The organism is Longispora urticae (genome assembly GCF_053902585.1).
The window spans coordinates 1-57,430 of record NZ_JAQZSH010000020.1 but is presented as its reverse complement, the minus strand read 5'-3'; the positions used below and the strand labels follow the sequence as shown (position 1 = coordinate 57,430).

50 protein-coding genes are annotated in these 57,430 nt (G+C 73.6%); 14 read left to right on the top strand and 36 right to left on the bottom strand.

Going from position 1 to position 57,430, the window contains the following annotated elements; all coding sequences use genetic code 11:
• Nucleotides 1-79: 79 nt before the first annotated feature.
• From PT931_RS10445 to PT931_RS10420, 6 genes are all read right to left on the bottom strand, one after another.
• Nucleotides 80-1,180 (bottom strand): winged helix DNA-binding domain-containing protein, encoded by a 1,101-nt coding sequence (locus PT931_RS10445; protein ID WP_456245518.1) that lies wholly within the window; start codon nt 1,178-1,180, stop codon nt 80-82.
• Nucleotides 1,181-1,206: 26 nt separating this feature from the next.
• Nucleotides 1,207-2,049, bottom strand: coding sequence for an NAD(P)H-binding protein (locus tag PT931_RS10440; protein ID WP_456245517.1), 843 nt, complete (start codon nt 2,047-2,049; stop codon nt 1,207-1,209).
• A 211-nt stretch (nt 2,050-2,260) separates the two neighbouring features.
• Nucleotides 2,261-3,193 carry a hypothetical protein gene (locus tag PT931_RS10435; protein WP_456245516.1) on the bottom strand — a complete coding sequence of 311 codons (933 nt, stop codon included), beginning with the start codon at nt 3,191-3,193 and terminating at the stop codon, nt 2,261-2,263.
• A gap of 117 nt (nt 3,194-3,310) precedes the next feature.
• Nucleotides 3,311-5,260: a S8 family serine peptidase gene (locus tag PT931_RS10430; protein ID WP_456245515.1), complete on the bottom strand. Its 1,950-nt coding sequence runs from the start codon at nt 5,258-5,260 to the stop codon at nt 3,311-3,313.
• A gap of 409 nt (nt 5,261-5,669) precedes the next feature.
• A complete protein-coding gene (locus PT931_RS10425; protein WP_456245514.1) occupies nt 5,670-7,775 on the bottom strand; it encodes a hypothetical protein in 2,106 nt (701 codons plus the stop codon).
• Between the two features lie 253 nt (nt 7,776-8,028).
• Entirely contained in the window at nt 8,029-8,952 is a 924-nt protein-coding gene (locus PT931_RS10420; RefSeq protein ID WP_456245513.1) for a hypothetical protein, read from the bottom strand.
• A gap of 262 nt (nt 8,953-9,214) precedes the next feature.
• On the opposite strand from PT931_RS10420, the gene ligA reads away from it, so the two are divergent.
• Nucleotides 9,215-11,290, top strand: coding sequence for an NAD-dependent DNA ligase LigA (ligA, locus tag PT931_RS10415; RefSeq protein ID WP_456245512.1), 2,076 nt, complete (start codon nt 9,215-9,217; stop codon nt 11,288-11,290).
• 252 nt (nt 11,291-11,542) lie between these two features.
• Here ligA and PT931_RS10410 read toward each other — a convergent pair whose 3' ends face one another.
• The 5 genes from PT931_RS10410 to PT931_RS10390 form a co-directional block, all read right to left on the bottom strand.
• Nucleotides 11,543-14,368, bottom strand: a complete 2,826-nt coding sequence (locus PT931_RS10410) for a tetratricopeptide repeat protein (protein ID WP_456245511.1) — start codon at nt 14,366-14,368, stop codon at nt 11,543-11,545.
• Nucleotides 14,369-14,436: 68 nt separating this feature from the next.
• Nucleotides 14,437-14,892 carry a hypothetical protein gene (locus PT931_RS10405; RefSeq protein WP_456245510.1) on the bottom strand — a complete coding sequence of 152 codons (456 nt, stop codon included), beginning with the start codon at nt 14,890-14,892 and terminating at the stop codon, nt 14,437-14,439.
• A 172-nt stretch (nt 14,893-15,064) separates the two neighbouring features.
• Nucleotides 15,065-15,592 carry a hypothetical protein gene (locus PT931_RS10400; protein WP_456245509.1) on the bottom strand — a complete coding sequence of 176 codons (528 nt, stop codon included), beginning with the start codon at nt 15,590-15,592 and terminating at the stop codon, nt 15,065-15,067.
• A gap of 151 nt (nt 15,593-15,743) precedes the next feature.
• Complete coding sequence (locus tag PT931_RS10395; RefSeq protein WP_456245508.1) at nt 15,744-17,024, bottom strand: delta-60 repeat domain-containing protein; 1,281 nt, start codon at nt 17,022-17,024, stop codon at nt 15,744-15,746.
• A 23-nt stretch (nt 17,025-17,047) separates the two neighbouring features.
• Complete coding sequence (locus tag PT931_RS10390) at nt 17,048-18,259, bottom strand: MFS transporter (protein ID WP_456245507.1); 1,212 nt, start codon at nt 18,257-18,259, stop codon at nt 17,048-17,050.
• Between the two features lie 461 nt (nt 18,260-18,720).
• Between PT931_RS10390 and PT931_RS10385 the strand changes: the two genes are divergently transcribed.
• Entirely contained in the window at nt 18,721-19,110 is a 390-nt protein-coding gene (locus PT931_RS10385) for a hypothetical protein (RefSeq protein WP_456245506.1), read from the top strand.
• On the opposite strand, the gene fxsT is transcribed toward PT931_RS10385, so the two are convergent.
• The 3 genes from fxsT to PT931_RS10370 all read right to left on the bottom strand — a co-directional run bounded on the left by fxsT (nt 19,086) and on the right by PT931_RS10370 (nt 22,952).
• Entirely contained in the window at nt 19,086-21,713 is a 2,628-nt protein-coding gene (gene fxsT, locus PT931_RS10380; RefSeq protein ID WP_456245505.1) for an FxSxx-COOH system tetratricopeptide repeat protein, read from the bottom strand. The genes PT931_RS10385 and fxsT overlap by 25 nt on opposite strands.
• A 155-nt stretch (nt 21,714-21,868) precedes the next feature.
• Nucleotides 21,869-22,408: a gamma carbonic anhydrase family protein gene (locus tag PT931_RS10375; protein WP_456245504.1), complete on the bottom strand. Its 540-nt coding sequence runs from the start codon at nt 22,406-22,408 to the stop codon at nt 21,869-21,871.
• 109 nt (nt 22,409-22,517) lie between these two features.
• Nucleotides 22,518-22,952, bottom strand: coding sequence for a MarR family winged helix-turn-helix transcriptional regulator (locus tag PT931_RS10370; RefSeq protein WP_456245503.1), 435 nt, complete (start codon nt 22,950-22,952; stop codon nt 22,518-22,520).
• Between the two features lie 68 nt (nt 22,953-23,020).
• On the opposite strand from PT931_RS10370, the gene PT931_RS10365 reads away from it, so the two are divergent.
• Both PT931_RS10365 and PT931_RS10360 read left to right on the top strand, forming a co-directional pair.
• Nucleotides 23,021-24,136, top strand: coding sequence for a hypothetical protein (locus tag PT931_RS10365; RefSeq protein ID WP_456245502.1), 1,116 nt, complete (start codon nt 23,021-23,023; stop codon nt 24,134-24,136).
• Nucleotides 24,137-24,264: 128 nt separating this feature from the next.
• The gene (locus tag PT931_RS10360; RefSeq protein WP_456245501.1) at nt 24,265-24,720 is read left to right on the top strand and encodes a hemerythrin domain-containing protein; all 456 of its coding nucleotides are present in this window, start codon (nt 24,265-24,267) and stop codon (nt 24,718-24,720) included.
• A 10-nt stretch (nt 24,721-24,730) separates the two neighbouring features.
• Here the strand turns inward: PT931_RS10360 and PT931_RS10355 are convergent, their stop codons facing one another.
• The 7 genes from PT931_RS10355 to PT931_RS10325 all read right to left on the bottom strand — a co-directional run bounded on the left by PT931_RS10355 (nt 24,731) and on the right by PT931_RS10325 (nt 30,832).
• The gene (locus PT931_RS10355; protein ID WP_456245500.1) at nt 24,731-25,168 is read right to left on the bottom strand and encodes an NUDIX domain-containing protein; all 438 of its coding nucleotides are present in this window, start codon (nt 25,166-25,168) and stop codon (nt 24,731-24,733) included.
• 134 nt (nt 25,169-25,302) lie between these two features.
• The gene (locus tag PT931_RS10350) at nt 25,303-26,037 is read right to left on the bottom strand and encodes an alanyl-tRNA editing protein (RefSeq protein ID WP_456245499.1); all 735 of its coding nucleotides are present in this window, start codon (nt 26,035-26,037) and stop codon (nt 25,303-25,305) included.
• Nucleotides 26,038-26,148: 111 nt separating this feature from the next.
• A complete protein-coding gene (locus PT931_RS10345; protein ID WP_456245498.1) occupies nt 26,149-26,433 on the bottom strand; it encodes a hypothetical protein in 285 nt (94 codons plus the stop codon).
• A gap of 224 nt (nt 26,434-26,657) precedes the next feature.
• A complete protein-coding gene (locus tag PT931_RS10340) occupies nt 26,658-27,185 on the bottom strand; it encodes a hypothetical protein (protein WP_456245497.1) in 528 nt (175 codons plus the stop codon).
• Nucleotides 27,182-29,200 carry an RICIN domain-containing protein gene (locus PT931_RS10335; RefSeq protein ID WP_456245496.1) on the bottom strand — a complete coding sequence of 673 codons (2,019 nt, stop codon included), beginning with the start codon at nt 29,198-29,200 and terminating at the stop codon, nt 27,182-27,184. Before PT931_RS10335 ends, PT931_RS10340 begins: the two co-directional genes overlap by 4 nt.
• 236 nt (nt 29,201-29,436) lie before the next feature.
• The gene (locus PT931_RS10330; protein ID WP_456245495.1) at nt 29,437-30,288 is read right to left on the bottom strand and encodes a spermidine synthase; all 852 of its coding nucleotides are present in this window, start codon (nt 30,286-30,288) and stop codon (nt 29,437-29,439) included.
• Nucleotides 30,281-30,832 (bottom strand): GNAT family N-acetyltransferase, encoded by a 552-nt coding sequence (locus PT931_RS10325; RefSeq protein ID WP_456245494.1) that lies wholly within the window; start codon nt 30,830-30,832, stop codon nt 30,281-30,283. Before PT931_RS10325 ends, PT931_RS10330 begins: the two co-directional genes overlap by 8 nt.
• Nucleotides 30,833-30,972: 140 nt before the next feature.
• Between PT931_RS10325 and PT931_RS10320 the strand changes: the two genes are divergently transcribed.
• The 6 genes from PT931_RS10320 to PT931_RS10295 all read left to right on the top strand — a co-directional run bounded on the left by PT931_RS10320 (nt 30,973) and on the right by PT931_RS10295 (nt 36,793).
• Complete coding sequence (locus PT931_RS10320) at nt 30,973-32,283, top strand: YcaO-like family protein (protein ID WP_456245493.1); 1,311 nt, start codon at nt 30,973-30,975, stop codon at nt 32,281-32,283.
• A 9-nt stretch (nt 32,284-32,292) separates the two neighbouring features.
• Entirely contained in the window at nt 32,293-32,976 is a 684-nt protein-coding gene (locus PT931_RS10315) for a TOMM precursor leader peptide-binding protein (protein ID WP_456245492.1), read from the top strand.
• Nucleotides 32,976-34,646 (top strand): tpaE, encoded by a 1,671-nt coding sequence (locus tag PT931_RS10310; RefSeq protein WP_456245491.1) that lies wholly within the window; start codon nt 32,976-32,978, stop codon nt 34,644-34,646. Before PT931_RS10315 ends, PT931_RS10310 begins: the two co-directional genes overlap by 1 nt.
• Nucleotides 34,643-35,383: a nitroreductase family protein gene (locus tag PT931_RS10305; RefSeq protein ID WP_456245490.1), complete on the top strand. Its 741-nt coding sequence runs from the start codon at nt 34,643-34,645 to the stop codon at nt 35,381-35,383. The genes PT931_RS10310 and PT931_RS10305 overlap by 4 nt, the downstream gene beginning before the upstream one ends.
• Nucleotides 35,384-35,388: 5 nt before the next feature.
• Nucleotides 35,389-35,586, top strand: coding sequence for a hypothetical protein (locus PT931_RS10300; protein ID WP_363719800.1), 198 nt, complete (start codon nt 35,389-35,391; stop codon nt 35,584-35,586).
• Nucleotides 35,587-35,731: 145 nt separating this feature from the next.
• Nucleotides 35,732-36,793 (top strand): PqqD family peptide modification chaperone, encoded by a 1,062-nt coding sequence (locus PT931_RS10295; RefSeq protein ID WP_456245489.1) that lies wholly within the window; start codon nt 35,732-35,734, stop codon nt 36,791-36,793.
• Between the two features lie 63 nt (nt 36,794-36,856).
• On the opposite strand, the gene PT931_RS10290 is transcribed toward PT931_RS10295, so the two are convergent.
• Nucleotides 36,857-37,120 carry a hypothetical protein gene (locus PT931_RS10290; RefSeq protein ID WP_456245488.1) on the bottom strand — a complete coding sequence of 88 codons (264 nt, stop codon included), beginning with the start codon at nt 37,118-37,120 and terminating at the stop codon, nt 36,857-36,859.
• 443 nt (nt 37,121-37,563) lie between these two features.
• On the opposite strand from PT931_RS10290, the gene PT931_RS10285 reads away from it, so the two are divergent.
• Nucleotides 37,564-38,217, top strand: coding sequence for a M23 family metallopeptidase (locus tag PT931_RS10285; protein ID WP_456245487.1), 654 nt, complete (start codon nt 37,564-37,566; stop codon nt 38,215-38,217).
• Between the two features lie 133 nt (nt 38,218-38,350).
• Here PT931_RS10285 and PT931_RS10280 read toward each other — a convergent pair whose 3' ends face one another.
• Nucleotides 38,351-39,259 carry a TolB family protein gene (locus tag PT931_RS10280; RefSeq protein ID WP_456245486.1) on the bottom strand — a complete coding sequence of 303 codons (909 nt, stop codon included), beginning with the start codon at nt 39,257-39,259 and terminating at the stop codon, nt 38,351-38,353.
• A 241-nt stretch (nt 39,260-39,500) separates the two neighbouring features.
• Between PT931_RS10280 and PT931_RS10275 the strand changes: the two genes are divergently transcribed.
• From PT931_RS10275 to PT931_RS10265, 3 genes are all read left to right on the top strand, one after another.
• Entirely contained in the window at nt 39,501-40,214 is a 714-nt protein-coding gene (locus PT931_RS10275; protein WP_456245485.1) for an MOSC domain-containing protein, read from the top strand.
• Between the two features lie 81 nt (nt 40,215-40,295).
• Complete coding sequence (locus PT931_RS10270) at nt 40,296-41,120, top strand: class I SAM-dependent methyltransferase (protein ID WP_456245484.1); 825 nt, start codon at nt 40,296-40,298, stop codon at nt 41,118-41,120.
• A 184-nt stretch (nt 41,121-41,304) separates the two neighbouring features.
• Nucleotides 41,305-42,303: a hypothetical protein gene (locus PT931_RS10265; RefSeq protein ID WP_456245483.1), complete on the top strand. Its 999-nt coding sequence runs from the start codon at nt 41,305-41,307 to the stop codon at nt 42,301-42,303.
• 105 nt (nt 42,304-42,408) lie between these two features.
• Here PT931_RS10265 and PT931_RS10260 read toward each other — a convergent pair whose 3' ends face one another.
• From PT931_RS10260 to PT931_RS10200, 13 genes are all read right to left on the bottom strand, one after another.
• Nucleotides 42,409-43,887 (bottom strand): FAD-dependent oxidoreductase, encoded by a 1,479-nt coding sequence (locus PT931_RS10260; protein ID WP_456245482.1) that lies wholly within the window; start codon nt 43,885-43,887, stop codon nt 42,409-42,411.
• 235 nt (nt 43,888-44,122) lie between these two features.
• Nucleotides 44,123-45,259 carry an amidohydrolase gene (locus tag PT931_RS10255; protein ID WP_456245481.1) on the bottom strand — a complete coding sequence of 379 codons (1,137 nt, stop codon included), beginning with the start codon at nt 45,257-45,259 and terminating at the stop codon, nt 44,123-44,125.
• A 53-nt stretch (nt 45,260-45,312) separates the two neighbouring features.
• Nucleotides 45,313-46,602, bottom strand: coding sequence for an extracellular solute-binding protein (locus PT931_RS10250; RefSeq protein ID WP_456245480.1), 1,290 nt, complete (start codon nt 46,600-46,602; stop codon nt 45,313-45,315).
• On the bottom strand, nt 46,592-48,493 hold the full coding sequence (locus PT931_RS10245; protein WP_456245479.1) for a VWA domain-containing protein: 1,902 nt from the start codon (nt 48,491-48,493) through the stop codon (nt 46,592-46,594). Before PT931_RS10245 ends, PT931_RS10250 begins: the two co-directional genes overlap by 11 nt.
• Before the next feature lie 184 nt (nt 48,494-48,677).
• Entirely contained in the window at nt 48,678-49,073 is a 396-nt protein-coding gene (locus PT931_RS10240) for an MmcQ/YjbR family DNA-binding protein (protein WP_456245478.1), read from the bottom strand.
• A gap of 86 nt (nt 49,074-49,159) precedes the next feature.
• A complete protein-coding gene (locus PT931_RS10235) occupies nt 49,160-51,754 on the bottom strand; it encodes a proprotein convertase P-domain-containing protein (protein WP_456245477.1) in 2,595 nt (864 codons plus the stop codon).
• Nucleotides 51,755-51,876: 122 nt separating this feature from the next.
• Nucleotides 51,877-52,410, bottom strand: a complete 534-nt coding sequence (locus tag PT931_RS10230; RefSeq protein ID WP_456245476.1) for a hemerythrin domain-containing protein — start codon at nt 52,408-52,410, stop codon at nt 51,877-51,879.
• A 103-nt stretch (nt 52,411-52,513) separates the two neighbouring features.
• Nucleotides 52,514-53,116: a response regulator gene (locus PT931_RS10225; protein WP_456245660.1), complete on the bottom strand. Its 603-nt coding sequence runs from the start codon at nt 53,114-53,116 to the stop codon at nt 52,514-52,516.
• 80 nt (nt 53,117-53,196) lie between these two features.
• Entirely contained in the window at nt 53,197-54,411 is a 1,215-nt protein-coding gene (locus tag PT931_RS10220) for a sensor histidine kinase (protein WP_456245475.1), read from the bottom strand.
• A gap of 140 nt (nt 54,412-54,551) precedes the next feature.
• Complete coding sequence (locus tag PT931_RS10215) at nt 54,552-55,700, bottom strand: alpha/beta hydrolase family protein (protein WP_456245474.1); 1,149 nt, start codon at nt 55,698-55,700, stop codon at nt 54,552-54,554.
• Nucleotides 55,701-55,839: 139 nt separating this feature from the next.
• Nucleotides 55,840-56,301 carry a MarR family winged helix-turn-helix transcriptional regulator gene (locus tag PT931_RS10210; protein ID WP_456245473.1) on the bottom strand — a complete coding sequence of 154 codons (462 nt, stop codon included), beginning with the start codon at nt 56,299-56,301 and terminating at the stop codon, nt 55,840-55,842.
• Nucleotides 56,298-56,711: an EVE domain-containing protein gene (locus tag PT931_RS10205; RefSeq protein ID WP_456245472.1), complete on the bottom strand. Its 414-nt coding sequence runs from the start codon at nt 56,709-56,711 to the stop codon at nt 56,298-56,300. The genes PT931_RS10210 and PT931_RS10205 overlap by 4 nt, the downstream gene beginning before the upstream one ends.
• Nucleotides 56,708-57,304 carry an SRPBCC family protein gene (locus PT931_RS10200; protein WP_456245471.1) on the bottom strand — a complete coding sequence of 199 codons (597 nt, stop codon included), beginning with the start codon at nt 57,302-57,304 and terminating at the stop codon, nt 56,708-56,710. The genes PT931_RS10205 and PT931_RS10200 overlap by 4 nt, the downstream gene beginning before the upstream one ends.
• Nucleotides 57,305-57,430: the final 126 nt, after the last annotated feature.

Here is a 57,430-nt window from a genome sequence, read left to right as displayed (position 1 = left end):
TCTTTTGTTTGTACAGTGCGCTCCTCCGCCCCACGCCGAGGGCCCGCGCCCCGCGCTGTCGGGCCTGGATCGCGACGGACTATCCGGGGTACCCGACGAGCAGATCGTGCCGCGCGTCCGGCGCGGCGAACGCCAGCAGCCGTGCGCCCTCGGCCTCGACCTCGGCCCGTTCGCCGGCCGTCAGCGCCCGGAACGGCTCGACCTCCAGACTCGCCGACGTTGTTGCCGTCCGGAGCTTCCAGGCGCCGGCCACCTCCCCGTCCACGAGGACGGTGGCCCGCATCCCGTTGCGGGTCGTCACGCGCCGGCGGACCTCGTCCGTGATCACCCGGCCACGGTCGGCGTGTGAGGCGAGCAGGTTGTCGTACTCGGGCAGGAACCGCACCGGCGCGGTGACCCCGGCGTCGGGGCGCGGGGCCTCCGGTAGATCGAACAGCTCGACACCGCGCTCGTCACGGAAGACCGCCAACCTCCCCCGCAGCCCCTCCAGGACCGGCCGCAGACGGGTACGGCCGGCCCAGACCTGCACGTCGGCGACCGAGGCCGGGCCGAACGCGGCGAGATAGCGCAGCACGACGTGACCGAGGTCCGCCTCGGGTGCCGCCTCGACCCCGGTCCAGTCGGCCGCCGTCGCGTACCGCGTGCTCCCGCCCACGCCCCACACGGCGCGCGGCGGCACCTGTACCAGCGGCACCAGGTTGCGCACCACGGTGGCGAGCGCGCGGGGTTCGCGGTCGGGCCACCGCTCGGACAGGGCAGCGCCGAGTTCCTTCGGCGTGAGCCGGCCGGTGCCGAGCAGCGCGCGGCCAGCCTCCGCGACGGCAGCGCGGTCGAGCCCCTCGAGGCCGGCCCGGAACGCCGTGTCCAGTTCGCGGTCGAGGGCCGGCTGCGCCCACGGCCGCAGCGCGCCGATGTCGGCCGGGGTGACCAGGTGCACCGTGCTGCGCATCAACGCGATCCGCACGAGGTGCCGCCCGGTCAACGCGCCGGCCAGATCGGCGGTACCGAACGCCCGGATCCGGCTCCACAGCCCGAAGTACGGCGCGTACGGCGCCTGCGCCTGGAGGCCGACGAGCCGGGAGACCGCGTCCACGACGGTCGTGTCGGCGCGCTCCAGCAGCAGTTGGCGGGCCAACAGGGCGCGGCCCAGCTCGCGCCGCCGCAGGATCGGTGCCGTCATCGCGTTCTCCCTCCCCGTCCCGTCGTTCAGCCGCCGAAATCGGCCCGGTGGTCCTCGGTCCACTGCGCGTACGTTCGCGCGGGGTGCCCGGTGATCCGCTCGACGACGTCGTTGACCGGGGCGGACCCCCCGACCGACCGCGCCATGAGCGCGAACAGCGCGGCCACGAACTCCGGGTCCATGAACTGACCCAACTGCTCGCGCACCGGCTCCGGATCGAGGTCCTCCACGGTGAGCGGTCGCCCCAGCGTCCCACCGAGCACGCGGACCTGCTCCGCCTGGGTCAGCGACGCGGGGCCGGTCAGGTCGTAGGCGTGCCCCGAGTGCCCGCCGCCGGTCAGGATCCGCGCGGCCACCTCGGCGACGTCGCGCTCGTGCACGGCGCTGAAGGCCGCGTCGGTGTACGGCGCGCGGATCACGTCGCCGCCGCCGAGCTGCATCGCGAACGTCAACGAGTTGACGGCCGGGAACAGCAGCCGCAGGAACGTCCACCCGATGCCGGACGCCTCGATGGCCCGCTCGACGTCGCGGTGGTACCGGGCGATCACGTCGGGCTGCCGGTCCGCGCCGGGGACCACGGCCCCCGAGGACAGGAACACCAGCCGCCGTACCCCCGCCGCGCGGGCGGCCGACAGGAGCGGGGCGACGTCCATGCCGTACTGCAGGACCAGGAACGCCGCCTCGACGCCCTCCATCACCGCCGGCAACGTCTCGGGCCTGGTCAGATCGCCCCGGACGACGTCGACGCCCAGCGGGAGCGCGGCCTTAGCCGGGGTACGGGTGAGCGCCCGGACGGGTACGCCCGCGGCGGCCAGCTCCTCGACGGCCTGGCGTCCGAAGTGGGCCGTGGCACCGATGACGAGGTACATGAAGAAGTCCTTTCGAGCGGGGGAACGTCGATCCGGCCTCCACGGTAGGCGGTAATCAGGAATGCTTGGTTCCTAATAGCCGCGAAAGTTTGATCTTCGAGGTCGGGCACCTCGGATGGGCGGGAGACCGGCCGCTCAGGCACGTGGAGGGTGCGCCCCGGCAACTCATTGTGCTGCGAGGCCTCGCGATGGTCGCGGCTCTGTCAGTCGTTCAGGTCCATTCCCAGCGCATGCCGATCATGCCCGGGTTGACGTCGGTGTCCACGAGGTGGGCCGCGTGGGTGTTGCCGACCCAGACCTCACGGATGCCCTGGTCCGGGGCCGGTTCCTTGCGCCGGGAAAAGGTGAGGCAGCGCGCCGGGATGGCAGCCGGGTCGAACTGGACCTCGAGGATGTACTCGCGCAGCGGGCCGGGGATCACGCGGGTGTAGTGGTCGGTGAGCACGCCGGGGCCGAACCGCAGTTCGTAGGCGATGACGGCGGTGTCGCCGGTGTTGAGCACCCGGTCGAAGATGAGTTCGGTGGCGAGGTACAGGCCCTCCGGGTCGGTGCGGGCCCGGCCGGTGCGGCAGTTGCGCAGCGCGTGCACGGTGGGGATGTTGGTGTGGTCCCCCTCGTCGTGCTTGAAGGCGATCACGTGCCGCGAGACGTTGTCCGTGGCGGCCCGAAGGACGTGGCGGGTGGTGAGGGAGATCGCGGCACGGTCGGGCCCGAGCCGGTACAGGTCGTGGCTGGAACAGGACAGAGCCTTGTGTTTCGGGGTTACCAGCGCGTCGAGGAGCGGCGGAAGGGTTTCGCTGTCGGTCCAGCCGTCCCCCAGCTCCATGGTCCCGGCCGCGTGGTCCAGCCACCGGCCGCGGGGGCGGCGGGGACCGAGTTGGGCGGTGAGCGCGTCGGCCGGCAGCCCGAGGATGCCTTCCAGGGCGTGCACCGCGCGCAGTGAGTCGGGGCGTTCCGGTCGACTGCGCCCCCGCCGCCAGTAGGTCAACGCGGTCTGGCTGACCATGATGTTGTGTTCGGCCAGACGGTTCTGGATCTCCTCGATCCGCATTCCGCTGGCCTCGATGGCCAGGTGCAACGCGGCCGAGAACGGGCCGGTCCGCAGCACGTGAGCCAGTTCCCGATCGATGATCTGCTCCCGCATATGGTGGAGTATCCACCTCTGAGCCGTGGTTGTTAATAGGTGAAAGCCCAGCTTAAGGCGCAGATAAGGCGGGCATGAGGTTGGCCGGCGCACGGAACTCGTGCGCCGGCCGACTGCTCAGGAAGCCGAGATCGTCACGTCGTCGACCACGAAACTCGTCTGGAGGTTCGCGTCCTCGACCCCGGTGAACTTCAGGGTCACCGTCTGCCCCGCGAACTGCTTGACATCGAAGGTCTTCTCCGCGTACCCGCTGGCGCGGTGGAGGTTGGAGTAGGTGGCCAGCGTCGTCGTACCCATCGTCACGGTGAGTTTGTCGTAGGCCACGTTCTCCGTTTCGGCGGTGTCGATGTGCAGCCAGAACCGCAGCGTCACCGCGGTGCAGCCCGCCGGGATCGCCACCGACTGTGAGACGTGGTCGGTGTGGGGCGAACCCTTGCCGTTCAGCCACGCGTACCGGCTGCCGCCGTGTGCGGGCTGCTGCGACCAGGTGCCGATCACGGCGGAGGAGGCGGACCAGGGGGTGGAGCCGCTCTCGAAGCCGGGGTTGGCCACCGCCTGGGTCGGCGTGCAGCCGCCGGTGGTGCCGACGGTCCAGGTGAACGGGGCACTGCCGGTCCTGCTCGCCGCGTCGGTGACCGTCACGGTCACGTTCGAGGAGCCCTGCGTGGTGGGCGTGCCGGTGATCCTCCCGGTGCCGGAGGCGATGGACAGCCCGGCGGGCAGGCCGGAGGCGCTCCAGGAGTACGGGGTCGAGCCGCCGGACGCCTGGAGCTGGAGGTCGACCGCGGTGCCCACCTTCGTGGACTGGTTACCCGGGCTGGTGACCGACGGGCCGCTCGGGGTGCCGCCGATGAAACTGACGTTGAGCAGCACGTTCGGCGATCCCGCGTTGATGTTGCTCAGCTTGCCCTTGGCGCCGTTGTCCACGAGCGCGTCGCGGACCTGCTGCGGGGTGGCGGACGGGTTGGCGCCCAGGTAGAGGGCCGCCGCTCCGGCGACGTGCGGCGAGGCCATCGACGTGCCGGTCATGGTCGTCGAGCCCGTGTTGCTGCTGTGCGACGCCGAGACGATGTTCGTACCGGGCGCCCACAGGTCCAGACAGGAGCCGTAGTTGGAGTCCGTGGTGTACCGCGAGTCCGTCTTGGTGCTGTTGCCGACGGTGATGGCCTCGGTGACCTTCTGCGGGCTGTAGTAGCAGGAGTCGTCGTTGTTGTTGCCGCCGGACATCACGAACTGCACCCCGGAGGCGATGATGGCCTTGACCGCGTTGTCGAAGGTGGGGCTGCTGCACCGCCCGCCGCAGCCGATGCTGTAGTTGGCGACGGCCGGCTTGACCGCGTTGGCCTTCACCCAGTTCAGCCCCGCGAGGATGTCGTCGTCCTGGCCGTCGCCCTGGCAGTCGAGCACCCGGACGGCCACGATGTTGGCCTTCTTGGCGACCCCGAACGTGGTGCCCGCCGCGGTGCCGGCCACATGGGTGCCGTGGCCGGCGCAGTCGGACGGGTTGTCGTCGTTGTCGACGAAGTCCTTGCCGGGCTTGACCCGCCCCGTGAAGTTCTGGTGGTTGGCGTTGATGCCGGTGTCGATGACGTACACCGTGACGCCCTGCCCGGCGTTGGCCGGATAGGTGTACGAGGCGCTCAACGGAAGGTCCTGCTGGTCGACGCGGTCGATCCCCCAGCTCGGCGGGTTGTTCTGGGTGTCGGAGGCCCTTCTGGTCTGCACCTGCTCGACGTAGTCCACCGCCGGGTCGGCGGCCAACCGGCGTGCCTGCGCCGCGGACATCGAGACGGAGAAGCCCTTCAGGACCTGGTCGTAGACATGGTTCACGCTGCCGCCGAACCGTCCGGTGAGCCCGCGGGCCCGGCTGTGCACCACGTCGGCCGAGACTCCGGCCTGTGCGTCCTTCAACGCGACGATGTAGCGGCCCGGCACCGCCGCCGCGGAGTCACTGCCGTGGATGACACCCTCCCGCGGCACGGAGGCCTGCGAGACGCCACCGGCTCCCGCCACCACCGCCGCGACAGCCGCCGCGGTCACCAACCCACGCACTACCGTTGTTCGCATGTCGAACTCCTTTGAGGGGGAACGTTCGACAGGACACTAGGAATCCGGGGCGCCACAGGGCGAGAGCACCCAACAGGCGAACACCTTTTGGCCATTCAAAACTGTGACTGGAACACGGACGTTCCCGTGACCGGATTGGGCGGTTCGCCGGATCAACGGGCACGCAACCGGCCGGCGGCCTGCCGCACCGAGACGGACCGGGCCCGACCGTGGGCCATCCGTGCGGCTCAGAAGGCCGGACAACGGCTCGGCGGCGGAAGCGGCGCCCAACAGTTTTGACGACGGGTACCCGCGTGCGTTTCCGGAAGGCGGTGAGCGATTCGCGGATGGCCGATGAGCCGTGCGACCACGGCGGCCCCGCCGACCCGAACCAGGGGAAGGTTCGGGCCGGCGGGGCCGTCTGTGCCGGTCAGGAGGTGGTGACCGACAGGCTGTCGAGCAGGAAGTCCGTCTGGAGGGTGGCGTCCTCCAGGCTGACGAACCGCAGGGTGATCGACCTGCCCCGGTAGCCGCTGAGGTTCAGCGTGCGGGCCACGTACCCGTTGCTGGCGTTGGTGTTGGAGAACGTCGCCAGCGTGGTGGTGGTGCCGCCGTCGGTGACCTGGACCTTGAACGTGTCGTAGGCGGTGGTGCCGGTCTCGGCGGTCTTGACCCGGAGGTAGTAGTTCAGGGTGGCCGTGCCGCCGGTGCTGGGGACCGTGAACGTCTGGCTCACCGCGTCGGTGGTGCCGCCGCCGCGACTGCCCAGCCACGCGAACCACGAGCCGGCCTGCGCGGGGTTGCCGGTCCAGTTCCCGACGACGTTGCCGGTGATGGTCCAGCCGGTGGTGCCGCTCTCGAAGCCGCCGTTGGCCAGGCCCGTGGTGGGGGGCGTGGTGGTGCGGTAGTCGATGGTGTGGGCGTGGACCCGGTCACGGGTGGCCGCGGTCATGTCGAGTTTCGACTCGGGCCGGTCGACGGTGAACCATTCCTGGAAGGAACCCGACGGGTACTGGCGCATGTTGTCGAACGTGGCCGCCGGACCGCCGTCGACGTTGCGCCACAGGTCGATCAGTGCCCCGGCGACGCGGAGTTCGACCCAGTCGCCATCCTCGGGGTTGGTGCGGCTGGCCTCCTCGTTGGGCTTGTTCCAGTTCGTCTGCATCAGGTCGGCGTACGCGCCGTTGGCCCAGTAGAACCGGCCGTCGCCCTTGAGGTAGCCGGCGATGGCGTTGGCGAAGCCCTCGGTCCACGCGCACATCGCGCCGGTGCGCAGGTGGATGAAGTGCTCGCTCGGGCAGTCGCTCGGCGGCCACGATCCGGCGTAGAGCAGGTCCATGAACGCGTGCCCGGCCTCGTGCAGCACCAGGTGCTCGGAGTCGGGATCGGCGTCGGAGAGGTTGACGTAGCGCTGCCCGAACGGCACGGAGTTGTTGAAGGACGCGCCGGTGGTGCTGCCCGGCTGCCAGTGCAGGGTGATCTTCGTGCAGTTGCCGGACTCCCGGGCCGTCCAGCAGGTGGTGCCCGCCCCCCGGGCGAACCACAGCAGGTTCAGGGTGTCGAACGCGTGCCAGCCGCGCATGTAGGCCGAGGCCGGCGCGCTGGCCCCGAAGGACTGGTCGGTCCCGGGGGCCGCGTTGGACGCCACCGCCGTGGTGACGGTGTAGAAGCCGGTGCCGGCGTTGTTGGTGACCCCCCACAGGCTGGAGTTCGTGCTGAACTGCACCCACAGCTGGTTCACGGTGGCCGAGGAGTTGAAGCACACGGAGTACGTGCCGTCGGTGGCCGACGTGTAGCCGGTGCCGTAGGCGACGGCGGCCGACGAGGAGGTGGCCTTGCCGAACACGGTCAGCGGGACGTTGCGCCCGGCGAGCCGCGTGCCGGCCTTGTCGGTGATCTCGAACGCGCCCTTCGCGCAGATCTGCCCGGGGACGGCCGACGGCGCGATCCTCACGACCGCGCCCGCGCCGGGGGCGAGCGTGACCGCCCGGGAGTCCTGCCCGACGATGCCGGCCCTGGACGTGCCGGGGCGGTCACCGACGGTCAGCAGTGCCGAGCCTCTGCCGGACCGGCCGGGCGTGACGGCGTCGGCGTCGACGACGGCCGCCTCGATCTGCGCCGGACCGGCGGCCAGCGCGGTCACCGCGAACGTGACGGTCCGCTCGGACCCGCCGAGGGCGAACGTCCGTTCGGCCACCTGGTTCAGGCCGACGGTGCGGGGCGCGGACAGGCCGGACCCGCCGTTGCTCAGCCGCAGGGTGGTGGGCAGCTGGACGGACAGCCGGGCCCGGGAGATCGCGACCTGCGAACGCAACTTCACCCGTACGGTCGTGGTCTCGCCGACCGCGGGCAGCCTGTCGAGCGTGACGTCGGCGGTCACGCAGCTGGGCTCGGCCTCGGAGTGCCCGTGGGTGCCGGCCGGTGGCGTACACGACTGGGGACTGTGGGCGGAGGCCGTGGCCAGCGGCGCGAGCACGGCGCAGAACGCCGCCGTGACCGCCGCGGCGACGACCCGCCGGAGGTGTGTGGAAGACATGAGGGGATGCCTGTTCTGACGGTGGCCGTCGGGCCACCGCCGGGGTGAGGGGATTGACGACCCATGATGACCACCTCACCCGGACAAGTTCAAGATCGCAGCGCTCGTCAGTTGTGCCGCCGGCAAATGTGTGAAGCACCCACCCGGCCGGGCCTCGCACGTCACCGCGTTTCCGCTGGTCAGGAGGCTTCAGGAGGGCGACGCGGACAGGTACGGGGTTCAGATGGAAAGATTGATCGGCCCCCGAACGGCGTCACCACTCCCACCGCATCCCGCACACCCCCGGCGGCACGTCCCGCTCGACCAGCAGGGCCGTGTTCGACGAGCCGATCGGCAGCGGACGGGACTCCAGATCGGGCCCGTCACACGTGAGCCTGCGGTAACTGGCACAGCGGGTGGGCGCGTCGCCCAGGAACTCCGTCTGCAACACGTACTCCCGCGAACCGTAGTGGAACCGGGTGTGGAAGTAGTCCCTGCGCCTGCCCGGCGCGAACCGGAACTCGTACTCGATGACCGTGTCCTCACCGGCCCGCAGAGTCCGGTCCAGCACCAGCTCCGCGACCAGCAGCCGGCCGCCCGGGTCGTACCGGACGCGGTCGACGGAGCAGAACCCGGTGGCCACCACCTCCGGCGGCTCCTGGTCGGGGTCGGTGTCCTCGGCCTGGTAGAAGATCACACACCGGTCGATCAGATGCCGCAGCGCGCGCATCACCGGCCGGCACCGCACGCTGAGCTCCGACCGGTCGGCCGCCACGGTCACCACGTCGTGGGTGGACAGGATCTCGAACCGGCCCTGCGGTTCGGCACCCAACTGGGTCATGACCGGTGCCTCGCTGGGCCACAGGTAGTCACGGTCGCAGCCGGTCAACCACCGCCCCCGTGGGCGGGGCGGCCCCAGCAGGACCAACAGCGACGACGCCGGCAGCCCCAGGAGTGCCTCCAGTTCCCCGAGCGCCCGCAGCGACGCCCCGCGCTCCGGACGTGAGCGGTTGCGCCGCCAGTAGCTCAACGTCGTCCGACTGATCGTGACCCCCCGCTCGGCCAGACGGAACCGCAGCTGGTCCAGCGTCAGGCCGCGCGCCGTGATCGCCGCGTCCAGCGCCTCGGCGAACGTGCCCGTGCGCAGCACCCGCGCCAGGTGCCTGCCGTCACGGCCGGATCTCGGATTCGGTGACATCGTGTCCCCCTCGTCGTCATCGGTCGCGGCCCGGCCGGGGCGGGCGGTCGCGCGAATCCCCAATATCAGCGCCGACCGTTGTGCTGTCCAGCCGGTCCCGGATGGCGAAACACGCCTTAACCAGCTCTTATTGGAAGGGGTCCGGTGGGGCGGCCGGGCACACGACGAGCCCACGCGGCGCAATATCGGTATGGTCGGACAAGGTACGGGCTGTCCCCGCAAGCGGGCGGAACTGTCGTACCCCCAGGGCAGAATATGCCCCATGAGCAGCGCATCCACCCCCTCGACCATCGTCTCCCCCGACGACTACGCCGCCGCCGTGGAAGCCGCGACGACCGCCGCCGCGGCGTACTACGCCGACGGCACCCAGACGATGGACGACGACGTCTACGACGCGCTCGTGCGGGCGATCACCGCGTGGGAGGAGGCGCACCCCGACGCCGTGCTGCCCGACTCCCCCACCGGGAAGGTGGCTGGCGGAACGGCGGCCGGCGACGTCCCGCACACCCGTCCCATGCTGTCCCTCGACAACGTCTTCAACGCCGAGCAGTTGACCGCGTGGGCCGCCGGCCTGGAGCGGCGCCTCGGACGTCCGGTCGAGGCATGGGCGGTGGAGACGAAGCTCGACGGCCTGGCCATCGCCGCCCGGTACCGCGACGGACGCCTCGTCCAGCTCGTCACCCGGGGGAACGGCACCGAGGGCGAGGACGTCACCGCCCAGGGCCTCGGCCACATCGTCGGCCTCCCCCGGCGACTCGCCCGGCCGGAGACCCTGGAGGTCCGGGGCGAGGTGCTGCTGACCCGCGAGCAGTACGAGGCGGCGACCTCCGCCCGCGTCGCCGCCGGCGGCGACCCGTTCAGCAACCCGCGCTCCGCGGCCGCCGGGAGCATGCGGACGAAGAACAGGCCGTACGAGGTCGAGTGGACGTTCTTCGGCTACAGCGCCCTCGCCCTCGACGCGACCGGCGACACCGTCGCCACCGACCTGGCGACCTTGCCGCACTCCGGCGTCCTGGACCTCCTGACCGGCCTCGGCGTCCAGACCAGCGCGGCGGCGCTGCCCGGCACCGTCCGCCACGAGACCCTCGACGGGGTCCTCGCCCGGATCCGGGAGATCGGCGAGGCCCGGGCCGGCCTGGGGTTCGGCATCGACGGGATCGTCATCAAGACCGACCCCGCTCCCGACCAGGAGCAGGCCGGTTTCTCCTCCCGCGCCCCCAGGTGGGCGATCGCGTACAAGCTGCCCGCCGACACGAGGATCACGAAGCTGGTCGGCGTGGAGTGGGAGGTCGGCCGGACCGGCATCATCGCCCCCCGCGCGGTCCTCGAACCGGTGGAGATCGGCGGGGTGATCGTCACGTACGCGACCCTGCACAACGCGGCAGACATCGGCCGCAAGGGGCTGCTCGTCGGCGACCAGGTGACGGTGTACCGGGCAGGGGACGTCATCCCGGCGATCGAAGCACCCCTCGTGGCCGTGCGCACCGGCACGGAGACACCGATCGCGATCCCCGAGGTGTGCCCACGGTGCGGCAGCGACATCGACCGCTCGCAGGAGCGGTGGCGGTGCCCCCTGGGGCGGTCCTGCAACGCGATCGCGTCCATCGAGTACGCGGTCTCCCGCAACGCCCTGGACATCGAGGGCCTCGGCCGCACCCGCATCGTCCAACTCGTCGACGCCGGTCTCATCGGAGACTTCGCTGACCTGTTCTTCCTGACCCGCGAGCAGATCCTCGGACTGGACCGGATGGGCGACACCTCCACCGACAACCTCCTCGGCGCGCTGGAAGCCGCCAGGCGGCAGCCCCTCGCCCGGGTCCTGACCGCCCTCGGGGTGCGCGGCACGGGCCGTTCGATGTCCCGGCGGATCGCCCGGCACTTCGCGACCATGGACCACATCCGCGCCGCCGACGCCGCCGCGCTCCAGGCTGTCGACGGCCTGGGCCCGGAGAAGACGCCGGTCATCGTCGAGGAGCTCCGGGACCTCGCACGGTTGATCGACAAGCTCGTCTCCGCCGGGGTGAACATGACCGAGCCCGGCGCCACCCCACCCGGCCAGGCGCCCGCGGGCGAAGTCGCGGACCTGCCGCTCGCGGGGCGGTCCGTGGTCGTGACCGGGTCGATGAGCGGCCCACTGGCCGACCTGTCACGCAACGAGATGAACGAACTCATCGAGCGCGCCGGCGGCAAGGCGTCCGGTTCGGTGTCGAAGAACACCGCCCTGCTCGTCGCCGGGGACAAGGCCGGATCCAAGCTGGCCAAGGCCGAGACCCTCGGCGTCACCGTCATCGGACCTGACGAGTTCGCCGACCTCGTCCACGCGTTCCTGTCGCGCTGACGCCCTCGGCCTCTTCCGTCCGCCCGGCGGACACGATCTCCGCCCGGATCACCACCTGCCGCACGGGTCCGGCGACGCCTCTGCGGAACGTCGCCCGTCGTGCGCGCCGCACGGTGGGCGACATGCTCCGATGGCGGGTTCCGGAGTGCGATGGTGTGCCACAGGCGTCTCCGACGCGGAGCGATGGTCGTCCCCGCAGCGGCTCTGACGGCTTGCACCGGTCCGCGACCTGGTCACCCGGCGTCGCCACACTCACCGTGCCGGAGGATCGTCCTGCTGATCGCCGAGCCAGTCGCGCAGGGCTCCGGCGTTGTGCTCGTCCCCGGTCTCGGCGAACGCCCGTAGCGCCTCCCTCCAGCAGCCGATCGCCTCGTCGAACCGGCGCACCTCCAGCAGCGCGAGCCCGAGGTTGTTCAACGCCAGGCCTTCGCCGTGCCGGTCGCCCAGTTCGCGGGCGATGTCGGTGGCCTGTTGGTGGGCGCCGATCGCCTCCTCGAACCGACGCACCGCTAGCAGCCCGTTCCCGAGGTTGTTCAACGCACTGCCTTCGCTGTGCCGGTCGCCCAGCTCGCGGGCGATGCCGGCAGCCTGTTGGTGGGCGCCGATCGCCTCCTCGAACCGACGCACATCCTGCAGCGCGTTCCCGAGGTTGCTCAGGGCCAGGCTTTCGCTGTGCCGGTCGCCCAGCTCACGGGCGATGCCGGCGGCCCGTTGGTGGGCGCCGATCGCCTCCTCGAACCGACGCACCGCTAGCAGCCCGTTCCCGAGGTTGTTCAGGGCCGCGCCTTCGCCGTGCCGGTCGCCCAGCTCACGGGCGATGCCGGCGGCCTGTTGGTGGGCATCGATCGCCTCCTCGAACCGGCGCACCTCCAGCAGCGCGAGACCGAGGTTGTTCAACGCCGTGCCTTCGCTGTGCCGGTCGCCCAGCTCCCGCGCGATGCCGGCGGCCTGTTGGTGGGCATCGATCGCCTCCTCGAACCGACGCACCTCCAGCAGCGCGAGACCGAGGTTGCTCAGGGCCTGGCCCTCGCGGCGCCTGTCGCCGAGTTCACCGACCACCTCGGCGGCCTGTTGGTGGGCGTCGATCGCCTCCTCGAACCGGCGCACCTCTTGCAGCGAGTTCCCGAGGTTGCCCAGGGCCATGCCTTCGCTGTGCCGGTCGCCCAGCTCACGGGCGATCTCGACGGCCCGTTGGTGGGCGCCGATCGCCTCCCCGAACCGACGCACATCCTGCAGCGCGTTCCCGAGATTGTTCAACGCCCTGCCTTCGCCGTGCTGATCGCCCAGCCCGCGGGCGATCTCGGCGGCCTGCTGGTGGATACCGATCGCGTCATCGAACCAGCGCACCTGCCGCACCGCGTTGCCGAGGTTGCTCAGGGCCTGGCCTTCGCCGTGCCGTTCGCCCAGCTCGCGGGCGATGTCAGCAGCCTGTTGGTGGGCGCCGATCGCCTCCTCGAAACGACGCACATCCTGCAGCACGCTGCCGAGGTTGTTCAGGGCCGCGCCTTCGCCGTGCCGGTCGCCCAGCTCGCGCGCGATCTCGGCGGCCCTTTGGTGGGCATCGATCGCCTCCTCAAAACGACGCACCTCCTGCAGCGCGAGCCCGAGGTTGGCCAGGGCCGCACTTTCGCTGTGCCGGTCGCCCAGCTCGCGGAGGGCGGTCAGGGCGTGTTCGGTGAGGGTGATCCAGTCGGTGTGGTGGCGTCGCCAGGACAGGTACTCGGCGAGGAGGAGGGGCAGGCGGGCGGTGGTGCGGTGGTCGCCGATGGTGGCGGCGTGGCTGGTGAGGGCCAGCAGGTTGGGGTACTCGGCGTCCAGCCAGGTCAGGGCGTCGGCCCGGCCTGTGAAGCGGGCGGAGACCGTATCGCCTGGCAGCGCTCGCAGATGATCGTCGGCCGCGTCGAGGGTGCTCTGGTAGTGGTCGGTCAACCGCCGCCAGGCCGCGACCCGCTCCTCGGCGTCGGCGTTCGGCCCGGCCGTGGTGGCGATGTGCAGGCCGAGCAGGTCGTGGATGCGCCAGCGGCCGGCCCCGGTGGCCGACGGTTCGATGAGATGGGCCTGGCGCAGGGTCCGCAGGAGCCGGCGGACGACGGCTCCGGGTTGCCCGGCGAGTGCGGTGACGGTCTCGGGACCCAGGTCGGGGCCGGGGTTGACGGTCAGCAGCCGCAGCAACCGCAGCGCCCGCGGGTCCCGGTCGTCGAGATGACGCAGGGACAGGTCGAACACCGCCGTCAGGCTCGTCCGCTCGTCATAGGTCAGGCCCGACACCCGGTTGTCCGGGTCGGCCAGGTCGTCGGCGAGGTCGGCGACGGTGCGGTCGGGGTCGTCGGCCAGGAGCGCGGCGGCGATCCGCAGCGCGAGGGGCAGCCGGTCGCACAACCCCGCCAGCCGGGCCGCGCCCGCCGGATCGGCCCGCACGCGCTCGTCGGTCGCTGCGCGGGCCCGCAGAGCCTGGTCGAGGAGCCTGACCGCGGCGTCCACGTCGAGGACGTCCAGGTCCAGGGTGGTCACGCCCGCCAGCATGCCCAGGGTGTGCCGGGAGGTGATCAGTACCCGGTGGGCGGCGTGTTCGGGTAGGAGGTCTTCGACCTGGCTCGCGGTGGAGACGTTGTCGAGCACCAGCAGGACCGGCGCACCCGACCGGCCGAGCGCGGTCAGGTGCCGGTGGTAGGCCGCGGCCAGCCCGCCCGGGTCCGTCGGGATGTCGGCGTCGGACACGCCCAGGGCACGCAGCGCCGGATCGAACACCCCGGCCGCCTCGACCCGTCGGGCGGAGTCGTAACCGTGCAGGTCCACCAGGAACGCCCCACCGGCACACCAGCCGCGCTGCACCGCCTGGCGGGCGGCGTGCCGGGCCAGCGTGGTCTTGCCGACCCCACCGAGGCCGGCCACCGCCGACCGCACCGCCACCCCGGGCCCCCCACCCGCCGGATCCAGGCGGGCCAGCAGTTCCCGCAGCACGACGTCACGGCCGACGAACACCTCCGCGACCGCCTCCCGCACGGCCACCACCGGCACGACCACCGCCGCCGGCGCCGTCCTCGCGTCTCCTGTCCGGTTGTCGACGTGGACGGTCACCGGAGCGTGGAACGTCCCCACGGCGGCGGCGACGGACGCCGGAACGGGCGCACCGGAAGCGGTCGGGGTCAGCCCGCTGCCGGCCGGGTCGGGGGGAGCCCCACCGCCTTCATCGTGACGTTGACCCGCTCGTGGAACGTGCCGGCCGCACCGACGTCACCGGCGACGTCCACGTTCGTGTCGCCGACCGTGACATGACCCGCGCCACGCGCGTCGACGAACTGGTACCGGCCGGCCCGGGTGCCTTCCGGATCGGTCACCGCGAGGATCCGGCGTGCGACGGCCACCAGCTCCGCGTCGTCGAACTCCGCACCGGTCAGCAGCTCTTCGAGCTCGGCCCGGTTGCGATCCGGCTGGGCCTCGAACGCCTCCAGCACCCGCTGGCCCCGGCCCCGCCCCAGCCAGGAGGCCACCCCGGCCCGCAGGCCCTTCCACGCCTCGGCGATCTCGCCCTTGACGACCTCACCCGCACCCGCGCTGGCCCCGGCCGCCAACGCCGCGGTCACCAGTTCCACCACCGACACACAACCACCTCCACCACACATCCTGACCAACCCCGCCCGACCCGTCACGGTCACAAACCCGACACCACCAACCACCTTCGGCACCGCGTGGATCGTGGGACGTCCGTCCAGGTGGGTCACCCCGGAGCGTGGCCCGCTGCGCGCATGGGGCCCCCGGGCTCTCCGCTGGCCCCTACACCAGGGCCGCGACGGCACCCCAGGTCGCGAATCCGAACAGGACCGTGCCGGCCGCCGCGCCCGTCACGGCGCTCTGGGTCAACCCCGAGACCCTGGCGACGGGTACGGAGGCGAGCGCCACCGCGGTCAGCAGCGCGCCGAGCGCGGAGAGGGACGGGCTCTTCAGCACCGGGGCCATCGGCCAGAAGTGCACGCCGACCACCAGGCAGATCCACGGCGCGAGGTACTGCTGCCGCCCCGACAGCGCGATCCCGACGGCACCCAGGGCGGCGATCCCGAACTCGATGCCGACGATGATCCCGTACTGCCGCATGGCCCCCGGCTCGCCGAGCGCGGAGCCCGTCGACCAGTTCCGCCACGCGACGACCCCGCCGACGGCGGCGACGAGCAGGCTGACCACCGAGCCGGCGGTCAGCGGGGCCTTCCAGCCCGTCGGCGGCCGTTCCTGCGCCCAGCCGAACCAGCTGGAGGCGAAGAAGCCCAGCACCGCCGCGGTCATCGCGCTGTCCCGCAGGTACGACATCGTCCGGTCCCCGTCCGTTGATCTTGGCCAACAGGCTACAGGGGTCCGTCGACGTGGGCCCGGGGAGCCGGTCGTCGGTTGCGTCCCGGACACCGTGGACCGCCGCACCGGCCCGGGTGCGGCGGTCGGTCCCTCGCGGCGGGGCCGCCGGTCACGGCAGTTCGAAACCGCCCAGCCGCGCGTGGTACTCGTGCCCCATGTACTCCGAGTCGCTGCCGACCAGCAGCCCTCCGGGGTACGCGACCAGGGCCTCCACCCCGACCCCCCGGTCCTTGGTCGGGTTCCACGGCAGCGCCTTGCCCGTCTCGGGGTCGATCGCGCCGATCCCGATCCGGGGCACCGCGCCGGGACCCCGGCTCTTGTTGCGGCCGTAGGTGTTGTCGAGCCACTGCTGGTGGCCGCCGACGTACACGGCCGTGCCGGTCACCGCCACCGACAGCAGCGTGTTGCCGCCCGTGTGGTTGACCCAGGTCGGGGCGTGCAGGCCGTCGCCCCCGGTCTCGAACCGGGCGGCCGTGTCGCACAACTTGTGGGGCTCGTTGAGGTGCCCGCTGGTGACGACCACGAAGTAGGAGCCGTCGGGGGCGAAGTCGAGCCCGCGCAGGTACGTGCTCGGCGACCAGATGCACGCCGAGTTCTGGTACGCGTGGGTGTTCCAGTCGCGCAGCACCGGCAGGTCCCCGGACACGTCCACGAGCGCCAGGTTGTACCGGTCCACGCCCTCGACCCGGGTGAACGACCCGTCGATCAGCAGCTGGGTGTCGTCCTCGGAGACGGCCATGTGCTCGACCCGGACCAGCCCGCCGGCCGGCCGCTCCAGCCCCAGCTCGAAGCCGCGGTCCGGCGCGCCGGTGGTGGCGTCGAGCCGGGCCAGCGCCGCGCGCCACACCCCGGAGATCTTGCTGAACCAGCCGGAGACGTACAGCCGGTCGCCCCGGGACACGAGGTTGTGCACCTCGCCGTCGGCGATCGTCCCCGCGAAGTCGGTGCGCACCGCGCCGGTCCGGACGTCCAGCCGGGCCAGGCCGCGGCGTTCGCCCCCGTTGACGGTGGTGAAGCCGCCGCCGACGTACACGGTGCCGTCCGCGCCGGCCGCCAGCGCGTACACCGTGCCGTCGAGGTCGGGGGCGAAGTCGGGCAGGATCTCCCCGGTGCCGAGCCGGAACGCGAACACGTGCCGGCGGTCGAGCGCCACCTGGGAGAACGCCGTCCGGACCCGGGTGAAGTCCCCGCCCACGACGGCGATGTCGCCGACGACCGCGATGGCGAACACCGTGCCGTCCAGGACGTGCGGGGTCCACTGCATCGGCCGCTCGGACACCACCGAGGACTGTGCCTCGTCGGCGGTGGCCGGGCAGGGGGCCATCAGGGCGGCGAGCGCCAGGGTGGCGGCGGTGAGCGCGCGGGGCGCGAGCCAGTCGCGATAATTCACAAAATGTACTGTATGCGATGAGTTCAGCGCGGTGTCGGAGCCGCGCCGGGGACCAGCAGGGCCAGTGCCGCCCCCGCGAACACGATCCCCGCGCCGAGATCCACGGTGGCCTGGACGCCCAGCGCCTCGCCGAGCGTCGCCCCGCCGAGCGCGCCGATCAGCCCCGCACCCGACTGGAGCGTGAGGTACAGGGCCGAGACCCGGCCGAGGACCTCGTCGGACGTACACCGCTGGAGGTGGGTGTCGATCTCCACGAAGGCGCAGACCGCCGGCGGCCCGAACAGCGCGAACAGCACGCCGGCCGCGACCACCCCCGGCGCGTTGAAGGCCGCGAGGAACACCACGCCCAGGGTGCCGAACGAGACCGCCAGCGACCAGCGGAGCGGAAACCGGCCCACGATCCGCCGGCTCAGCGGCGCGCCCACCACGAAACCCAACCCCAGAGCCCCGAGCAGCAGTCCGAGGGTACGGGAGTCCGCGCCCAGCACCCCGCTCGTGTACGGCACCAGCAGCGCGGTCAGCACCGCGTTGCCGAGGAAGAAGGCCCCCGCCGCCCCGAACACCGCCGGCAGCCCCGCCGTGCGCCGGACGTGCCGCCAGCCCGCCGCCAGCTCGGCGCGGAACCGCCCGGGAACGTCCCCCTCGGCGCGCGGCGGCCGCACCGGATCCGGCGTCCGGATCCCCGCGATCAGCACCGCCGACACCAGGTACGTGGCGACGTCGATCGCGACCATCCATCCGAAGCCGACCAGGACGTAGAGCGCGCCGCCCAGCGGGGCACCGACGAGCCGGACGACGCCCCGGGCCAGCGCGCCGAGCGAGTTCGCCGAGACCAGGGCCGAGTCGCGGCCCACCAGGGCGGGGACGAGCTTCTGCCGGGCCGGGACGAAGAACTGGCCGACGGCGCACTCCAGGGCCAGTACCAGATAGATCAGCCAGACCAGGTCGGCGCTGCGGACCGTCAGGAGCAGGGCCATCGCGCCCGCCCGGAGCACGTCCGCGCCGATCATCACCGACCGGGGGCTCCACCGGTCCACGAACACCCCGGCCACCGGCCCGACGAACAGGGCCGGCAGGGTCTCGGCGACGACGGTCAGGCCCGTGGCCAGGGCGGAACCGGTGAGGTGCCAGACGAAGTACGGCGCGGCCATCACCAGCAGCCAGTCGCCGAGACTCGACAGCACCAGCCCGCCGAGCGAGAGCCGGAAATCCCGGTACCGCAACGCCTCCCACATGGCACGACTCCCCCGTCGTTAGCACTCTCAGGTCGAGAGTGCTAACCATGCCACCCGGCCGGCACGCGGACAAGACCCGGCGGGACCACGAACTCCGATGGATAGGGCGGGTTCGGAAAAGTGTTCTGAGTTCGCCCGAATCCCAGCCGGACATCGGACAGCGCCAGTCCGGGGACAACCGTCCATGATGGACTGTGTGGCCGGCGGGTCCGAAACCGTGCGGCCGTGTTCCTGTCTGAGGGGATCAGGGCGCGGCCGTACGGGATTCCCGGGCCGTCGAACTCGCCCGGGTCACCGATCTCTCCGCCGGGTCCGCATGGGCTATCGTCAGGGCCGAGCCCCTTCGAGTCCGGGAGAACACCGTCAAGGTCGAGGAGTTCGTCACCCTGTTCTCGGCCGGGATCCGCACCCAGGTCGACTGGCCCGCCGTGCTCCGCGCGGGCCCCCGCGTCGTCTCGACCGTGTCCGCCTCCCGCGACGACCTGGGCGGCCTGGCGACCGTCTGGTACGTCGACGACAAGGGCCGTCACGCGGACTGGAACACACCGTCGGCGCGGCCGCTGCTCGTCCGGGACGCCGTTCGGCACCGCGCCGGCTGGCCGGAGTCCCGCACCCTGGGGGTCAGCCACTTCATGCGCGGCTACGCACGCGGCACCGAACCGGCGCTCCTCCTGCTTCCCGCGATCACCGTGCCACGGGTCGGGCCCCTACTGCTCGACTCCACCCACCGGAGCTGCGCCGCCTATGCCGCCAACGTGGACGTCCGCCTCATGATCGTCTCGTTGGAGGGTCCGCTGGACAGCCGGCACCTTCCGGACCTCAGCCACTACCGGTCCGACGGCTCCGACTGACCGTCGCCCGCCAGAACGGCGGCCCGCGCCCGGTCGGCCCGCCGGCGCAACTCGGCGGCCGCGTCCTCGTCGTCACGGTCACCCGCCAGGTCCGCCAGGTCCTCCAGCAGCGACACCACCACCGGGTGCGCAGGGCCGTAGTTGCGCTCCATGATCCGCAGGGCCCGGTCGAGCGTGGACTCCGCCGTCGACCCGTCGCCCATGTCCCGGTGGAGCAGCCCGAGCTCGATCAGCGCCTCGGCCACGTAGGGGTGGCCGGGGCCGTACACCTGCTCGTAGACCTCGAGCGCGTCAGTGATCAGGGGTCCGGCGGCCGCGTGGTCGCCCATGCCGCGCAGCGCGGCGCCGAGCCGCTTCCTGCCGAGCGCCGTGGACGGGTGCCGGTCGCCGACCGACTTCGCGTAGCCCGCCACCACGTCGACCAGAACCTCGTGCGCAGCCTCGTGGTCCCCGAGCCGCAGGTGCGCCAGTGACAGCATGTCCCGCAGGTTCGTGACCACGAAGTGGTCGTCTCCGTACAGCGCGGCCATCACCTCGACACCGCGGACCAGACGGTCCCTGGCCCTACGGACGAGTGACGGGTCCCGCCGCAGGAACCCGATGTCGATCTCCACGAGGCCCATCGCACCGTCGAGGGTGGCCAGGAGGTGGGCGGGCCCGCCGTGGTGGACCAGGATTGCCCGAGCCTGCCCCATGACGGCCAATGCCTCGATCGGCCGGCCCTTCCGCATCAGCGTGGCGCCCAACGCCTCGTCCACCGCCACCACGCGCTGGTCGTTGGCGTCCCAGACCACCCGCGCGATGGCCCGCGCGCGCTCCAACGCGCGCTGGGCCTCGTCCAGCTCGGAGAACTCGATCAGGATCTTGCCCAGCCAGAGCAGGGTGTCGATCAGGTCCTCGTGCCGCGGGCCGAGCACCCGCTCCTGGATCACGAGCGCCGTGGCGGCGGACCGGCGGGCCGGCTCCAACGTCGCGAGGCGGTAGAACAGGCGCGCCTGGTGCGCCAGGGACTGGGCGTGCTCGCGGCTCTCCTCCCCGTGGAACCGGGCACGGAGCGCGACGGCGGAGGCGATCAGGGGTTCGGCGTCGGCGTAGCTGGACCGCTCCAACAGGTAGCCGCCCGCCCTGTCGAGCAGCTCGCAGAGCCCCTCGTCGATCCGGTTCCGGACCGCTCCACCCGGGCGCCGGGCGTCCCGCAACCGTTCGGAGTGCTCCTGCACCGCGATGACGTGCGCGACGAGCCTCGCGCACAGCGGCCAGGTCGCGCTGTCGGCGACCTGCCGGGGAAACGCGTGGCACAGCAACGCGGTCGCCTTCGCCAACCAGGAGCGCTCTGTGCCGCGCCCCAGGTGCAGTCGCACGACCGCCTGCACGAGCCGGTGCACGTCGATGCGGTCCACCTGGGCCTTCACCAGGGAGTACCCGGCCAGGGCGCCGACGGCGAGGTCGACAGACACCGGTTCCGCCAACGCCCTGCCCAGGGAGCCGCCGAGACGGGAACCGTGATCGGTCAGCAGCGACCGCGGGAAGTCCTCCGGCGCGACCATCGCCAGGAGCGACATCAGGTCATCGGCGGCCGGAGCCAACTCGCGGGCCCGCGCCAGGGACAGCGCCCACGTGCCGGCGACCGCGCCGGTCCGCGGATCCGGCGTGTACCGCGAGAGAACCTGGGCCAGGGAGCTGGTGAGAAGCCGCTCGTAGTGGCCGAGCGTGATCCGGCTCTGGGCCACGTAGGACGCGGCGTGGTCCAGAGCGAGCGGCAGGCGTCCGAGCTGCCGGGCGATCGTCACCGCCGCCGCCCGGTCCCCGTCGCCCGTCCGCTGGGTCAGCAGCGCCACGGCGTCCTCCAGGCCGAGGACCTCCAGTTCGATCGCGTCCTGCGGCTGCACCAGTTCGTGCCAGTCGGCCAGGCGCGAGGTGATCAGGATGTCGCCCGCGGCACCGGACGGCCAGTACTTCGCGAGGACCTCCCTGTCCTCGGCGTTGTCGACGATCAGCAGCCAGTCGTCCCGGGCGCGCAGTTCACCCAGCAGGGTCAGCATCGCGGCCTTCGCGTCCGAACCGACGTCCACGCCCAGTGCCCGGGCGAGTTCCAGGAGGTCTTCGGTCAGGTCCGGGGTCCGTTCCGCCCGCACCAGCCACGTGATCGCGTACCGGCCCGCCGAGCGGTACGCGTACTCGACGGCGGTCGTGGTCTTGCCGACACCGCCGAGCCCCCACAGCACACAGCTCCGCGGCCGGCCGGCGGAGTCCGGGCCGTGCAGGACACCGTCGACGCTCTCGAGGATCTCCGCCCTGCCGACGAACCTGGTCGTGCGGGGCGGAAGGTTCGTCGCCGTCAGGAGGCTCCGGTCGGCCGCCGCCCGCTCGGTCCCGCTCCGGGAGGCCCCGGAGTGGCGCAGCGACTCCCGCAGCGCGACGAAACTCAGGACGGCCGCCACCACCGAGCTGAAGCCCGCCAGCCAGAGTTGGGACCGGGTGGGGTCCGGCAACTGCGCGAGGAAGCCGGCGAGGGTGCCGGCACCCGCGAGCAGCGAACCGAGGGCGGACAGCAGGCGGTGCGCCCAGTTCGGGGTCGAGCGCGGCAAGAGCCTCGCTGGCATGGGCTGTCCGCCTCCGCGTCACGGTCGACGCGGCCGGTGCGATTGTCTGTCCACAGCCGACGTCCGCGTTCGGGGGCAGCCTAGTCACCCGCCGTCGGGAACACAGTCGGATAACCGCCAGCCGTCCGCCCGCGGCACCCGGCGTCGTCCCTCGGCTAAGACCGGCTCCGCTGGGACGGGATCTCGGCGTGGGCCGCCGCGAGCGCCAGGTACCCCTCCGCGTTGGCCTTGATCAGTGACCGCTCGTCCTCGGTCAGCTCGCGGCGCACCTTCGCCGGCACCCCCGCCACCAGCGACCCGGCCGGCACCCGCATGCCCTGCGGCACCACCGCCCCGGCCGCGATCAGCGAACCGGTCCCGATGTGCGCGCCGTTGAGCACGGTCGCGCTCATCCCGATCAGGACGTCGTCCTCGACGACACAGCCGTGCAGGACGGCGTTGTGGCCGACGGTGATCCGGTCGCCGAGCACGGTCGGGAAGCTCGGGTCGGCGTGCAGGGTGCAGTTGTCCTGGATGTTGGTGTCCGCGCCCACGGTGATGGCCTCGGAGTCGCCGCGCAGCACGGCGCCGTACCAGACGCTCGCGCCCGCGCCGAGCGTGACCGCGCCGAGGACGACGGCGGTGGGGGCGACGAACGCCGTGGGGTCGACATCGGGCGTCCGGCCCGCGACGGCGGCGATCAGGGGGGTGGTCATGGTGCTCCATCCGGGGTCGGTGGCCGCGCGCGCGGCCGTGTCGGGACATTCTGCGTGCCCCGGGAAGCGGGCCGGGCGGCCGGGGTGGGGTTCTATGCTGCGGGGGTGACTACCGCTCGGCGGCCAGCGTCGCGAGCACCCGGCGGAACGCCGCCCAGTCGTCGGCCCCGACGGCGGACCGCCAGCGCGCCTCGGTCTCCTCGATGATCTCCAGGATCCGGCCCTGGAGCCGCAGACCGCGCTCGGTCGGTCGGACGATCCGGGCCCGCCGGTCCCTCGGGTCGGTCTCGACCTCCAGGAACCCGGCCTCGCGCATGGCGGCGACGAACTCCCCCAGCGACTGCTTGGTCATGCCCACCCGGGGGGCCAGTTCGGTGGGGCGCATGCCCTCGGGCGGGGTCAGGGACAGCAGCCGCAGGTGGGAGCCGCGCAGGTGGTGCGGCTCGTCGGCGACCTCGGCCTCCATGGCGCGTTTGGCGACGCTGAGCGCGGCGCCGAGCAGGTCCAGCACGTGCGGGCGCGGTTCGCCATTGACCAAACTCATAAGGCAGCCTTACCATCTGGGTATATCGTCAGGTAGCCTTACCTTACTATCTTCCCCGGTGGTGCGCCATGGTCACTGAACTCCCCGAGTCCGAGCTGCGGTCGGCCGTCGCGACCCTGCTGGGCGGCCCCGTCGACCCCGGGCCGTTCACCACCGAGCCGGTCGCGTACGAGTCCGGCTCCCCCGCCACCGGCGACCTGCTCCGGGTCCGGGGCACCGCCGCCGACGGCCGGGCCTGGTCCGTGTTCGTGAAGGTGCTCCAGCACGCCCGGCACTGGCCCCGGCTGGACCAGGTCCCCGCCGAGGTCCGCGAGTGGTTCGTCCGGGACTTCCCGTGGCGCCAGGAGCTCGACGCCTGGGAGGAACCGTTCGCCGGGCGCCTGCCGGCCGGGGTCCGGGTGCCCGAGCTGTACCGGCTGACGGAGCTGCCCGACGACCGCGCGCTGCTGTGGATGGAGGACGTCGACGCGGTACCCGACGCGGAGTGGACCCCGGAACTGTTCGCCCGGGCGGCCTACGCGCTGGGCGGGCTCGCCGCCCTGCGCAGCACGCCCGAGGTGCTGGCCAGCACGCCGCTGCCGCCGGGCTTCGCCCTCCGGGTGTACGTGGACGGCAGGGTCCGCCAGGCCGCCGTGCCGGTGCTCTCCGACGACGCCGCGTGGCGCCATCCGCTGCTCGCCGACGTCGACGACCGGCTGCGGGCCGACCTGCTGCGGCTCGCCGACGCGCTCCCCACCGTGCTCGACCGGCTCGACGCCCTGCCGCACGCATTGCCGCACGGCGACGCCAGCCCGCAGAACCTGCTGGTCCCCCGGGGCGCGCCCGACGAGTTCGTCGCCATCGACATCTCCTTCCAGTGCCCGCTGGCCATCGGCTTCGACCTCGGCCAGCTGCTGGTCGGGCTCGCGCACGCCGGACACCTGCCCGCCGCCGCGCTGCCCGGCATCCACGCCACGCTGGTGCCCGCCTTCGTCGCGGGCATGCGCGACTCCGGCGTCGACGCCGACCCGGCCGACGTGACCTACGGGTACGTCGGCGGTCTGGTCGCGCGCGCCGCGTTCACCTCACTGCCGTACGAGCTGCTCGGCGCGCCGGTGACCGACGAGCTGCGGGCGCTGTTCCGGCAGCGTGCGGCGCTGTGCCGGTTCCTGGCCGACCTGGGCCTGGAGCTTCTCGACCGCTAGAACACGACCCGTCAGACGGGTACCGGCACCCGGGCCGCTCCGACGCCCGGCCACCGACGCCCCGGTCCGTGTTTGCCCGGGGCGCGGTCCGGGTAGGCGGGCGTGGTGGGGACCCGGGGAGGTGGACCATGGACGCGGTGACCGCGATCATCGACGACCACGCGCGGCTCACGGCACTCATGCGGTGCCTGCGCGACCACGAGGCCGAGCCGGTGACGGTCCTGGCGGAGCTCCGCGCGCGGCTCGCGGCGCACACCGTCGCCGAGGAGGAGCAGGTCTACGGCACGCTCCTCGACCTGGACGCGGCGGAGGGGTACGCGGTCCGGCACGGGCTCGACGAACACCGGGACGCCGAGTACAAGCTGGCCGCCGCCCAGGCCGCGGTCGGCACGGCGGGGTTCGACGCGGTGGTGGCCGAGTTCGTCGACGCCGTCACGCGCCACCTGCGCGAGGAGGAGTCGCGGATCCTGCCCGACCTGGCCGGGGCCGTCCCCCGCGACCGCCTGGAGCAGCTCGGCACCCTGTTCGAGGACCGCCGCCTGTCCGAACTCGACGACGCCGGCTTCGGGTACTCCGCCGGCTGAACCGGGTCGGTCAGGCCTGGTCCCAGTCGGCGACGCTCAGGGTCTCGCCACTGTCGAGCAGCTCCAGCCCGCGCACCGTGTTCGGCGACGTGTTCTCCGGCGGCTCCTCCATCGGGAACCAGCGGACCTCCGCGCACCGGGTCGGGTCCGCGTTGATCGGCGTGTCCTGCACCGCCGGCACGCTCAGCGCGTGGAACACGAACGCCATGTTGGCCCGCTCGGGGCCGTGCCTGCGGTGGATCACGCCGACGAACTCCAGCTCCTCAGCCGTGAGCTGCACGCCGACCTTCTCCCGGGCCTCGCGGATCGCCGCGGTCAGCACGTTCTCGTCGCCGGCGAGCGGGCCGCTGGGCACGGACCACTGCCCCGTGCTCTTGTGCTGGGCGAGCAGCACCTCCTCGTCGCGGGTGAGGATGATCAGGACGCCGAGCGCGTGAAGATGGGCCACGCCGACAAGGCTACGACCACCCACCGGCCCCCGCCGCCCGGGACCCGCCGCGCCACCCCGACGGGAGTGGCGCCAGGCCGCGACGCGCCCGCCAGCCCCCGGCCCCCGCGCGGCCGGCCGGGGAGGACGGCGGGTCAGTCGACGACGCGGATGCGTACCCGACGGTTGGCCTTGCCCTTGTTCTCGACCTTGACGAGCTCGATCCGGCCGATCTGCCGGGTGGAGGCCACGTGCGTGCCGCCGTCGGCCTGGGTGTCGAGCCCGATGATGTCGACGATCCGGATCTCCTCCTCGCCGGGCGGGATCAGGTTCGTCTGGGTGCGGATGATGTCGGGGATGGCGAGGGCCTCCTCGCGGCCCAGCACCCGGACGTCCACCCGGCGGTCGGCGGCGATCTCCACGTTGACGGAGGCCTCCAGCAGCGCCTTGAAGTCGGCCGGCACCTCGGGCAGGTTGAAGTCCATCCGGGCCTCGCCGGGCTCCATGTTGCCGCCGGTGACGAGGGCCCCGAAGTCGCGGAACACCACCCCGCACAACAGGTGCAGCCCCGAGTGGGTCCGCATCAGCCGGCTGCGCCGCTCGTCCGCGACGGCCCCGGTGACGGCCGTGCCGACCGGCGGGAGCGGGTCGCCCTCGGCCGGCAGCAGGTAGAAGTCCTCACCCTTGCGGGTGCCGACGATCCGGGTCTCGACACTCTGCCAGAGCAGCACGCCGTGGTCCGGGGGCTGGCCGCCGCCGCCCGGGTAGAACGCGGACCGGTCCAGCACGATCCCGTCGGGACCGGACTCCAGGACGACGCAGTCCCAGGTCCGCAGGGTCGGGTCCAGCAGGTCGAGGCGGTCGGTCCGGCCGTGGTGTGTGATCCCCATCTCAGCAGAGTATCGCGGGCCGCGCGGCCGCCCCGCGGCGGTGACCGGGTCGACGGCCCCGGTGGGTCCGGTGGGTGGCACCGGCATCAGGCCGTCGTCCACTATGGCCGGTCAGCCGCCCTCGGACGGTGCCGGGTACCTCGGGTGCGGTTCGTCGCGCGGGTCCGGATCCCGTGGGGCCAGAAATCCGAAGATGTCCGACGACTCCTCGGGGTCCGAGGCCTCCGGCGCCACCGGGACGCCGGGCGGGTCCGGACGCTCGGCCGCGGCCCCGGGGCACACCACCCCGCTGTTCGGGCGGAGGCGTCTCGGCCGGTGCCGGTCCGCGTCCGCCCACGCCGAGTCGATGGTCGCCAGCAGCTCCTCGATGCCGCCGGACGGGTGTGGTGCGCTCATCAGCTGTCCTCGCCTCCGTGCCGCAGGGTCGCGGGCTCATCCTCACCGACGCGGGCGGGGCGGGATCGTGACGCGACGAGCGGCCGAGGACCTCGTTCGCCATCTGCGAGACGGGGTCCCGGGGCGTGTCCGGGCAGGTCGGTGGTTCGTTGGAGGTGAGTCGTCGGGAACGCCGGACGCGGTCCGCCGGCACCCTGGGACCTGGGTGCCGCCGGACCGCGGGGTCACCGGCGCGCGGCGCGCACCTTCATGACGACGCCGCCGATGACGAGTACCGCGAGGATGGCCGCCACGGCGTACGGGCCCCAGTCGAAGCCCTCCGTCCCGCCCTGTCCGGCCGGTGCGGCGACCTGCTTCTCCTGGAAGACCAGCACCGGCTGACCGGCGACGGCCTCGACCCTGGCCTGGGCGTACGCGGCGACCGGCGCGCCGGCCTCCACCGAGACGTCCCAGACGCCCGCCGGCAGCGCGGTGGCCGCGACGAGCACCCCGGGCCGGCTGGGCACCGCGCTCAGGTAGTCCGGGCCGGCGAGCCGACCGTCGGTCGAGGACGCCGTGACGACGGCCGCGATGCCCTCGAGCACCGGGTGGTCGTCCTCCACCCAGGTGCCGGCGATCTCCAGCCGGCCCTGGGCGTCGGCGGTGATCACCAGTCGCATCTGCTTGCCGTGCGCCCAGCCCGGCTCCGCCCCGAGGAGGGCGGAGGCCAGGCCGAGCGCGACGGCGAGCACGAACCCGATGAGTCGTCTCACGAGGAGGTCAGGCTCCAGCGCTGGGCGCGGGCGTGGGACGGGGCCTGGAGTACCAGCTGGCCGCCCTCCCCGATCCCCACGTCGAACCCGCCGAGGGTCAGCGCGTACCCGTCGGGGTTCAGGGTGAGCTTCCACCGCTGACCGACCGCCTGCGCGTCGCACGACTGCTGGACGAGCGGCACGCCGGCCGCCGCCTGCCCGAGGGCCGACACGCACTTGCCGCTGGCCACCGAGCGGATCTGCACGGTGTCCCCGGCGGCGGGTACGAGGACCCAGCGCTGGTTGGCGTAGCCGTGCGGCGCGTACGCGATGATCGGCGCGCCGTCGGTGCGCCGGCTGGCCGTCAGGTCGACGTTCTGCCCGGTGTACGCGTTGGCCATGGTCAGTTCCTTGCCGGTCGGCGCGCTGGCCGAGGCGGTGCGGAACGTGACCTCGGGGGCGTACGCGGCCGAGCCGACCGTGATCGCGACCCGGTACTCGGTGCCCGGCCGCAGACCGGTGACCCGGACGGCGGTGGACTGCGTGGTGCCGATGGCCCGGCCGTTGAACACGACGGTGTAGCGGGTGCCGGTCGCGCCGGCGGGCCAGGTCAGTCCGACGCTGGTCTGCCGGATGTCGCGGACCGTGACCGTGGGACGCGGGGTGCCGGACTTCGTCGGGGACGGGCCGACCGTCTGGGTGGGCTGCGCCGACGCGCTCGGGCTGGGCTTGCCGGTCGGCTTACCGGTGGGCGACGGCCCGGCGCTGGCCGACGGGGACGGCGACGGTGACGGGTTCGGGTTCGGACCGCCGGTGCCCGTGATCAGCCAGCCGCTGTTCGCGACGTTCCAGTTCGAGGCGAGGTAGCTGCCCGGCTTGGCCGACGTGGTGAAGTAGTCGTCGTTGTTGCAGTCGAGACGGTCCTCGTTGGCCTTGTCGGTGCACACGGTGCGCATGACCGTGCCCGCGCCGTCGTTGTAGCACATGAGGTCGTAGTCGTCGGTGCAGTGCCCGTACTCGGTGTGGTTCGGCGAGTTGTTCTGCACCGAGCCGAGGTTGTGGGTCAGTTCGTGCGCGGCGACGCCGGCGCCCCAGCAGCCCGAGTCGACCCGGGAGTAGGAGGCCACGTTGTTGTTCGTGTTCTCCTGGCCGGGGCGGTGGTCGGTGTAGAGGGTGCCGATGCCGCAGTACACCTTGGACTCCGCGAACATCACGTACTTGCGGTCCTTGGCGGCGTACCCGAGCTTCTTCAGCGCGTTGATCGTGGCGTCGAAGTTGCCGAACGAGCCGGCCGGCAGTTCCACCGCGAGCACGTCGACCGTGCAGTCGGGGGTGGTGACGAACCGGACGTGCCGCGAGCCGCCGGTCTGCTGGGCGCTGGCGTCGTAGATCTTCTCGATGCCGGCGGACCAGGTGCGGAACGAGTTCACGTACTCGTTGAAGCGGCTGGCCTTGCCGGACTCGTAGCCGTACAGCATCTGCACGCGCTTGCCGGTCCGGCCGTCGCCGTCGCACACCACGCCGGAGGCGGCGGGCGTGATCGGCGCGCCGGGCGGGGTGTCCGCGGCGGCGACCAGCGGGCTGTCCCCGGTGACGGGGGCGAGCGCGCCGACGCTGGTGGCCAGGTCGGTGACCGACGGCAGGGCGAGCACGCCGGGCGCGGGTGCCTTGTCGGCGGGCTTGGCCGGGGCGACCGGCTTGACCTCGCCGCGCGGGTTCAGGCCGGCCGGGGCCGGGTCGGGGCCGTGGCTGCACAGGTCGGAGCCGCCGACGAGGTACTCGCCGACGCACTTGTTGCCCTTGGGCGCGGGCCGCAGACCGTCGAAGACCAGACCGGCCCCCGGGTCGTCCGCGGGCACGCCGATCAGGGGCTCGGGCCCGGAGGCCTTGGCGCTGATCAGATCGCCCCACGAGCTGTCGGTGAGTGTGGGGGTGACGGACAGTCCCAGCACGGCCACGAGGCCGGTGACGAACAGTATCCGCCGGAGACGACGCTTCTTGGGTGCCGCATGGTTGCGCGGCAGGGGGGATGACACTCGATACCCCTTAGGAGAGGGAGTGAGGGATCGGTCACCGGTCACCTTATGGTCGTTTCAGCCAGGGTCGAAACGTCCTTAGAGAGATTTAAAGACCGGACCAACCACCACCTCGGGGGGTACGGATCCCGTGACGCTCGGTGAGATTCAGCGGGTCCCGGACGTGACGGAACGTGGGTACGACAGCGGGCCGGGCGGCATGCACCGGGCCCGGTGTGCACGCGCTGTGACCACCGTCAGCCGGCGAACATGCCCTTCGGCGGGGCCGGCGAGGGCACGGCCCCGGCGTCCGCGACCGGGCGCGCGCCGGCGGTGAAGCGGTCCAGCTCCGCCCCGTGCAGCAGCCGCGCGGGGAACGCGTCCCGGGCCGCCGCCGTGGACAGTTCCGCCACGGGCAACGGGTCGGAGCTGGCGACGAGGACGACGTTGCCGAACCGCCGGCCGCGCAGCACCCCGGGCTCGGCGAGCAGGCACACGTCGGCGAACACGGCCCGCAGCGTGGCGACCTGGCCCTTGGCGAAGGTCAGGGGCGCGCCGTCGGCGAGGTTGGCGACGTACCGGCCGCCGGGGCGCAGGACACGGGCGACCTCGGCGGCGAACTCGGTGGACGTGAACGGGGCGGGCACCCGGGAGCCGCCGTAGACGTCGGTCACGACCAGGTCGTAGCGGGCCGGGCCCGAGGCCTCGACCGCCGCGCGGGCGTCGCCGACGCGGACCCGGATGTCGGCTCCCCTGGGGGTGGGCAGCACCCGACGGACCAGCGCGACCACGGCCGGGTCGAGTTCGACGACCTGCTGGGCGGAACCGCGCCGGGTGACGGCGGTGTACCGGGGCAGGGTCAGCGCGCCGCCCCCGAGGTGCAGGACCCGCAGCGGCACGCCGGCCGGCGCGGTGGCGTCGACCACGGAGGCGAGCCGGCGCATGTACTCGAAGTGGATCGTCGCCGGGTCGTCCAGGTCGACGTGCGACTGGGGGGTGCCGTCGACCCGCAGCGTCCAGCAGCCGGGCTGGTCGGCGTCGGGGACGAGTTCGAGGTGGCCGTGCTCGCTGGGTTCGCCGATCGCGGCGGGGCCTCGGGTCCTACCCACCGAGGGTCCCGGGTTCGGGGGTCCAGTGCTCCGCGAGCAGCCCGAACAGCACGTCGTCGGTCCACTCGCCCTTGATCCAGGTGTACCCGGGGCGCAGCCCCTCCCGCCGGAACCCGACCCGTTCGAGGAGCCGGGCGGACGCCCCGTTGCGCGCGTCGCACTCGGCGGACACCCGGCGCAGGCCCCGGCCGAACAGGTCGGCGAGCACGGCGCGGACGGCCTCGGTGGCGTACCCGTGGCCCTGCCGGTCGGCGGCGAGGGTGAACCCCAGGTCGGCCTGCATCCGGTTGTCGTCCAGCCGCACCCCGACGTCCCCGACGAGGCACCCGTCGGCCCGCAGCTCCACCGCGTACTGGAACCAGCCGGACTCCGAGGGGTCCCCGGTCGCGAAGGACCGCGCCAGCGCCCCGGCGTCGGTCTCCGACAGCGGCGGGGTCCACGTCTGGTAGCGGGCCACGGCGGGGTCGGACCGGTACGCGGCCAGCGCGGGGGCGTCCGCGGGCCGGAAGCGGCGGAGGATCAGGCGTTCGGTGTCCAGGAGCACCCGAGCAGTATGCCGCGTGTGTCCGGGACGGTTCCCGCACCATCTGACAATACATTGACAGTGATGATTCTCTCCGGGCGGCGGGCGTTAGCGTGACCCCGACAACGTGAGCCGAGCGCACATTTCTCCGGGGAGGGCCGATGCCGGTGGGCGGGCTGGAGAGCCTGGTCTCTCCGTACGGGCTGGTCGGGCAGGTGGCCCGGCTGCAGATCGCCGACGGGGAACCCCGGTTCCCGGTGGTCAGCGGCAGCGTCGGCGACCTCGGCGCGGTCCTCGACACCCAGGCCGGGTTCGCCGCGCACGACCCGGGCATGGGCAACATCGACGGGGCGGGCGGCGACCTGGACCCGGAGCGCGCGGCGTTCCTGGCCATCGCGGAGTCCCTGGAGCGGTACTCCTCCTGCGCGTGGCGGCCCGAGCGGATGGTCTGGGCCAGCGCCCGGGACCTGGGGGTCGACCTCGCGCGCTGGCCGGCGTGCTCGGCGGCGGAACTGGCCGACCCGGGCGGCACCCTGCTGGCTCAGGATCCGGACGGTCCGATGCGCTGGGTCGAGGGGTACTCGCTCACCCACGACCGGCCGACGTACGTGCCGGCGCCGCTGGCCTGGCTGAAGAACCCGCCGCAGTCGCGCGCCGAACGGTTCGCGCACATGGTGTCCACCGGCTGCGCCACGCACACCGACCCGGTCGCGGCCGTGGTCGGCGGGCTGCTGGAGGTCGTGGAACGCGACGCGATCACCCTCGCCTGGCTGCACCGGCTCCGGCTGCCCCGGCTGGAGGTGCGCCCCGGCGAGCTGACCGCCGAGCAGGAGCGGGCGGTCGCGCGGGGCACCGTCGAGCACCTGCGCACCGTGCTGTTCGACGCCACCACCGACCTGGGGATCCCCGTGGTCTACGGGCTCCAGCTCGCCGACCACGACCCGGCGCTGGCCCAGCTGGTGTCCGCGACGTGCGACCCCGACCCGGGCCGCGCCGTCGCCAAGCTGTACCGGGAGGCCACGTCCGTCCGGATCGCGCTGCGCAGCATGATCGCCACCGGCGCCCGGGACTACGCCGCCGACACCGTCAGCGTCGTCGCCGGGGCGCTGCGGATGGGACGGCGCGAACAACGGCCCCGGTTCGACTTCCTGCTCGACGGCGAGCGCCCCGCGCACACCCTCGCGGACCTGCCCCGGCCGCGCTCGACCGACCCGACGGCGGTGCTCGGCTGGCTGCTGGACCGGCTGTCCGCGCGCGGCTGCGAGGCGATCGTCGTGGACCTCACCACCGACGAGGCCGCCCAGGCCGGCTCGACCGTCGTGCACGTGCTGGTACCCGAGCTGATGCCGCTGTCCTTCGACCCGTACGCGCGCTACCTCGCCCACCCCCGGCTGTACGACGGGCCGGCGCGGATGGGACACCCGACCCTGGCGGAGGAGGACCTGAACCGTGACCCGCAACCGTTCGCCTGAGGAGGGGCCGTGACCCGCCTGACCGTGCTCGCCGCCGGGGACTTCGGGGCCGCCGTGGCGTCGCGGCTCGCCGAAAGGTACCCCGGCAGCGAGGTCGTCGACACCACCGGCCGCGCGCACCTGGCCGACTGGCCGGCCCTCGACGTCCTCGTCCTCGCCGCCGGGTACGACGAACCGCCGCTGGTGGAGATGGTCGAGCGGGCGGCGTTCGCGTGGCGGCGGCCGTGGTTCCCGGTGCTGCTGGAGCACGCGCAGCTGCGGTGCGGGCCGGTGGTCGTGCCCGGGGTGACCGCGTGCCACGTGTGCTTCCGGCGGCGGCGGCGCCAGCACGCGAAGAGCCCCGAACTGTGGGCGGACACCCCGGCGCCCGTCCTGCCTGGGACCCGCGAGCGGGTGACGGGCTGGGCCCCGTACCACGTGGAGCTGGGTGTCGGGTTGGCCGTGCGGGCCGTGGCCGACGCCGTCGAGCCCACCCTGGAGGCGCCGGGCGGCTGGGTGCGGACCGTCGGGCTGGTGGACGGGGGTGTGCGGCGGGCCGGGGTGGTGGCCGTGGACGCGTGCGGGCGGTGTCGCGACGCGTCGGCCCGGCCGCGCAGGACCGCCGAGCTGGTGACGACCCTGCGGGCGGCGGTCGCGGCGGGGCGTGGGGCCGGGCGCGTCCCGTCCGGGCACGTGGACTCGGGGGAACAGTGATGGCCGACCAGCCGATCAGCGCGCAGACGATGGCCCGCGCCGCGACGCACGACCCGCAGTTCGCGGTGCCGGCCCGGCCCCGGGTCCGCCGCGGCCTGGTGATCCGCCGGTACGACGACCGCCTGGTCGTCGAGGGCACCCCCACCCGGCACGTGCTGCGGGGCAGGGCCGCCACCCAGCTCGTGCCCCGGCTGCTGCCCCTGCTCGACGGGGTCCGCGACCACGACGCCGTGGCCGCCGAGCTGGGCGTGAGCACGACGACCGTGTTCACCGTGCTGAGCCTGCTGTGGACCTGCGGGGTGGTGGAGGAGACCGCGCCCGACACCGACGTGTCCTGGGTGCCCGGGCCGCTCGCCGACTACCTGTCCCGGATCGGCGACGCCACCGAGGCCAACGCCGCCTGGGAGGGGGCCGCCGCCCGCCTCGCGACCGCGCGGCTCCGGCTCACCGGCGACCCCCGTCTCGTCGCCGCGCTGCGGGTCGCCCTGGCCGGGACCGTGCCGGGTCTCGACGCCGACGAACCGACACTGGTGGTCGTCTGTGCGACCCCTTCACACCCTCTCGACGGGGTACTGGCCGCCGCCTGCTGGAACGAGGGCACTCCACTCCTGCACCTCGGCGTGTCCGGCGACGTGGTGGAGATCGGCCCGTACGTGGACCGCCGGCTCGGCCCGTGCCTGGACTGTCTCCTCGACCCCGCCGACGCGCCCGAAGAGTCCACAGTGGAGGACCTGGGATTGGCCGCCGCGTTGGCCGCCGCCGACCTCGTCGCGCTGCTCAGCCGCGCCACCCGGGTCGGGCTGCCCGGCCGGTGGCGGCGGATCGGACTGACCCGGCTGGCCCAGTCCGGGCGCAGCGGGGTGAGCCGGCCCGGCTGCCCGGCGTGCTCGACCGCGCCCGGGGAGCCCCGGCCGGCCCCGGTGTCCGCGCGGTACGAGGCGGCGGTGGCGCTGCCGCCGAAGGAGTACGCCGACGTCAAGGCGCACCAGGTGCACTACCAGCCGGCGAACATGGCCCTGCAGCGCGGGCACAAGACCTGGCCGGTCGCGCCCCGGCAGAAGATCCCGCCGGCCGACCTGGGCCTCCTGTCGGGCTCAGCGGCCCCGGCCTCCGCCCCGCCGGCCGCGCTGGACCCGGAGCACCTCGCGCTGCTGCTGGCCGTGGCCGCCGGATGGCAGCACGAGACGCCCGACCGGGTGTGGCGGTGGACGGCCAGCGGCGGCAACATCGGCTCGGTCGTGGCGCACGTCCTCGTCCGCGACCTCGACGGCGTGCCCCCGGGCGTCTACGGCTACGTGCCCGCCGGTCACGAACTGGCCCTGCTCCGCGCGGGCCGGCCGGCCGCGTGCTCGCCGGACTGCGCCGCGCCCGCCTGCCTGCTGTTCACCGGGGACCTGCCCCGGGTGGCGTCGAAGTACGGGGCGTTCGGGCTGCGGGTGGTGCTGCTGGACGCCGGGTGCGCCCAGGCCGCCGTGCTGTCCGTCGCCGAGGCGCTCGGGCTGCCGGCCCGCCCGGCCGTGGACCTGGACGACGAACGGCTCGGCGACCTGCTCGGCATCGACCTGGACGCGGAGCCGGTGACGGCCGTGATCCACCTGGGGGAACCGGTCCGTCCCGGACCCGACGCGACCGGCACGGTGCCGACCGTCCACGGCGAGGAGTCCCGATGAGCGCGATCAGCCTGACCGTGGACGTGCTCCGGTCGTTCCGCGAACCGGGAGCAACGATCGTCACGGGCACCCGTCCCGCCACTCCCCCGCCCGACGCGATCGGCCCGCCGGTCCCGTTGCCGGCCGCCGCCGCGCCCCGGCCCGGTCTGCTCGCCGAGGTGCTCGCCCACCGCCGCGCCATCCGGCACTTCCGCGCCGAACCCGTCGACCTGGCCGTCCTGCTCGGCGCGGTCGCCGAGGGCATGGCCGCCGACCGGGCCCGCTGGCCGGGCGAGCACCCGCTGATCCCCGTCGTGGTCGCCCAGAACGTGGCCGGACTGCCACCGGCCGTCTACCGGCTCGACCCCGGCGGCGCGACCGCCACGCCCGTGATGGCCCTGGCGGGCCGGGCCGCGTACGAGGAGCTGACGTTGCAGCAGGAGTTCGCCACGGCCGGCGCGATCGTGTCGCTGCTCGGCGACCTGGAGGCGGCGGACTCCGCGCACGGCGGGGCCGGGTACCGCACCCTGATGACCCGGGCGGGCGGGGCCGGGTACCGGATGTGGCTGTCCGCGATCTCCCACGGCCTGGTCGGCAGCGTCTTCGCGGGCTTCCTGCCGGCAGCGGTCCGCACGCCGCTGCGCTGCGACGGGGTCACCCGGCACCAACTGTTCGCGCTGGCGGTCGGCCCGCCCGGCGCGGACCCGTCGATCTCCGCCGGCACCGGTCCGGCGGACGTACCCCAGGAGAGGGGGTGAATCCCATGGATCTGGAACTCGAGCTGTTCGCCGAGGTCGCCGACGGCCCGTTGGTGATCGAGGAGCTGCCCGACGGCAACTCGCTGTCGGTGGTGGCGTGCGTCATCAGTTGCGTCGTGACGCACGCGTGCGCCACGGAGTGTCTCGGCACGGCGAGCACGGTCACCTGCGGACCGTGCGCGTCGTCCGTCATCGGGCACTGAGCGGGGAATCCCCGGCTCCGGGCTGTCATCACCATCCCGGAGCCGGGGACCCGCACGCAGTATGCCCCGGGTGGGCGGTCCGGCGGGGTCCCGGACCGCCCACCCGACGCGGCCGGCGTCCGACCCGCATCCCGACGGGAGAACCGTGTCACATCCACGTCTGCGCGACGGCGTCCAGCTGCTGGTCGGCATGGACGACCTGCCGTTGGCCTACGACGGCGGCACCGGCCGCTACCACCGGCTCAGCGGCGCGGCGGTGGCCACGTTGCGGCTGCTCGACGGCACCCGGTCGACGGAGGAGGTCGCCGGCCTGCTCGCGTCGGCCCGGCGCCAGGAGCCGGGCACGGCGCGCGCGGAGCTGGACCTGTTCCTCGGGACGCTCGACCGGGCCGGCCTGCTGCACGGTACGGCCGCGCCGGTCGCGGTTCCCCGTCGTCGTTCGGCGCTGCTGCCCCGCTTCGTCGTGACCCGGGCGCTCCCCCGGCTCCTGGAACCGGTCGCGGCCCCGCTGCGGACCGGTCGGCGGGCCCCCGTCGCGATGGCGGTGCTGGCCGCGGCCGGCACCGTGGGCACGGTCCTGGGCGTGACGGGGTTCCTGGCCGCCGCCCGGCCGCCGGACCCGAGTGTCGCGTTCGGAGTCGCCGCCGTGCTGCTCGTGCTCCAGGTGTGCCTGCACGAGGCCGCGCACGCGCTGGTCTGCCAGGTCCAGCGCACCCCGGTGCGGGGCGCCGGGTTCGCGCTGCTGCTGTGGGTGCTGCCGGTGGCGTTCGTGGACCGCACCGACGCGTACCGGATCCGGTCCCGGGGCGGCCGGCTCGCGCTGACCCTGTCGGGGCCGCTGTGCGACGGGGTGTGCATGGGCGTCACGGCCGCGCTGGCGCTCACCGGGCACGGCGGGGACGTCGCCGGGCACCTGCTGGTGTTCCAGACGTTCGCGCTGCTGCTCAACGTCAACCCGTTACTACCGGGCGACGGGTACGTGGCCGTCGAGGTCGTGTTCGGGCTCGTCGACCCGCGCGGCCGGGCCCTCGCGCTCCTGGGGCACGCGGTGCGCCGCCGGGCGTTGCCGCCGCACCTGGCGAGCCTGCCCGCGCGTACCCGTCTCGTGCTGGGGGTCTACGGGGTGGCCTGTCTCGGTTACCTGGTCCTGGTGGCCGTCGCCACGGCGAAGGGGCTCCTGTCCCTCGGGTCCTGGTTCCTGGCGTAGGCGCCGGACCCCCGCGACGGGTGGGCGGACCCAGGTGGTGGTCCGCCCGCCCGGGCTCCGCGGCTAGCCGGCGTTCTTCCCTCCCAGGTTCCTGCCCTTGTCCCGCATCGTCGTGGTCTTGTCCGCCGCCTTCTCGGCCTGCTGGCGGGCCTGGGTCGCCGTGCCCTGCTGGGCGGAGGCGGCGCCGTTCTGGGCCGTGCCGTCGCTGAACGTCGCCTGCATGTCCGTGTCGTCGTCGCGCGACATCCCAGGCGCCGGCATACCCGGCTGTCTGTTCTGCCCGGACATGTCTGGGCGCTGCGGATCGGACCGGTTCTTCTTGCTCATGTCAGCCTCCTTCGTGGCTGCCCACCACGCTAGGAGAACCGGGCGGGTCGGAGCAGGCGAAAAGAGGTACGTCCCCGAACCTCACCGCCGGGCCCGCCCGTGCCGGACCAGCCCGGACACACCGGTTTCCCGACACGCGCCGCGACCTTCGAATCGTCGGCCGGGGCCCAGTAGTCGGGCACTCACCAGGCGTAGTCACAGGGGCCCCAAACCTCCCCCGGACGGCTCGGAACCGTGTGCGAATGGCCACGAAAACGCGCCAGGGCTTGGCGACCATCGATGTCACCCGCCAGGGTGGGCAGGCCCAGTCCCCCGAACACGGAGGGTGTCGCGTGCGACATACCAACGAGACCGAAGAGCTGGATGGCCCGGGTAATGCCGCAGGTCACAGCACTCTCTTCATAAAGATCACCACCTGGCTGCGCCACTCGGAACTACTCCGCGTGACGCGCCGGCACTACATAGCCGCCGCCGTCCTGCTCGTCGCCGGCCTCGTCGCGGCGGTCACCTCGCTCCAGCAGTCACCCGCCGTCCCCTCAGCGGCCGGCGACAAGCCCCGGGCCGTCGCGGACCGGGCCGACCGGGCCCAGCGGGCGGCCAGTCCCGCGCCCACCACGGCGGCACCGCCCCCGGCCGCCGCGCCCGCGCCGAAGCCCGCGTGGGTGGCCCCCGTCGGCCGGTACTCGTTCACCAGCCCCTTCGGCCAGCGGTGGGGCGCCGCGCACGTCGGCGTGGACCTCGCGGCCGGTACCGGCACCCCGATCATGAGCGCCGCCTCGGGCACGGTCGTCCTCGCCACCACGTACGACTGGGGCGGCTACGGCTTCGCGGTGGTCGTCGACCACGGTGGCGGCATCCAGACCCTGTACGGCCACAACTCGCGGGTAGATGTGACCGTGGGTCAGCACGTCGAGGCCGGGCAGACGATCGCGCTGATGGGCAGCACCGGCAACTCGACCGGTTCGCACTGCCACTTCGAGATCCACACCGGGGGTGGCGCGGTGCTCAACGGCAACGCCATCGACCCCGAGCCGTTCATGCTCGCGCACGGCGTCAACCTCCGCACCCTCGCGCAGCCGGTGGAACCGAACCACTAGCGGCTCGCCCGGGCCCGCACCCCGGGCTGGCTCCCGGGCCGGCGAAGGGCCCGCCCCGGACCGGTGAAGGTCCGGGGCGGGCGCGGACCACGAAGGACCCCGGCTCCCCCGTGCCGGGGTCCTTCGTGGTGGTCTACAGGACCTGCCAGTCCGGCTGGGTGCCCCGGACAAGCGCCTCCCGGGTTCCGTCGGCGCGGACGAGCACGATCCAGTTCGCTCCGTCGCGCTTCGCCACCACGAGCAGGGCGTCGCCCGCCGGGGACGGCGCGGGCAGGGCGTCGCCGTCGTCCCCCACCAGCCGGTAGTCCCCGCCGGTCGGGTTCGCGGAGTTGATCTGCAACGGCGCCCACGTCTGGCCGTCCCCGGTCTCGCGCTGGGTCGTCCACAGCACCCGGGAACCGTCGGCGGTGAACGCCGGGGTCGTGGAGTAGCCGGGCAGGACACCGCCGCCGCCGTGCACGCCGAGCGTGGACTCACCGTTCGTGGTCAGGTTCAGCACCGTCAGGCAGTCGTCGTGGATGCCGTCGCAACCCGTGCCCGGGTACGCGATCAGGTTGCCGTCCGGCGACCAGGCCACCGAGCGGGACTCCCGCAGGTTCGACGGGCCGGCGTCCCGGGCCAGGGCCTCCACCCCGGCCGCGTCCTGGTCGAAGCCGACCCGGACCCGGTACAGCCGGCCGCCGTCGAGGAACGCCAGCCACCGGGCGTCGGGCGACCAGGCGGGGCCGCTCGCGTGCCGGCCGTGCGTGATCTGCCACCGCGACACTTCGCCGTTCTCGTAGATGTTCGCCAGCCACAGGTCACCGGCGTGCACGTACGCGAGCTGCGAGGGGTCCTTCGGGGACCACCAGGGCCACGAGGACAGGCCGTCGCGGGTGACCTGGCTGGTCGTACCGTCCTCGGCGCGGACGTGGATGTTGCCGTCCCGGGCGAAGGCGACGGCCCCCGCGGTGCCGGGCACCACGGCGTGGGCGGGGAGCCCGACGGCGGACACGGCGGCGCAGGCGACAGCGGTCAGGGTGATCCGGGCGAAGAACCGCACGATTCCTCCAACATCGGTGTTGCTTGGCGAAACCCACGCTAACCCACCGAAGCTGGACAGTCTCGAATGTGGGAAAACTGCCGGCCCGGGTTGACAGCACCGGCCCGGCCGGGTGACGCTGGCCCCGTCAGGCGCGCCCCGGGCGGGCGCGGCCGGGGCGGAGAGGCGCTGCGACGGACCGGGTCCGCCACGCTCGGCCCCGGTTCGGGAACAAGGGCGCCTCCTTCCGTGGAGGCCAACCATGACTTCCCCCGTACTCGTCGGCCGGGTGGCCGCGCTGTGGCGCCACCCCGTCAAGTCCATGGCGTCGGAGGCACTGTCCGAGGTGGACGTGTCCTGGCACGGCCTCACCGGGGACCGCCGCTGGGCGTTCGTCCGCGACGACGTGCCCCGCAACGGATTCCCGTGGCTGACGATCCGCCAACAGCCCGACCTGGTCCGGTACCGGCCGTCGTTCACGGAGCCCGACCGGCCCGACTCCTCGGGCGTGACCGTGCGGACGCCGTCGGGCAAGGAGTTCGACGTGCTCGACCCGGTGCTGGCCGCCGAGCTGGGCGTCGGGGTCCGCGCCATGAAACTGGACCGGGGCACCTTCGACGCCCTGCCGCTGTCCCTGCTCACGACGCGGACCGTCGCCGACCTCGGCGCCCTGGTCGACGCCGACCTCGACATCCGCCGGTTCCGGCCCAACCTCGTGGTCGAGGCCGCCGGCGACGCGGAGTTCCCCGAGGACGCCTGGGTCGGGCGGGGCCTGCGGATCGGCGGGCTGCGGATGCGCGCGGACCGGAAGGACAAGCGGTGCGCCATCGTCAACGTGGACCCGGAGACCGCCCACCGCGACCCCGGCATCCTGCGGGCCGTCGCGCGCGAACGGGACCTGTGCCTGGGGGTCTACGGGTCCGTGGTGGAGCCGGGGCGGGTCGCGGTGGGCGACGCGGTCCTCCTCGACCCCTGACACACCCCTTTTCCGGGTACCGGCGTCCCGCACCCCGAAACTCCCGTGCCCGCGGGGCGGCCGGCCGATAGCGTCCCGGCCATGGACACTCCCGCCCGGTTCGACATGGCCGAGTTCTACGACGCGTACCCGCAGGTCGAGGAGGAGTTCCAGGCCGACCTCGACGAGAGCCTGGACCCCAGCGGCCCCGAGCTGCTCTACGATCTGGTCGCGGACCTGGGGTTGCCGGCCCGCGCCGACGTCCTCGACGTCGGCTGCGGCGAAGGGGGACACGCGCTCCGGCTGGCGGACCGGTTCGGCTTCACGGTGCGCGGCTTCGATCCCGTGGCCCGCCATGTGGAGCTGGCCCGCGCGGAGCTCGCCGGCGCCCTGCCCGAACTGCGGGACCGGGTCGCGTTCGCGCCGGGCTCGGCCGGGTCGCTCCCGGTGCCGGACGCGTCGGCCGACCTGGTCTGGTGCCGCGACGTCCTGGTCCACGTGACCGACCTCGACGGGGCGTACGCCGAGTTCCGCCGCGTCCTGCGGGACACCGGGCGGGTACTCGTCTACCAGATGTTCGGCACCGACCGCCTGGAGCCGCGCGAGGCCGACTGGCTGTTCGGGACGATGGGCGTCGTCGCGTCCAGTGCCGACCCGCGCCGGACGGAGCGCGCCGTCGCGTCGGCCGGCCTGCGGATCGACGCGTGCCGGGAACTGGGCACCGAGTGGGGCGAGTTCGCCGAGGAGCGGACCGGCAAGGGCGGCCGGCAACTCCTGCACGCCGCCCGGCTCCTGCGCGAACCCGGACGCTACACCGACCGGTACGGGCAGGGCGCCTACGACATCATGCTGGGCGACTGCCTGTGGCACGTGTACCGCATGATCGGCAAGCTGAGCCCCCGGGTGTACGTGCTGTCCGTCGCGTGAACCGAGGCTGTCCGGCGGCTGTCCCGCGGCGTTTCGTGGGCCGCCCGGCGGTGGCCCCCGGGCGCCCCGGCGGGCGGGGCCCGGGGCTCGCGGCCGTGGGATGAGCTGTGTGGGCTGTTGTGGACCGCCGAACGGCCGGTGTAGGTTGGCGCGCAATATCAACACCAGGGCAGGGACCATCCCCATGACGCGCTTCACGATCACCATCACGCCCGACGACGAGGCGCTGGCGACCACCAGTGTGCGGGTGGACGCCTCGGACTCGGCGGTGCACATCACCGAGTTGCTGATCCGGGCCGGGGCGGGTGGGAGCCTGTCCGCGGAGCAGCTGCCGGCCGTGAACCTGGAACTGTTGCTGCGGGCGGTGACCCCGGCGATCGTGGTGACACCGGTGGCCGGCGCGGGGACCCCGGTTGCGGAGTCCGGGGTGTCCGGTGTGGACGTCGCGCCGGTGCGGGCGCGGAAGCGGCCGGCGGGAGCGCGGCCCGGGCGGGCGGTGCCGGCCGAGGTGGTCGCGTCGTCGGATGTCCGGGAGCCAGCGGGCGCGGAGGCGCCGGCGGTCGAGGAGCCCGCGACCGTGGCGCCCTCGACAGCCGCCCAGCGGAGCCGACGCAGGGCGCCCGCCGCGTCGGCGGCCGTCGCCGCGACGGAGAAGCGGGCCGCGGGCGCGGAGGTCGCGCCCAAGGAGACCAAGCGGTCCCGCTCCACGGTGGTGGCGACGAGCGCCCAGCCGGTGTCCAAGGCCAAGGGCAAGGGCAAGGCGAAGCCCGCACCCGCAGAGCTCGCCGACCCGGCTGCCGCCGTCTCCTCCGGTGGCGCCAAGGCTACCGCGCCGCGCGCCCGAAAGACGACGGCCCAGACCGCGGCTCCGGCTCCGGCCGCGGTCCCGGACACCACTGAGGCCAAGCCCAAGGCCACCCGCCAACGCGCCGGGCGCCCCGCCCCGAAGCCCGCCGGGAAGCCCGCACGGAAGGCGACCCCCTCCGCCGCCGCCGAACCGGCCACCCCTCCGGCCGGCACCTCGGACAGCGGACGGGTGTACCGACGGATGCCCGACGACCTGGCCGAGGTGTTCGCCCAGGCCGGCACCGTGACCGGCGTCGCCGACCACTACGACGTCCCCCGGCACACCGCCCAGAACTGGGTCAGCCGCGCCCGCAAGCAGGGCTCGATCACCAGCTGACCGCCGGCTCCACGCGTCCGGAACCGGGGAGCCCCCGACGGGACACCCGATCCGACGCCGTCCGGGGCGGACCTGGTCCGCCCCGGGTCCGCCGGCGCGTACCCGTCAGATCTGGGTCAGGTAGTCGGCCAGTTCGGTCTCCGACGTCGTGACCAGGCCGATGTAGCCGTCGGGTCGGACGAGGACGTGGCCGCCCGTGCCGTAGGCGTCGCGGATGTGGCCGCCGTCGTCGACGAGGTCCGTGCCGACCCGCAGCCCGCGGACGCCGGGCACGCGGAGGTCGGTGCCGGGTGCCCCCTCCAGGGAGAGCAGGGTGCTGTGCGGGCCCCGGTACACGTCGAACAGGCGGGTGGCGGTGCCGTCCGGCCGGCGGCACGGCGCGTCGGGGGCCCGCTCGCCGCCCCGGTCACCCCGGGCCAGGGGCCCACCGGCGTAGGACAGCAGCAGCTGACTGGTCTCCTCGTCGCGCTTGTACGCCTTACGCCCGCCACCCTTGGCCGCCAGGTCGTGCAGCCGGGTACTCAGCCCGAGCATCGCCGCCGCGACCGGCAGCCGCTCCCCCTCGTACGTGTCCAGCAGCGCCCCCGGGGCCCCGGCGAGGACCCGGGCGAGCTTCCAGCCGAGGTTGTAGGCGTCCTGGACCCCGGTGTTGAGGCCCTGCCCGCCGGCCGGGGAGTGCACGTGCGCGGAGTCGCCGGCGAGCAGGACCCGGCCGTCCCGGTACCGTTCGACCATCCGGATGTTGACCCGGTAGACCGACGCCCAGGTGACCTCGGTGAGGCGGATGTCGCGGCGGCCGGACCGGTCGAGGTACCCCTGGAACGTGGCCAGCGAGAAGTCCGGGTCCTCGCCGGGTTCGAGCGGGGCGGTCAGTTGGAACGTGTCGGTGCCCGGCAGCGGGCACATGGTCACCCGGACCCGCAGCCTCACCGGGTTGATCCACACCTGCCACCGGTCGCGGGACAGCCCCTCGGCCTTGACGTCGCCGAGCAGCATCCGCTCGTCCTCGCGGGTCTCGCCCTGGAACCCGATGCCGAGCGCCTTGCGGACGACGCTGCGCCCGCCGTCGGCGCCGACCAGGTAGCGGGCCCGCACGGTCCGGCCGTCGGTGAACGTCGCGGTCACGGCGGCCGCGTCCTGGGTGAACCCGGCCAGTTCGACGCCGGTCCGCACGGTGCCGCCGAGCGCGGTGAACCGGTCGAGCAGGATCTGTTCGGTACGCCACTGCGGCTGCATGAGCGTCATCGGGTACGGCACGGCGGCGCTCGGGGCGCGCTTCTTGTGCATGTGCGCCGTCCACACCGGAACGCGGCCGGCGTTGATCCGCAGCGGCGGGTACACGGCGCCGGTGCGCAGGATCTCGTCGATCACGCCGAGGTCGTCGAAGACCTCGAGGGTGCGCGGTTGCAGGCCCTTGCCGCGCGAGCCGGCGAGGTGCGCGGACCCCGGGTCGCCGGTGCGGCCGGTGACGGCCTTCTCCACGACGCGGACGGACACGCCCCGGCGGGCCAGGTCGATCGCGAGGGTGAGGCCGGTGGGGCCGGCGCCGACGACGAGGACGTCCGCGTCCAGTTGCTCAGTCATGATCGGGACGGTAGTGCGGCGGGCTGACAGGGGGCTGACGTCCACTGACACCCCGGGTGTGCCCGGGCCGCGCGGCCGGCGAGCGGGCCGGGTCGGCGGCCAGCTCCGGGTCAGCTCGGCGAGGCGGTCGCGGATGTCATCACGGTGCTCCGTTCGGCGGGGCTCCCGTTGGATCAGGAATTTCAGGGGTCCGACCGCCCCGGGGTCGTCGCGCTACCGGCGCTGCCCGGCCGACTCAGGTCAGGATGTTCCCGGCGGCGACGACGGTGCGGTCGGGCCGCTCGGTGACGGCCTCGGTGAGGTGGGACACCGGGAGCAGGACGAGGTTGGCGGCGCTGCCCGGGGTGAGTCCGTACCCGGGCAGTCCGAGGATGTCGGCACCGCCGTGGGTGGCCAGGCGCAGTACCGAGGCGATGTCGTCATCGTGGCGGTAGCCGGACATCACCGCGATCGAGAGGACCTTCTCCAGGAGATCCCCGGTACCGTACGGGCTCCACAGGTCGCGCACCCCGTCATGGCCGATGCCGACACGGACGCCGGCCGAGGCGAGGGCCCTGAGCGGAAGTTGTGGGGTGGTGCCGGGGCCGGTGGTGGTGAGCGCGATCTCCGCGCTGGCGATCCGGTCGATCAGAGCGGTCTGTCGATCGGTCTCGACGGTGGACAGCGCGTAGCAGTGCGCGATGGTCACCTGGCCGCGCAGGTCCATGGCCAGGGTCCGGTCGACGATCCGGTCGATCTGCCAGGCGCCGAGGCTGCCCCGGTCGTGGAGGTGGATGTCGAGGCCGACGCCCTTGCCGGCGGCGAGTTCGAAGATGGTGTCGAGGTGGCGGATCGGGTCGCCGTCGAAGCCGGCCGGATCGATACCGCCGATCAGGTCGGCTCCCGCGTCGACGGCCTCGGCCATGAGCTCCGCGGTCCCCGGGCGGGTGACCAGGCCGCTCTGCGGGAACGCCACGATCTGCACGGTCACCGGCCGCGCCGCGGCGGCCCGCCTGACCCCGTGGACGGAGTCCAGGCCGATGACGGGATCCACGTCGACGTGACTGCGGACATGGAGCACACCCCCGCGGATGTACCGGTCGAGCAGCGCACCGGCACGATCGACAACGGACCCCAGTCCGCCGCGGTGGGTGCGCTCGTTGTCGATCAACGAGGCCAGCGAGCCGCCGGCGGTGTGCGGCCGGTACGGCCGACCGTAGCTGGTCTTGTCCAGATGCGCGTGCGCGTCCACGAGAGCCGGGATGACTATCTGGCCACCGCCGTCGTACACGGCCAGGTCGGCGCGGTGCTCGGAGATGATCCCGTCGACTATCGGGAGGTCGACCGGTTCGCCGCCCCACGGCCGCACGTTCCTCAGCAGGATCGACGTCATCGGGCCACCCTATCGGCTACCCGCGTCGGCGGGGAGGACCTGGGCTGGCGGCCCTACTGGCCCCGGAGGGCCCGGGTCAGGCGGTCGGCGAAGTCGGCGGGGAGCGTGCCGCCGTTGTTCAGCGCCTCCCGGACACCGGCCCGGAACACCTCGCTGAACCGCCAGTAGTGCGGGGTCACCGGGCGCAGCCGCGCGCCCTCGATCGCGGACAGCAGCGTGCGGGCGTAGCTGTAGTGGGCCATGACCTGCGGGTCCTCGTACACGATGCGCTGGGTCGCGGCGAAGCCGCCGCGTTCGAAGAGCAGTTGCTGGGTACGCGCCGAGGTGAGGTACGCGATCAGTGCCCGCGCGGCGGCCGGCCGGGTGGAGCTGCTGGCCACGGCGAGGTTCTGGCCACCGAGGACGCTCGGGCCGGGCAGCTTCGACACGGCGAACGGCAGCGGGCGCCCACCGGTGTCCGGGCCGTCGGCGAGCCGCCGGTAGGCGACGGGCCAGTTGCGCAGCAGCACCACCTTCCCGTCCCGGAACGCGGTCGTGCTCTGGGTCTCGTCGAAGCGCAGGGAGTCGGGCAGCATCCGGCTCGGGTTGCTCGACCGGGCGTCCTCGGCGAGCGCGCGCACCGCCTCCCTCGCCCGGTCGTCCAGGGCGACCCTGCCGTCCACGAGGATGTGGCCGCCGGCCGCCCAGACCGCCTCGAACGTGTTGACGGTCAGGCCCTCGTAGTCGCCGTACTGGCCGGTGTAGCCGGCGACGAGTTCGCGGGGGCGGGCGGGGTCGGACAGTACCCGGCTCATGTCCGCTCTGGCTCTGGTCCAGTCGCCGGGCGCCTCGGGGACCAGGTCGGAGCGGCGGAACAGCAGGCCGGCGTCGGTGTTGAAGGGCAGGGCCCACAGCCGGCCCTCGTACCGGCAGGTCTCCAGCGGCCCGGTCAGGAACCCGGTGGTGTCGAGCCCGCGCTCGTCGAGCGGGTCGAGGTAGCCGGCGTGCGCGAACTCCGGGGTCCAGGTGACGTCGAGGTTGTAGATGTCCACGTCGGAGCGCCCCGAACGGGCCTGGGACACCATCTCGCTGTGCTGGGCGTCGGCGAGGCCGGACACCTGGCGGATCTCGGCCGGGTGGTCCGGGTACATCCGGTTCCACTGCTCGACGAGGACCTGGCGCTGGCCGCCGGCGCTGTCGTCCCGGCCGCTCATGATGACCAGGCGGCCCTTCTCCCACGCCGCCGGATCGGGCCGCAGGGCGTCCGCCCCGAGCCACGCCGCGCCGGCCAGCAGCGCGCCGACCAGCACTCCCGCCGTGAACCGGAACCGTCGGACCCGGGACCACGCTCGCCTAACGGTCACCACGACCTCCTCCCCACACCGCGCCGAACACGTCGCGCATGGTCGCGTCGATCGTGGCGAACCCCGTCTCGCGGCACGCTCCCCCGGTGACCGTGGTGACCTCCTCCACCGTGCCCGCGCAGTGCGCCTCGCCGACCGCGACCACGAACACCCGCACGCCCCCGCCCCGGACCTCGTCGAGGAGCCGCGCCGCCGTGTACGTACTGGACGTGTCCTCCCCGTCCGTGACGACGACGAGCGCGGCGACCGTCGTGTCGTCCCGCCCGGCGCGCAGGGCGGCCACCCCGGCGGCGATGGTCGGGTACAGCGGGGTCGCGCCCGCCGGGGACACGCCCGCGAGGGGGTCGCCCGTCGGTGCCGGGCGCGGGCCGACCGGGGTCAGTTCCCGGGCACCCGTGCCGGCGAAGGTCCACACGCCGACCGTGTCGCGCGGGCCCATTCGGGCGAACGCGCCGCGCACCGCCTCGCGGGCCACGTCGAACCGGCTGCCCCGCGCGCCGCTCGCGGGTTCCGCCATCGAGCCCGAGCCGTCCACGGCGAGGAGGACCCGGCCGCCCCGGTGCGCGAGGTCGTACGCGCCGAGGGTGGCCGCGACCGTGTCCGGGGCGGGCGGTTCGCGCAGCACGTTGGCGCCGGGCAGGGCGCCGCGCCGTTCGTCGACCGGGGCCGCGACGCGGTGGCCGGGCCGGGGGCGCAGGCCGGTGCCGGCGAGGGCGCGCTGGCCCTCGTCGCCGGTCAGCCAGTCGCGGAAGGCCGCCACGGTCCGGCGCTGCACGGCGGTGGTGTCCGTCCAGCCCAGGGCGACGAACGGGTGGTCGAGGCTGCGGGTGTCCGTCGGGTAGTACAGGACCAGGGCGGAGGGGGTGTCGGTCCGGCCGCAGCGGTCCCCGACCGGGTCGCCCCGGTTGAGGCGCACCAGGTCCCGTTCGCTGGCCACCACGGCGGTGCGGCCGGGCCCGAGCTGGCGCAGCCGGCACAGCTGCCCGGCCGCGTCGTCGATCGGGTAGCCGCCCGCGTCGAGGGTCCGGTCGATCCACCGCTCCACGTCGCGGGGGTCCGCGCCCGGGTACAGCACCGTCGTGGCCAGGGCGGCCGGGCCGGAGCCGCGCCCCGGGGAGGCGCGGAGCAGACCCCAGTCCCGGGACCGGGCGTCGGCGAGCAGCTCCCGCCAGGTCGTGGCGTTGCGCCGCTCGGTGGCCGTGATCGGCACCGCAGCCTCCGGCACGCCCAGCACCAGCGGGGACGAGCCCAGGCTGCCGGCGTCGCCGAGGTCCAGTACCCGGCCGAACAGGCGCAGGTCGGCGCGGACGGCGGCCACCTCCAGGGACGAGTCCGGCAGCCAGACGTCGGGGCGGGGCCGCTCGCGGCGGTGCTCCGCGGACCACTCCGACGCCAGGGCGACGCGGGCCCGGTCGGTGGGGGCCGCGTACACGTACGTGCTGACGGTGGGGCAGCCCGCCACGGTGCTGCGTTCCTCGTACGCGTCGGCCACCTCGCGGGCCGGGGCCAGCCCGTCGGGGGTGGTCAGGACCTGGAGCTGTTCGGGGTACGCGCAGCCGTAGGTCCACAGGGAGACCGTCCGCAGCGTGAGGGGCAGCACCAGGTAGCCGGCGACGACGATCAGCGCGACGGCCAGCACGTACGGCAGGAAGCGGCGGACCGGGGCGGCCCCGCGACCCACCGTGCACAGGACCAGGTCGAAGTCGGCGGCCAGCGGGTCGACGAGCACCGAACCGACGGTGCCGAGCACGAGGACGACGCCCGCGACCCAGAACCACAGGGTCGGTGCCTCGCGGGTCGGGAGGTCGACGAGCCAGCCGCCGATCGCGCTCAGGGCCGCGAACACGGCGATCGGGACCCAGGCACGCCGGGGACCGCCCTGACCGACCATGCGCGGATCGTCTCCTCGCCGTTGCGGATCGATGCTTCCCACTATATTCGGCGGGTCCGACCAGGACCGTCCGCGCGCTGTCGGCTCGGAGACCGAGAAGGGCCACAGCGGACGGGTACCGGGGGGGCAGCCGTCCGGGCCGGACCGGCCGTGGGACCCGCTCCCCGTCGGGCCCGGGGTGGGGTCAGCGGGGCGGGTGGGACGCGTCGTAGGCGGCGAGGGCGCGCTTGTCGGCGCGCAGCCGCCACGCCTGCTCCAGGAGGGCCGCGATCTCCGCCCAGTCCGGTGCCGCGTCGGACAGGTCGACCCCGACCCAGTGCCGCACGTAGGCGGGTGGGAAGTACCGGTCGGGGTCGGTGGCGACCAGGGTCTCCAGCTCGCCGGGCGGGGCCTTGACGCACAGGGCGAGGCGGCCGTCGCCGTGGTGGTCGACGAACAGCCACGCGATCCGCTGGCGGCCGAGCAGGAACCCGGTGTGCCCGAAGGAGTCCTCGACGAGCACGCCGGGCAGGTCGGCGACGAGGGCGACCAGGCGGTCCCGTACCCGTCGGAGGTCTTCGTCCGTCCAGCTCCCGGCCATGGTCACCAGCCTAGGCGGCGCCCGCCACCGGCACCCGGCCGCGGGGAGGGGACGGCCCCGGGTGGGACCGTCCCCGACCTGACCGTCTAGAGCGTCAGGGTCCAGCTGTCGATCGTGCCCACGTCGGCGGTCGCCGCGTCCTGGACCTGGAGCTTCCAGGTGCCGTTGCGGACCTCGGTGGACAGGTTGACCGTGTAGGTCTGGTTGATGTTGTCGGCGCTGCCGCCGGCCCGGTTGTGCAGGACGTACGTCGAGCCGTCGGGCGCGACGAGCGTGACGACCAGGTCACCGATGTAGGTGTGCAGGATGTTCACCGCGACCGTGCTGCTGGCCGAGGCGTTGCCCGTGCAGCCCGCGATCACGATGGTGCTGCTGACCGTCGCGTTGTCCGGGATGGCCACGTCGTTCCCGTTGGTGCCGGAGCAGCCCACCGGTCCGCCGCCGCCCAGGTTCAGCGTCCACGTGTCGATCGTGCCCACGTCGGCGGTCGCCGCGTCCTGGACCTGGAGCTTCCACGCGCCGTTGGCGACCTCACTGGCCAGGTTCACCGTGTAGGTCTGGTTGATGTTGTCGGCGCTGCCGCCGGCCCGGTTGTGCAGCACGTACGCCGAGCCGTCCGGCGCGACCAGGCTGACGACCAGGTCACCGATGTAGGTGTGCAGGATGTTCACCGCGACCGTGCTGGTGGCCGTTGCGTTGCCCGCGCAGCCGGAGATCACGATGGTGCTGGTGACCGTGGCGTTGTCGGGGATCGCGACGTCGCTGCTGTTGGTGCCCGAGCATCCCGGCGGCCCGTTGACCGTCAGGGTGTACGTGGCCGTGTGCACCGCGACGGTGCCCGTGCCGGTGATCGTGATCGGGTACGAGCCCGGCACGACCGCACCGGTCGTCGTGATCGTCGCCGTGGACGAGGCGCCCGAGGTGACGCTCGACGGGGCGAAGGCGACCGAGACGCCGGCCGGGGCACCGGAGGCGCTGAAGGTCACGGTCTGGGCCGCACCGTTGGTGGTGGCGGTGCTGATCGTGCTGGTCAGCGAGCCGCCCGGGTTCACGGAGCCCGAGGACGGCGAGGCCGCCATCGAGAAGTCCTGCGAGAAGCACGGCGCGTCGCTGCCGGCCACGTTCACCGCGGTCCACGCCGCCTGGACGGCCTTGTACTCCAGCGAGCAGCTGCCGTACAGGTCCGTCGCCGCCGTCAGGGTGTACGCCCGCGAGGTGTTCGCCGGCGTGGTGGTGTTGACGTAGGAGGTGTTCGAGGTGAAGTACGCGTCGAGCGCCTTCCACCAGATCTTCTCGGCCTTGGTCCGGCCGATGCCCACGACGCCCGGCGCGGAACCGCAGATCGGCGACGTGCCGTACGCGGTGGCCCCGGTGCCCTCGGCGAGGTTGAAGAAGAAGTGGTTCGCCACACCCGAGGAGTAGTGCACGTCGACGTTCTTCGTGCTGGTCGACCAGCAGCCGTGCGAGGAGCCGTCCAGGGTCGGGTTGTACATGTACCGCAGCGGGGTCCCGTTGCCGTTGATGTCGATCTTCTCGCCGACGTTGTAGTCGCCCGGGTCGGCGGCGTTGGCGGCGTAGAACTCGACCATGTTGCCGAAGATGTCCGAGGTGCCCTCGTTGAGGCCGCCGGACTCACCGGAGTAGGTCAGGCCCCCGGAGACGACCGACTCGGTGACGCCGTGGCTCATCTCGTGACCGGCCACGTCGATCGACACCAGCGGCTTGTTGTTGCCGTCGCCGTAGGTCATCTGCGCGCCGTCCCAGAACGCGTTCACGTAGTTGTTGCCGTAGTGCACCCGGCTCGGCACACCGGCGCCGTTGCCGAAGATGCCGTTGCGGCCGTGCACGTTCTTGAAGTAGTCGAACGTCATCGCGGCGCCCACGTGCGCGTCCACGGCCGCCGACTGCCGGTTGGCGTTGGTGCCCGTGCCCCACGTGTTGTCGGGGTCGGTGAAGTTCGTGCACGTCGAGGAGCCGTTGTTCATGTCGCACGTGTTGCCGTTGCCGTGCGACGGGTCGATCATCGTGTACGTGCTGCCCGACAGCGTCGTGTCCACCGGCACCGAGCCGAGGTAGAGGCTGTTGCCCGTGCCGGCGGTGTGCTTGACGTCGTCGAACGAGCCCCGCACCGCGCCCGTACGGGCGTCGGTGATGACGTGCAGCTTGCTCGGGGTCTGCCCGTCGGGAGCCAGGCCCTCCACGACCGTCTCCCAGGCCAGGGCGCCGCGGCCGTCGGCGGCGTCCACGATCAGCTCGGGCGTACCCACCCTGGCGGCGGAGCCGTGGAACTGTCCGCGCGCCGCCTGGGCGGCCGCGGCGGCGGGCACGTCGGCCCGGGTGCTCAGGGTGAGCGGGGCGGCGAGGCCGTTGCTGGCCCCGGCGAAGGCGCCCGTCGCTCCATTGTGGACGATGAAGTCGCCGCCGTAGACCCGCAGACCCTGGTAGGTGCGCGTGTAGCGCACGTGCGAGGCCCCGTTGGGGTCGAGGACGGTGCGGTAGACCTGGTATGCGTCGCCGGATCCGCCGGCGAAGTCCGCCCGGTGGGCGGTGAGCGCGGCGGTGGCCGCGGTGAGGGCGTCACGTTCGGGGTTGTGGGGGGCTGCCGTCGCTGTCGTGGACACGCTGGCCAACAGGCCAGCCGACAGGACGACGACCCCCAGTGCGGCGATGGAACTTCTCATGACGAGTCTCCTAGCCGAGAGGGGCAGCGGTGTCACACCGCTGAGACATCTGTAACAGTCGATGTCTCCTCGTGTAAAGACTCTTCATGTTTTCGCTGTGTTAACGACCTCTCAGCGGAGCGTCACTTGGTGTACTTCGCCACGAACCGCTCCGGATCCTTGTCCCGGAACGTCAGGCCCGCGCCCGACGGGTGCTCCGCGTAGAAGGCCAGCCACTGCTGGGCGAGTTCCGCGCGCAGCTCGACCGTCGCGTGCCGGCGGAAGTCCGGCAGCGCCTCGTCCTCCTCCTCGCCGAGGTGCTCGGTGTTCTCCCGGCGGGCGTCCCAGACCGCCTTCCACCACGCGTCAGAACCGGTCTCATGGGTACGCGACGCCGTGATCGCGTCCCGGATCTTGTTGTGGTCGCGGATCGCGTCCTCGGTCTCCTCGTCGGCGTCCGGCCCGCCCCGCCGGACCAGGTGCGGGTACAGGATCCGTTCCTCGGCCTCCGCGTGGATCTCCAGGTGCAGGGCCAGCGGCTCCCACACGGCGCGCTGCTGCCCGACGTCGGCGGCGTCGTCCAGCCGGGCGAAGCCGCGCCGGAAGGCCGCGTGGTCGTCGAGGATCAGCGCCGTGATGTCGTCCATGGTGGTCCGCCCGTCTGCCGGTGTCTTCACTGTCACCAGCAGATATCCCGGGACGGCCCGGGTCAAACATGCCGCCGGGCGGGTGCGGGGCCGGGCGCGGCGGATCCGGCAGTACCCCGGGAACCTCCGGCGGTCAGATCCAGCCGTGACCCCGGGCGACCCGGACCGCCTCGTGCCGGTTGGCCGTCCCCGTCTTGCCGACCGCCGAGGACAGGTAGTTGCGCACCGTCCCCGGCGACAGGGCCGCCCGGCGGGCGATCTCCTCCACCGGCGCGCCCTCGGCGGCCAGGGCCAGCACGTCCGCCTCCCGGGGCGTCAACGGACTGGCCCCCGCGCTGATCGCCTCGGCCGCCAGCTGCGGATCCACGTACCGGCCGCCGCCGTGCACGACGCGGACCACCGTGGCGAGGGTCTCGGCGGAGACGGTCTTGGGCAGGAAGCCGCGCACCCCGGCGGCCAGCGCGCGCCGGAGGTGCCCGGGCAGCCCGTGGCTGGTGACGATCACCGTGCGGCAGGTGGGCAGTTCGGCGTGCAGGGTCGCGGCCACCGCCACGCCGTCGAGGTCGGGCATCTGGAGGTCGAGCAGGGCGACGTCGGGGCGCAGGGCGCGGGTCATCTCCAGCGCCTCGGCCCCGGTGGCGGCCTGGGCGACCACGAGGAGGTCCTCCTCCAGGGCCAGCAGGGCGGCCATCGCACCCCGGACCAGGTGTTCGTCGTCGGCGAGGAGGATCCGGATCGGGGTGGCCGGGACCCCGCCGGGTCCGGGTGCCGGCGCCGGCGGGACGGAGCCCGCCCCGGTCGGGCCGGGTGCCGGCGTCACGGCCGTCCCCCCGGGGCCACGGCCAGCGTCAACGGCACCTCGGCCGCCAGCCGGAACCCGTCCGGTGGCCGCCGCCCGGCCGTGACCGTGCCGCCCAGGCCCCCGACCCGTTCGGTCAGCCCGGCCAGGCCGCTGCCGAACCGGACCCGGGCGTCGGCGGGCACCCCGTCGTTGTCCATCGTGAGCGTGACCGCGTCGACCCCGGACCTGTGCAACGTGATCACGCAGCCCCGGGCCTCGCTGTGCCGCAGCACGTTCGTCGTCGCCTCCCGCACCACCCAGCCGAGGGTGCCCTGCACGTCCGGGGGCAGGTCGCCGCCGTCGCCGACCACCTCGCACGCGATGCCGGCGGAGGCGAGGAGCGCGCGGGCCCCGGACAGCTCGACGTCGAGGTCGGCGGCCCGGTACCCGCCGACGACCGCGCGGAGTTCGGCCAGGGACTCCTGCGCGATCCGGCGGACCTCCAGCATCTCGTCGGTGGCCTCGGCCCGGCCGCGCCGGGACAGCTGGGCGGCCAGTTCGGCCTTGAGCGCGACCACCGACAGGGAACGGCCGACCACGTCGTGCAGGTCCCGGGCGAAACGCAGCCGCTCCTCGACGACGGCGAGCTCGGCCTGCACGTGCCGGGAGCGGTCCAGTTCCCACAGCACGCCGAGCATCCACGCCGAGACCCGGCAGACGACACCCGTGACCGCGAGCAGCATGGCCATGCCGGCGGCCGCGCCCAGCGGGCCGGCGTCGCCGAGGGCGGCGGAGAGCGCGTACACCCCGGCGCAGGCGAGCACGCCCACGGCGATCGTGACCCGGGGCCGCACGGCGGTGGCCAGGGCGGTCAGGAACGCCACGACCAGCATCAGCGGGAGCGCTCCGCTCGGGCCGGACGGCTGGCCGGGCGCGACGTCGGGCCAGGTGAGCAGCGCGCCGGCGCTCCCCGCCACGGTCAGCGTCGCGGCGGCGGCGATCAGGCCGAGCGGCCGGTCCCGCCGGCCGAGGTAGTGGTCGAGGCCGGCTCGGACCAGGAACGCGCACACCACGGCGTGCACCGCGGCGAACGCGCCCGCCGCCCACACCCCCGCTCCCCCGGCGTCGGCCCGCGCGGCCCCGGCGACCAGGAACGGGGCCGCCGCCAGGTTCAGGTAGAAGGAGACCCGGACGCACAGGTCCACCCGGGCCGCCTGGCCGCGCGAGCGCCACCACCCCGTCACGCCCATCCGCGCGGCCCTCCTGTCGTCGTGTCCCCCGAGTATGGTCGGTCCCCGCCGGTGCCGGGCACCGCCGGGGACGTCACCCGCGAAGCGGCTCGTGGATCCATCGGGTCCGCCACGGGCCGGCGGGATCCACGAGCCACGGTCTACGAACGGAACAGCATCTCCGGGTACCGGGCCGACGGCCGGTCGAGCAGCCCCGAGTCCCGGCACAGCAGGTACCTGTCGAAGTAGGCCCGCAGGTAGGCCCGCTGCACCGCGATCGACCGGTCCCCGTCGATGGTGCCGAGCGAGGGCTCCAGGTCCGGCACCCGCGCCTGGGGCAGCAGCACCTGGTAGTCGGTGAACGACATGTGACCCGAACGGGCCAGTTCCAGGCGGTGCCGGGGGCCGCGCAGCCGGGACCACAGCGCCGTCCAGCTCGGGTCGTCGCCGGGCGCGCCGAGCAGCAGGAACGGCCGGTCCAGCCCGCCCTCGACGACCGTGCCGGACACGGTGCCGTCCAGGTCGGCCCCGACCTTGACCCGCGGGTCCTCGGCCATCGTCTGGGCGGCGGCCGCACCGCCCAGGGAGTGGCCGACCATGCCGACCCGGGACAGGTCCAGGGCCCCGGCCAGGCCGCGCGGCAGCGGGCGGCGTTCCTCGTCCGGGTTGTGTCCCCGGTCGAGGGCCGCCAGCCGGTCGAGGGTGAACCGGGTGTCGGTGACCCGGACCGCGAGGGCCTTGGCGACGATCCGGTCCATGTCGGCGGGGTCGGTGGGCACGGGCAGCGCCTGCCGGGCGAGCCGGCCGCCCGGGAACTCGACCACCTTGGCGTCGTGCGGGTGGTCGATCGTGACCACGACGTAGCCCCGGCTGGCCAGGTCCTCGACGAGCGCGGTGCTCGACGTGCGCTCCTGGCCCATGCCGGGCGAGTACACGATCACGGGGTGCCGGCCGCGGTCGACCGGGGCGCCCGTGTGGGCGTGGGTGACGGGCAGCGCCACCGGCGAGCCGGGCGGGTTGAGCACGGCCCCCACCCCCGGGGTCACCCACGGGGCGCGGGGATGGCCCCGGACGTCGCGGGCCGGGTACCAGACCTGGACCATCAGTTCGCGGGCCGTTTCGGTCGGCACCCACGGGTCTGGGCGGGACCGGTCGACGAGGTGCAGGGACACCGTGCCGACCCGCTCGGGGCCGGTGGGGGCGGGCAGGACGAGCTGGAAGGGGGGCTCCGGGGCGGGCGGGGCCGTGGCGGGCAGCGCGTGGACGAGGCTGAGAGCCGACGCGAGGGCGAAGGCGAAGACACCACTCATGGGTACTGAGTCTTCGCGCCGGCCGGCCCCCGCCGTAGTGCCGTTCCGCACCGGTCCCGGTGAGGGCGTCACGGCCGGCCGGTGACACTTGTCATGTCCGCCCACCGGCCATGGTGGACGGTGCGGTGTGCGTGGCGGCCTAGCCGGTCGGGTCGCGCAGCGTGCGCAGTGACCGGGTGAACGCTCCGGTGCCGTCGCCGAGGGCCGCGAAGAACGCCCTGTCGCAGGCCTCGACCGCGACCACGGCCCGGTTGGCCAGGGCCTCGCCGTCGGGGGTCACGGCCAGGGCCCGGGCCCGGCGGTCCGTCGGGTGCGGCAGGCGGCGCACGAGGCCCTGGGCCTCCAGGGCGCGCAGCACCTGGGAGGTCATCATCGGGTCGGTCGCGGCGTGGTCGGCCAGGTGCTTCTGGGTGACCGGGCCGTCGGTCGCCAGCCAGGTCAGCGACGCCAGCAGCACGAACTGCACGTGCGTCAGCCCGAACGGCTTCAGCGCCGCCCGCTGGGCCGCCTGCCAGCGGTGGGTGACCTGCCAGAGCAGCAGGCCGGGGCTGTCGGTGGCCTCGGGGAAGTCGGTGGCCAGCCGCCGGTCGGACCCGGTCACGCGGCGCCGACCATGGCCGCGCGGATGGACCGGAAGTCCTCCCGGGTGAGTTCGAGCAGGCCGCGGCGCAGCGCGTACCCCCAGTTCGGGTCGGCCGTCAGGTCGAGGCCGGCGAGGTCGTGGACGGGGGTCTGGGTCGGGTCCGGCACGTAGCGGATCCTACGGCGCCACGGCCGGAAGTCGCCCTCGTCGGCCTGCCAGATCTCGTCGTCGGCAACCACGCCGATCGCGGTGAACGCCCGGAGCGGGTCGCCGCCGCGCAGGCTCGTGCGGGGCGAGTAGTAGACCAGCCAGTCGCCGGCGGACAGCCGGGCCAGGCCGGTCCGCTTGCCGTGGCCGAGCTGGGCGATGCCGAGCGCGGTGCCCCGGAGGACGTGGTCGCGGCAGACGACGCCCAGCCAGAACCTCACGCGGCGCCCCGCTGCGCGGCGTCCACGCCCCGGTGCGCGACGTCGACACCCCGGTGCCCGGCGGCGGCACCCCGGCCGGCGAGGTCGGAGGCCCGGAGCGCGGCGTCGGCAGCCCGGTCCGAGGCGCCGGCCGGCACCACTGTGGCGGGTAGGGTCGCCGGGGTGGCGGTGGCCGTGCCCCGGTCGGCCACGACGGCGGCGAGCCGGTCCAGGTCGGCCTGGAGGCTGTCCCTGATGCCCTTGCCGAGCACCAGGTTCCACAGCCGGCCGAGCGGCCCGGCCAGGTCCACGGTCACGGCGACGCGGGTGCCCGCCGGGGTGCGCTCGACCAGGTGCCGGAAGGTCAGCCGGGCGCCGAACAGCGTCGACACGTCGGTGAACTCGCGGTCGGGCACGAGCGCCGCCACGACGAACCGCACCTTCGGGCCGCCCTTGGGCTTGAGCACGCCGGTGGCCCCGGGGACGAACGGGCCGTCGAGCCGGACCCAGTCGGTGTCGGTGTTCCACTCCGGCCAGGTGGCCATGTCGGCCCAGCGGTCGAAGAAGGCCGACGGGGCGGCCGGGGAGGTGACTTCTGCCTGCGCGATTCTCATGAAACAACTATGCGCGCTTACTATTCTCTCGTCAAGTCGGCGCGATCCGGTGCCGACCGACGCGAAGGTCCGCCCGCGCGCCGTGGAGGGCGCGCGGGCGGACCGGGTGGGTTGCGGTACCCGGCC

Excerpts from the sequence above, each read along its gene's own strand:
- PT931_RS10275 (WP_456245485.1), top strand. The coding sequence starts at position 39,501 with ATGACTTCCCCCGTACTCGTCGGCCGGGTGGCCGCGCTGTGGCGCCAC.
- PT931_RS10370 (WP_456245503.1), bottom strand. The coding sequence starts at position 22,952 with ATGAGTTTGGTCAATGGCGAACCGCGCCCGCACGTGCTGGACCTGCTC.
- PT931_RS10365 (WP_456245502.1), top strand. The coding sequence starts at position 23,021 with ATGGTCACTGAACTCCCCGAGTCCGAGCTGCGGTCGGCCGTCGCGACC.
- PT931_RS10320 (WP_456245493.1), top strand. The coding sequence starts at position 30,973 with ATGCCGGTGGGCGGGCTGGAGAGCCTGGTCTCTCCGTACGGGCTGGTC.
- PT931_RS10300 (WP_363719800.1), top strand. The coding sequence starts at position 35,389 with ATGGATCTGGAACTCGAGCTGTTCGCCGAGGTCGCCGACGGCCCGTTG.
- PT931_RS10345 (WP_456245498.1), bottom strand. The coding sequence starts at position 26,433 with ATGAGCGCACCACACCCGTCCGGCGGCATCGAGGAGCTGCTGGCGACC.
- PT931_RS10400 (WP_456245509.1), bottom strand. The coding sequence starts at position 15,592 with ATGTCGTACCTGCGGGACAGCGCGATGACCGCGGCGGTGCTGGGCTTC.
- PT931_RS10305 (WP_456245490.1), top strand. The coding sequence starts at position 34,643 with ATGAGCGCGATCAGCCTGACCGTGGACGTGCTCCGGTCGTTCCGCGAA.
- PT931_RS10440 (WP_456245517.1), bottom strand. The coding sequence starts at position 2,049 with ATGTACCTCGTCATCGGTGCCACGGCCCACTTCGGACGCCAGGCCGTC.
- PT931_RS10265 (WP_456245483.1), top strand. The coding sequence starts at position 41,305 with ATGACGCGCTTCACGATCACCATCACGCCCGACGACGAGGCGCTGGCG.
- PT931_RS10445 (WP_456245518.1), bottom strand. The coding sequence starts at position 1,180 with ATGACGGCACCGATCCTGCGGCGGCGCGAGCTGGGCCGCGCCCTGTTG.
- PT931_RS10215 (WP_456245474.1), bottom strand. The coding sequence starts at position 55,700 with ATGAGTGGTGTCTTCGCCTTCGCCCTCGCGTCGGCTCTCAGCCTCGTC.
- PT931_RS10255 (WP_456245481.1), bottom strand. The coding sequence starts at position 45,259 with ATGACGTCGATCCTGCTGAGGAACGTGCGGCCGTGGGGCGGCGAACCG.
- ligA (WP_456245512.1), top strand. The coding sequence starts at position 9,215 with ATGAGCAGCGCATCCACCCCCTCGACCATCGTCTCCCCCGACGACTAC.
- fxsT (WP_456245505.1), bottom strand. The coding sequence starts at position 21,713 with ATGCCAGCGAGGCTCTTGCCGCGCTCGACCCCGAACTGGGCGCACCGC.
- PT931_RS10245 (WP_456245479.1), bottom strand. The coding sequence starts at position 48,493 with ATGGTCGGTCAGGGCGGTCCCCGGCGTGCCTGGGTCCCGATCGCCGTG.
- PT931_RS10430 (WP_456245515.1), bottom strand. The coding sequence starts at position 5,260 with ATGCGAACAACGGTAGTGCGTGGGTTGGTGACCGCGGCGGCTGTCGCG.
- PT931_RS10375 (WP_456245504.1), bottom strand. The coding sequence starts at position 22,408 with ATGACCACCCCCCTGATCGCCGCCGTCGCGGGCCGGACGCCCGATGTC.
- PT931_RS10350 (WP_456245499.1), bottom strand. The coding sequence starts at position 26,037 with ATGGGGATCACACACCACGGCCGGACCGACCGCCTCGACCTGCTGGAC.
- PT931_RS10310 (WP_456245491.1), top strand. The coding sequence starts at position 32,976 with ATGGCCGACCAGCCGATCAGCGCGCAGACGATGGCCCGCGCCGCGACG.
- PT931_RS10270 (WP_456245484.1), top strand. The coding sequence starts at position 40,296 with ATGGACACTCCCGCCCGGTTCGACATGGCCGAGTTCTACGACGCGTAC.
- PT931_RS10435 (WP_456245516.1), bottom strand. The coding sequence starts at position 3,193 with ATGCGGGAGCAGATCATCGATCGGGAACTGGCTCACGTGCTGCGGACC.
- PT931_RS10235 (WP_456245477.1), bottom strand. The coding sequence starts at position 51,754 with ATGAGAAGTTCCATCGCCGCACTGGGGGTCGTCGTCCTGTCGGCTGGC.
- PT931_RS10290 (WP_456245488.1), bottom strand. The coding sequence starts at position 37,120 with ATGAGCAAGAAGAACCGGTCCGATCCGCAGCGCCCAGACATGTCCGGG.
- PT931_RS10425 (WP_456245514.1), bottom strand. The coding sequence starts at position 7,775 with ATGTCTTCCACACACCTCCGGCGGGTCGTCGCCGCGGCGGTCACGGCG.
- PT931_RS10360 (WP_456245501.1), top strand. The coding sequence starts at position 24,265 with ATGGACGCGGTGACCGCGATCATCGACGACCACGCGCGGCTCACGGCA.
- PT931_RS10420 (WP_456245513.1), bottom strand. The coding sequence starts at position 8,952 with ATGTCACCGAATCCGAGATCCGGCCGTGACGGCAGGCACCTGGCGCGG.
- PT931_RS10220 (WP_456245475.1), bottom strand. The coding sequence starts at position 54,411 with ATGGGCGTGACGGGGTGGTGGCGCTCGCGCGGCCAGGCGGCCCGGGTG.
- PT931_RS10240 (WP_456245478.1), bottom strand. The coding sequence starts at position 49,073 with ATGGCCGGGAGCTGGACGGACGAAGACCTCCGACGGGTACGGGACCGC.
- PT931_RS10200 (WP_456245471.1), bottom strand. The coding sequence starts at position 57,304 with ATGAGAATCGCGCAGGCAGAAGTCACCTCCCCGGCCGCCCCGTCGGCC.
- PT931_RS10260 (WP_456245482.1), bottom strand. The coding sequence starts at position 43,887 with ATGACTGAGCAACTGGACGCGGACGTCCTCGTCGTCGGCGCCGGCCCC.
- PT931_RS10390 (WP_456245507.1), bottom strand. The coding sequence starts at position 18,259 with ATGTGGGAGGCGTTGCGGTACCGGGATTTCCGGCTCTCGCTCGGCGGG.